39 protein-coding genes and 5 tRNA genes (2 of these 44 running past the window's edge) are annotated in these 57671 nt (G+C 52.1%); 26 read left to right on the top strand and 18 right to left on the bottom strand.

The annotated features are described in order from the left end of the window. From SH302x_RS00610 to SH302x_RS00695, 18 genes are all read left to right on the top strand, one after another. A protein-coding gene (locus SH302x_RS00610; protein ID WP_479366582.1) for a hypothetical protein crosses the window boundary here: on the top strand, positions 1-287 show its end. It extends 1924 nt beyond the left edge of the window; 287 of the gene's 2211 nt are visible here — the last part of the coding sequence; its start codon lies off the left edge, out of view; the stop codon is at positions 285-287. 226 nt (positions 288-513) lie between these two features. After that, positions 514-586, top strand: a tRNA-Thr gene (locus tag SH302x_RS00615). 43 nt (positions 587-629) lie between these two features. Further along, a tRNA-Tyr gene (locus tag SH302x_RS00620) sits at positions 630-710 on the top strand. A gap of 88 nt (positions 711-798) precedes the next feature. After that, positions 799-869 (top strand) — tRNA-Gly (locus tag SH302x_RS00625). An 18-nt stretch (positions 870-887) separates the two neighbouring features. Continuing rightward, a tRNA-Thr gene (locus SH302x_RS00630) sits at positions 888-960 on the top strand. Positions 961-1091: 131 nt separating this feature from the next. Then, positions 1092-2288 carry an elongation factor Tu gene (gene tuf, locus SH302x_RS00635; protein WP_479366583.1) on the top strand — a complete coding sequence of 399 codons (1197 nt, stop codon included), beginning with the start codon at positions 1092-1094 and terminating at the stop codon, positions 2286-2288. Positions 2289-2384: 96 nt separating this feature from the next. Then, positions 2385-2457: transfer RNA gene (locus tag SH302x_RS00640), tRNA-Trp, on the top strand. Between the two features lie 121 nt (positions 2458-2578). Further along, positions 2579-3037, top strand: a complete 459-nt coding sequence (secE, locus tag SH302x_RS00645; protein ID WP_479366584.1) for a preprotein translocase subunit SecE — start codon at positions 2579-2581, stop codon at positions 3035-3037. 180 nt (positions 3038-3217) lie between these two features. Then, complete coding sequence (gene nusG / locus SH302x_RS00650) at positions 3218-3802, top strand: transcription termination/antitermination protein NusG (RefSeq protein WP_479366585.1); 585 nt, start codon at positions 3218-3220, stop codon at positions 3800-3802. 144 nt (positions 3803-3946) lie between these two features. Then, the gene (gene rplK, locus SH302x_RS00655; RefSeq protein WP_479366586.1) at positions 3947-4375 is read left to right on the top strand and encodes a 50S ribosomal protein L11; all 429 of its coding nucleotides are present in this window, start codon (positions 3947-3949) and stop codon (positions 4373-4375) included. A 4-nt stretch (positions 4376-4379) separates the two neighbouring features. After that, a complete protein-coding gene (rplA, locus tag SH302x_RS00660; RefSeq protein ID WP_479366587.1) occupies positions 4380-5060 on the top strand; it encodes a 50S ribosomal protein L1 in 681 nt (226 codons plus the stop codon). A 40-nt stretch (positions 5061-5100) separates the two neighbouring features. Then, complete coding sequence (gene rplJ, locus SH302x_RS00665) at positions 5101-5628, top strand: 50S ribosomal protein L10 (RefSeq protein WP_479366589.1); 528 nt, start codon at positions 5101-5103, stop codon at positions 5626-5628. A 92-nt stretch (positions 5629-5720) separates the two neighbouring features. Then, on the top strand, positions 5721-6122 hold the full coding sequence (gene rplL / locus SH302x_RS00670) for a 50S ribosomal protein L7/L12 (RefSeq protein WP_479369322.1): 402 nt from the start codon (positions 5721-5723) through the stop codon (positions 6120-6122). A 672-nt stretch (positions 6123-6794) separates the two neighbouring features. Beyond that, entirely contained in the window at positions 6795-10514 is a 3720-nt protein-coding gene (gene rpoB, locus SH302x_RS00675) for a DNA-directed RNA polymerase subunit beta (RefSeq protein ID WP_479366591.1), read from the top strand. Between the two features lie 153 nt (positions 10515-10667). Beyond that, positions 10668-15020 carry a DNA-directed RNA polymerase subunit beta' gene (gene rpoC / locus SH302x_RS00680; protein WP_479366592.1) on the top strand — a complete coding sequence of 1451 codons (4353 nt, stop codon included), beginning with the start codon at positions 10668-10670 and terminating at the stop codon, positions 15018-15020. Positions 15021-15382: 362 nt separating this feature from the next. Continuing rightward, positions 15383-16726: a carboxymuconolactone decarboxylase family protein gene (locus SH302x_RS00685; protein ID WP_479366593.1), complete on the top strand. Its 1344-nt coding sequence runs from the start codon at positions 15383-15385 to the stop codon at positions 16724-16726. Between the two features lie 58 nt (positions 16727-16784). Further along, positions 16785-18032, top strand: coding sequence for a deiodinase family protein (locus SH302x_RS00690; protein WP_479366594.1), 1248 nt, complete (start codon positions 16785-16787; stop codon positions 18030-18032). A gap of 381 nt (positions 18033-18413) precedes the next feature. Then, a complete protein-coding gene (locus SH302x_RS00695) occupies positions 18414-18860 on the top strand; it encodes a DUF1559 family PulG-like putative transporter (RefSeq protein ID WP_479366595.1) in 447 nt (148 codons plus the stop codon). Between the two features lie 238 nt (positions 18861-19098). Here the strand turns inward: SH302x_RS00695 and hemW are convergent, their stop codons facing one another. Beyond that, positions 19099-20253 carry a radical SAM family heme chaperone HemW gene (gene hemW / locus SH302x_RS00700; RefSeq protein WP_479366596.1) on the bottom strand — a complete coding sequence of 385 codons (1155 nt, stop codon included), beginning with the start codon at positions 20251-20253 and terminating at the stop codon, positions 19099-19101. A gap of 187 nt (positions 20254-20440) precedes the next feature. Continuing rightward, on the bottom strand, positions 20441-23743 hold the full coding sequence (locus SH302x_RS00705; RefSeq protein ID WP_479366597.1) for a serine/threonine protein kinase: 3303 nt from the start codon (positions 23741-23743) through the stop codon (positions 20441-20443). A gap of 155 nt (positions 23744-23898) precedes the next feature. Between SH302x_RS00705 and SH302x_RS00710 the strand changes: the two genes are divergently transcribed. The 4 genes from SH302x_RS00710 (at position 23899) to SH302x_RS00725 (ending at position 29822) form a co-directional block, all read left to right on the top strand. Further along, a complete protein-coding gene (locus SH302x_RS00710; protein WP_479366598.1) occupies positions 23899-24489 on the top strand; it encodes an RNA polymerase sigma factor in 591 nt (196 codons plus the stop codon). Positions 24490-24792: 303 nt separating this feature from the next. Next, positions 24793-25710 carry a response regulator gene (locus tag SH302x_RS00715; protein ID WP_479366600.1) on the top strand — a complete coding sequence of 306 codons (918 nt, stop codon included), beginning with the start codon at positions 24793-24795 and terminating at the stop codon, positions 25708-25710. Positions 25711-25766: 56 nt separating this feature from the next. Next, positions 25767-28613 (top strand): hybrid sensor histidine kinase/response regulator, encoded by a 2847-nt coding sequence (locus SH302x_RS00720; protein ID WP_479366601.1) that lies wholly within the window; start codon positions 25767-25769, stop codon positions 28611-28613. A 468-nt stretch (positions 28614-29081) separates the two neighbouring features. Then, the gene (locus SH302x_RS00725; RefSeq protein WP_479366602.1) at positions 29082-29822 is read left to right on the top strand and encodes a UvrB/UvrC motif-containing protein; all 741 of its coding nucleotides are present in this window, start codon (positions 29082-29084) and stop codon (positions 29820-29822) included. 6 nt (positions 29823-29828) lie between these two features. On the opposite strand, the gene SH302x_RS00730 is transcribed toward SH302x_RS00725, so the two are convergent. The 12 genes from SH302x_RS00730 to SH302x_RS00785 form a co-directional block, all read right to left on the bottom strand. Then, entirely contained in the window at positions 29829-31769 is a 1941-nt protein-coding gene (locus tag SH302x_RS00730) for an ABC transporter ATP-binding protein (RefSeq protein WP_479366603.1), read from the bottom strand. 71 nt (positions 31770-31840) lie between these two features. Further along, entirely contained in the window at positions 31841-32695 is an 855-nt protein-coding gene (locus tag SH302x_RS00735) for an ABC transporter permease (RefSeq protein ID WP_479366604.1), read from the bottom strand. A gap of 11 nt (positions 32696-32706) precedes the next feature. Further along, positions 32707-33225, bottom strand: coding sequence for a DinB family protein (locus tag SH302x_RS00740; protein WP_479366605.1), 519 nt, complete (start codon positions 33223-33225; stop codon positions 32707-32709). 30 nt (positions 33226-33255) lie between these two features. Beyond that, the gene (locus tag SH302x_RS00745) at positions 33256-34119 is read right to left on the bottom strand and encodes an ABC transporter permease (RefSeq protein WP_479366606.1); all 864 of its coding nucleotides are present in this window, start codon (positions 34117-34119) and stop codon (positions 33256-33258) included. Further along, on the bottom strand, positions 34116-35099 hold the full coding sequence (locus SH302x_RS00750) for an ABC transporter ATP-binding protein (RefSeq protein WP_479366608.1): 984 nt from the start codon (positions 35097-35099) through the stop codon (positions 34116-34118). Before SH302x_RS00750 ends, SH302x_RS00745 begins: the two co-directional genes overlap by 4 nt. 139 nt (positions 35100-35238) lie before the next feature. Further along, complete coding sequence (locus SH302x_RS00755) at positions 35239-39051, bottom strand: cytochrome c biogenesis protein (RefSeq protein WP_479366610.1); 3813 nt, start codon at positions 39049-39051, stop codon at positions 35239-35241. 6 nt (positions 39052-39057) lie between these two features. After that, entirely contained in the window at positions 39058-40296 is a 1239-nt protein-coding gene (locus tag SH302x_RS00760; protein WP_479366611.1) for a hypothetical protein, read from the bottom strand. A 276-nt stretch (positions 40297-40572) separates the two neighbouring features. Continuing rightward, positions 40573-41040, bottom strand: a complete 468-nt coding sequence (locus tag SH302x_RS00765) for a hypothetical protein (protein WP_479366612.1) — start codon at positions 41038-41040, stop codon at positions 40573-40575. A 174-nt stretch (positions 41041-41214) separates the two neighbouring features. Further along, positions 41215-41982, bottom strand: a complete 768-nt coding sequence (locus tag SH302x_RS00770) for a small multi-drug export protein (protein WP_479366613.1) — start codon at positions 41980-41982, stop codon at positions 41215-41217. 316 nt (positions 41983-42298) lie between these two features. Next, entirely contained in the window at positions 42299-45391 is a 3093-nt protein-coding gene (locus SH302x_RS00775; protein ID WP_479366614.1) for an efflux RND transporter permease subunit, read from the bottom strand. Beyond that, positions 45388-46518, bottom strand: a complete 1131-nt coding sequence (locus SH302x_RS00780; RefSeq protein ID WP_479366615.1) for an efflux RND transporter periplasmic adaptor subunit — start codon at positions 46516-46518, stop codon at positions 45388-45390. Before SH302x_RS00780 ends, SH302x_RS00775 begins: the two co-directional genes overlap by 4 nt. A 388-nt stretch (positions 46519-46906) precedes the next feature. After that, the gene (locus tag SH302x_RS00785) at positions 46907-48217 is read right to left on the bottom strand and encodes a helix-turn-helix domain-containing protein (protein ID WP_479366617.1); all 1311 of its coding nucleotides are present in this window, start codon (positions 48215-48217) and stop codon (positions 46907-46909) included. Positions 48218-48563: 346 nt separating this feature from the next. On the opposite strand from SH302x_RS00785, the gene SH302x_RS00790 reads away from it, so the two are divergent. The 3 genes from SH302x_RS00790 to SH302x_RS00800 all read left to right on the top strand — a co-directional run bounded on the left by SH302x_RS00790 (position 48564) and on the right by SH302x_RS00800 (position 50746). After that, complete coding sequence (locus tag SH302x_RS00790) at positions 48564-48806, top strand: transposase (protein ID WP_479366618.1); 243 nt, start codon at positions 48564-48566, stop codon at positions 48804-48806. Then, positions 48782-49258, top strand: coding sequence for a transposase (locus SH302x_RS00795; protein WP_479366619.1), 477 nt, complete (start codon positions 48782-48784; stop codon positions 49256-49258). Before SH302x_RS00790 ends, SH302x_RS00795 begins: the two co-directional genes overlap by 25 nt. A gap of 81 nt (positions 49259-49339) precedes the next feature. Continuing rightward, entirely contained in the window at positions 49340-50746 is a 1407-nt protein-coding gene (locus SH302x_RS00800) for an L-serine ammonia-lyase (protein ID WP_479366620.1), read from the top strand. A 239-nt stretch (positions 50747-50985) separates the two neighbouring features. Here the strand turns inward: SH302x_RS00800 and SH302x_RS00805 are convergent, their stop codons facing one another. Genes SH302x_RS00805 through SH302x_RS00820 form a run of 4 tightly spaced genes read right to left on the bottom strand, consistent with a single transcriptional unit; the run spans position 50986 to position 55854 of the window. Further along, positions 50986-52275, bottom strand: a complete 1290-nt coding sequence (locus SH302x_RS00805) for a dihydroorotase (protein WP_479366621.1) — start codon at positions 52273-52275, stop codon at positions 50986-50988. A 3-nt stretch (positions 52276-52278) separates the two neighbouring features. Next, on the bottom strand, positions 52279-53241 hold the full coding sequence (locus tag SH302x_RS00810) for an aspartate carbamoyltransferase catalytic subunit (protein ID WP_479366622.1): 963 nt from the start codon (positions 53239-53241) through the stop codon (positions 52279-52281). Between the two features lie 60 nt (positions 53242-53301). Continuing rightward, the gene (locus SH302x_RS00815) at positions 53302-53940 is read right to left on the bottom strand and encodes a hypothetical protein (protein WP_479366623.1); all 639 of its coding nucleotides are present in this window, start codon (positions 53938-53940) and stop codon (positions 53302-53304) included. 12 nt (positions 53941-53952) lie between these two features. Beyond that, positions 53953-55854, bottom strand: a complete 1902-nt coding sequence (locus SH302x_RS00820; RefSeq protein WP_479366624.1) for a hypothetical protein — start codon at positions 55852-55854, stop codon at positions 53953-53955. 491 nt (positions 55855-56345) lie between these two features. Here SH302x_RS00820 and cas3 point away from each other — a divergent pair, with 491 nt between their 5' ends. Continuing rightward, positions 56346-57671, top strand: the 5' portion of a protein-coding gene (gene cas3 / locus SH302x_RS00825) for a CRISPR-associated helicase Cas3' (RefSeq protein WP_479366625.1). It continues 972 nt past the right edge of the window; 1326 of the gene's 2298 nt are visible here — the first part of the coding sequence; the start codon lies at positions 56346-56348; the stop codon falls past the right edge of the window.

Below are 57671 nucleotides of genomic sequence, written 5' to 3' on the forward strand. Positions count from 1 at the left end.
GTCGGGTTGTTTCGGAGAATCAGGACGATCCGGCGGTGCGCGAGTTTGTCTATATGTTAAACATGCAAATGGAGCAGATGCGAAAAGCGGGTGCGGCGGGCGCGAACCCCAACGCGTTGCAGTCGGGTCTATTTCGTCGGGCGGCAGAGCAGTCGCGTGGGGAAGTAGCTTCGGCTGGGGCGTCGGGTTTATGGACTCCTGGTCAAAGCGAACCGCAGCCTGCTCCGTCTCAGTCGGCCTCATCGCCAGCAAGTGGCGGCAGCGGACTTTGGATTCCTGGCCAGTAAGCTGGTGGGGGGCGAGAGTCTCTTGGGCATTGCGAGCAAAGGACACTTGGCGGATTTGGGACAAAAAATCATCGCAATCGTGAAATTGGCACTCAAATCTGTCTTGCGACTTTGGGGCGGGGCAGTACACTTTTGCACTCTCTGTGGACAGCGGTCGCGCGCCGAATGACATCGGTGGCAATTGGAAAGCTACTGCCGTCCATAAGCTAGAGTGCTCATAAGGCACGCCAGCGTAGCTCAGTTGGTAGAGCAGCTGATTTGTAATCAGCTTGTCGGGGGTTCGAATCCCTTCGCTGGCTCTTTGCGGGTTTGTCGTCTGCAGTTAGGGTTGATAGATATAGAGGAAGGTTGCCCGAGTGGTTAAAGGGGACGGACTGTAAATCCGTTGCTTCGGCTACGTAGGTTCGAATCCTACACCTTCCATTAAAAGGCTTTAAGCTGTAGGCTTTAAGCTGCGGGGAGGTCTTAGTCTTCCTGCGGTTTGTGGTTGAGTGTTTAAGGTTTGCCGCAAGCGGGTGTAGCTCAATGGTAGAGCAGCAGCCTTCCAAGCTGAATACGAGGGTTCGATTCCCTTCACCCGCTCTGCTTCGATAGATGCAAGCTGCTGTAGCTCAGTTGGTAGAGCACTTCCTTGGTAAGGAAGAGGTCATGGGTTCAAGTCCCATCAGCAGCTCTCATTTGTCGGTGTTTTGGGTTTCGTTGCCCATGGCGTTTTTGCCGAGGTGACAACGATTTGTATTCATTTGTCACGCGCGTGGGAACGAACCTCACGGCTTTTTTAGTATGTTTGTGGGTATTTGAAAGATGGCCAAAGAGCAATTCGAACGTAAGAAACCGCACTGCAATGTAGGCACGATTGGTCATATTGACCATGGTAAGACCACCACGACTGGTGCGTTGCTTGCGGTTCAGGCAGCCAAGGGTTTGGCGCAAGCCAAGGCTTATTCCGAAATCGCAAAGGGTGGTACCGTGCGCGATGAAACCAAAACGGTGACGATCGCTGCGTCGCACGTGGAGTATGAGTCGGAGAATCGGCATTATGCGCACATCGACTGTCCTGGTCACGCGGACTTTATTAAGAACATGATTACCGGTGCTGCCCAGATGGACGGCGCGATTTTGGTGGTGAGTGCAGCGGACGGCCCGATGCCTCAGACGAAAGAGCACGTGTTGTTGGCTCGCCAAGTAGGTGTGCCTGCGATCGTTGTTTTCTTGAACAAGTGCGACTTGGTCGATGACGAAGAGTTGCTTGAGTTGGTTGAGCTTGAGATTCGTGAATTGCTCAGCAAGTACGACTTCCCTGGCGATGATACTCCGATCGTGCGTGGCAACGCCAAGGCTGCTTATGATAAGCCTGCTGATCCAGAAGCTAGCAAGTGTATTACGGAGTTGATCGCGGCGATTGATTCGCACGTGCCGCAGCCTTCCCGTGATGAAGACAAGCCATTCTTGATGGCGATTGAAGACGTGTTCAGTATCGAAGGTCGTGGTACTGTTGCGACCGGTCGTATTGAGCGTGGCGTGATCAAGGTTGGTGAAGAAGTCGAGATCGTTGGTTTGCAAGAAGGCAAGACGAAGACGACGGTCACTGGTGTTGAGCAGTTCCGTAAGGAAATGAAAGAAGGCAAGGCTGGCGATAACGTTGGTTGCTTGTTGCGTGGCGTGAAGCGTGAGGATATTGAGCGTGGTCAGGTTTTGGCTAAGCCGAACTCGATCACTCCGCACAAGAAGTTCCATGCTGAAGTTTATTGCTTGAGCAAAGAGGAAGGTGGTCGTCATACGCCTTTCTTCAGTGGTTATCGTCCTCAGTTCTACTTCCGTACGACGGACGTAACTGGCAGTGCAAACTTGGTAGGTGCCGAGATGTGTATGCCTGGTGATAACGTCAAGCTGGAAGTGGAATTGCACAAGACAGTTGCGATTGACGAAGGCGTTCGTTTCGCTATCCGTGAAGGTGGCAAGACGGTTGGTTCGGGTGTCGTCAGCAAGATTATTGAGTAGTCTTGTTGAGGTGTGAGTCGCCGGCGATTGGTTCGCTGTGTTGGCTTGGTGTTGTAAATGGCTGGCTCTCGCCCTTGCGGGTGAGGGTTGGTCGACAGGGGTGTAGCTCAATTGGCAGAGCACCGGTTTCCAAAACCGGGGGTTGCGGGTTCGATTCCCTCCGCCCCTGCTGCATGATTTTGAACGCCAGCGGTTGTTTGTTGGCGGTTGGGTTATGTTGTCGGTCCTCAGGTGCTGTTGTTTTGGCGGTGCTGAGTGGTTGATTGAAGGGATTTAGGGTTTTATTGGCGATGGCAAGCGATAACGCAACTTCGGAACGATCGTTGTGGAGCGCCCTGTTTTTGGGCGACATCTATAAGCGAAATCAGGGTCGCATTGTCAGGCAGGTAACTTGCTTGACGGTGTGGGTTGCGGTTGCCATGGCGGCTTGGCGTCTGTACGAGGTGGTGTTGCAGCAGGCTTCCTTTGGTGGGTTGTCTGAGAGCACTGCGGTTGTGTTGCGTCGAGGGATACCGTTGTTGATTTTGGCGGCGGGAATGTGGTTTGGTTATCGAGTGGTCAATTGGCCTCGATTCGCGGACTTTTTGATCTCGGTGGAAGCTGAGATGCATAAAGTTTCGTGGCCAACGCGTTCTGAGCTTGTCAAGGCTTCGTCGGTTGTTATATTCGTGATCTTTTTCCTGGCGATGTTGTTGTTCGCATATGATCTCATATGGGCATCGATATTCCAGTTTTTTAATATTTCCTAACGGCGATTCATCGTGGCTTGCGTGGGCGATTCTCTTGGTTGAGGTCGTTTGTGTAGGGTCAAATGGGTACCGCCAGGAGGTTTTCGCGGCGAGCTGGCAGTGGTTGTTATCGGTAAGCGGTGACGGCTTTTGGTCGGTTTGTTTGACGGGAATCGTTGGTACTGGCGCGAAGGGTTCATCGTGAACGATACTAAAGATACGCAATCATCGGACGTTCCATCGCAGGATCTGCGTTGGTATATTTTGAAGGTTGCATTTAATCGCGAAGACACTGTGGCTGAGGCGTTGCGCAAGCGAATTGCGTTGTCTGGCATGCAGGAGAGCTTCGATGAGATCTTGGTTCCCACAGAAGATGTGGTTGAGTTTACACGGACCGGGAAGCGCAAAGTAGTGAAGCGCAAGCTTTATCCCGGCTATATCATGGTTCGCATGGCGGTGCATGATGATTCTTGGTTTCTCGTTCGCGAGGTCCCTGGTATTGGTGATTTCACTGGTGCTGCAGGCAAGCCTACGCCGATGCGGGATGACGAGGTGGAGCGGATTATCCGCTTGGCGCGTCCTCCTGAAGATGAGGAGCAGGGTATCAAGACTTCCATTCCGTTTCGCAGCGGTGATCGTGTTCGGGTGAAGGAAGGTAATTTTCAGAACCTTGAAGGCGATGTGGATCGGATTGATGAGGCTAACGGTCGTGTAACGGTGATCATTAGCATCTTTGGTCGCAGTACTCCCGTCGAGTTGGATCACTGGCAAATCGAGTCGATTTGATTTGCTTGGTGGTCTCAAGCTGGCGTTCTTAGGGGGTTGGTCTCGCGAGGCGTCTGATTTGGGGCATAAGAGGCTTGATTAATTGGATGGTGTTCGCTTGTGTGTGTTTTGGTGCATGCGGGTGATTTACAAAGGCAGACATAGATGGCTAAGCAAGTTGTAGGGCAAGCGAAATTTCAGGTGCCGGGTGGTCAGGCGACGCCTGCGCCTCCTGTTGGTACGTCGCTGGGTAAGTTTGGTGTGAACTTGGGGCAGTTTGTCTCTCAGTTCAACGATCGTACGCGTGAGTTCGCTGGGACGCCGATTCCGGTGGTGGTCACGGTGTATTCGGATCGTTCGTTTGAGTTTTATACAAAGAGTCCACCGGCAGCAGCGTTGTTGAAGATGGCTGCTGGGATTAAGAGTGGTTCGGGCGAGCCGCACAAGACGAAGGTGGGTCGTGTGACAAACGCTCAGGTTGACGAGATTTGTCAGAAGAAGATGGCGGATCTCAATGCCCGAGACCTTGAGCATGCTCGACGCATGATCCTGGGTACGGCGCGTTCCATGGGTATCGAGGTTGTAGAGGGCTAATTAAATGGTGAAATTAACAAAAGCTATGAAGGTGATGGGCAGCAAGAATACTGCAAATGCTCCGTTGCCCCTGGAAAAAGCAGTCGAGGTCTTGAAGACTTTTCCGCCGCGAAAGTTTGATCAGACGGTTGAGTTGCATATGAATCTGGGTATTGACCCGGCGCAGGCCGATCAGTTGGTGCGAGGTTCGCTTGTTCTGCCGCATGGTATTGGTAAAACGCAACGGGTGGTTGTTTTTGCAAAAGGTGACTTGGCAAAGGCGGCTGAAGAAGCGGGTGCTGAGGCGGTTGGGGCGGAGGATCTGGCTAAGCGAATTAAAGAGGGCTGGTTGGATTTCGATGTCTGTATTGCTTCGCCGGACATGATGGGGTTGGTCGGGCCATTGGGTAAGGTGTTGGGGCCGCGTGGTCTGATGCCTTCGCCTCGAGCTGGCACGGTGACTGCGGATGTCGCGCGAGTGGTTAAGGAGTATCGGGCTGGTAAGGTCGAGTTCCGTAATGACAAAGGCGGGAACTTGCACGCGGTGGTTGGCAAGCTGAGTTTTGATGCGTCGAAGTTGGTAGATAATATCAGCCATTTGATTTCGCACATCCAGTCGCTCAAGCCAAGTGCTGTAAAGGGCTCGTATATCAAGTCGATTGCGCTGTGTGCAACGATGAGTCCAAGTGTTCGGGTAACCTGCTAATTTGGTCCATATGGCCGCTAGGTGAGAAGGTCTTAGAAGCATGAGTAAGTACGTAAAAAACTTTGTAACCCGCGACATTGCTAATCGCCTTAAAGGGGTGAGTGATGCGATTGTTGTGAACGTGGTGGGGTTAGGCGGCAATGACGCTTATGAGCTACGTAAATCGCTGCGAGGTAAGAACGTAAGTGTGATGGTTGTGAAGCGAACTTTGGCAGCGCGAGCTACCGAGGGGACGTCGCTTCGTCCTGCTTTCGATAACGTGAGCGGGAGCGTAGCTGTTGTTTGGGGCGCCGAAGATTTCGTGGGCTTGGCCCGTGAGATCACTGCTTTGGGCAAAACTGGCAAGTTCCAGAAGTTCGAAGTGAAGGGCGGCGTCATGGATGGCGACTCGCTGAAGCCAGAGCAGGTGCAAGCGATTAGTAAGTGGCCAAGCCGCAGCGAGCAAATTTCGTTGTTGGTCGGTCAAATACTTGGACCGGGCCGCATGTTGGCTGGTCAAATCAAAGGGCCTGGTGGCAAGCTTGCCAGCCAGATCGAAAAGATTGCAGAGTCTGGCGACGAAAGCTAGGTCCTGCGATTCATTTAGGAATACACGTGCGCTGTCGCACTTCGGCAGCATCCATTGGGAACTGTTTGTTTTTTTCTGTAGAGGTTTTTTAAATCATGTCCGAATCAACCGCTTTTGCTGACGATATCAAGACCCTGGGTGAACAGATCGTTGGTCTGACCCTGAAGCAAGCCAAAGAGCTGAGCGATTATTTGAAAGATGTTCATGGCATCGAAGCTGCTGCTGGTGGCGCTGTCATGATGGCCGCACCGGCTGGTGACGCTGCTCCTGCTGTTGTCGAGCAGACTGAGTTTGACGTTGTGATGACTTCGTTTGGTGACAAGAAGCTGGATGTTGTTAAGGTTGTGAAGAACCTTACCGGCGCTTCGCTGATGGATGCCAAGAAGTTGGTTGAAGGCGTTCCTGCCAAGATCAAAGAAGGCGTATCCAAGGAAGACGCGCAGAAGGTCAAGGCTGAGTTGGAAGCTGCTGGCGCAACCGTTGAGCTCAAGTAGTTCGGCTTGTGCTTGCTGACTAGCTTGCTTGTATTCGGTCCGCTGTGCGCGCTTTGCTGTGCGAGGGCAGATCGGCGGGTGGCAGGGTTGGCGTGCTCGTTAACTTCGATGGCTGTGACTTGCGCTCGGTCTTGCCAGCGGCTAGATGCTGTCTGGTGAGTGCTGGCACCTGTGCACCTTAGCAACAGTTCCTGCTGCACGTGCGGGTATGCATGTTGTTGGCTGCTGTGTAAGTTGCAGGCTTGATGTATTGGGTTAGATCACCGCTTTAGGCTCGTTTAGGGCCTGAAGTGGGCTGGAATTACTAGACACGGCGAACGGATCCGCAGTGCATATGTCACGCCACCGCAAGGGCGTAGGCAAGAAAATTAGGAAATTATTGCCTCTTGAAGCGGTTTTTCCGGTTTACGAGAGGCAAGCAGATGCACTACACTCTTGCAGTGGAATGTAGCTTGGCTGGATCGCGTTCTCTCTCTTTGAAAAATCTCGTGGCTAGTGTTGCGCCTTCATCGCAGATCTGGTGCAAACCTCGTACCGTGGGTTTGTGCCTGCGCACCCCAGGTGCAGCGTCACCTTTCGAGCGGGGCCATGTTTTTCCCACGGGCCGCGTGTCATCCGGCTTCTTGACTTAGTTTCTGGCATTCAATTTTTTTTGTGGAGTGGATCCATTCTATGGCGACAACTTCGAAGCGTCGACTTGAGCCTCAAAACGTCCGCAGATTTGGCAGTACGCAAACCGCGTTCGCGATACCGAATCTGACTACGCTGCAAACAGCGTCCTATGAGGCGTTTCTGCAGGAGGACTTGCATCCGGAGAAGCGGAAGAATCAGGGGTTGGAGTCGGTCTTTCGTGAGATTTTCCCGATTGCGAGCTACGACGGGACGGTGACCTTGGAGTACCTGAGGTACGAACTAGGTAAGCCGCGGTATACTCCAGAAGAGTGTCGGCAGTTGCGGCTGACTTACGGCAAGCCGTTGAAGGTTTGGTTGCGCATCAATCGCGAGCAACCGCTTGAGGAAGAAGTGTATCTGGGGGATATCCCCATTATGTTGGGTGGCGGTGAGTTTATCATCAACGGTGCCGAGCGTGTCGTGGTGAATCAGTTGCATCGCTCTCCAGGGGTCGATTTTGTCGAGGAGACTGAAGGGACTACGGATCGCAAGGCGCCAAGCTGCCGTATTATTCCCGAGCGTGGCTCGTGGATTGAGATCAATGTGACCAAGAAGGATAGCTTGTCGGTCCGGATCGACCAAAGCGGTAAGTTCTCGGTGTTCACGCTGTTGCGAGCGATGGCTCCGGAATTGAGCACCGATGCGGACTTGCTGCGAGCGTTCTATTCGTCGACGGAGTTGAAGCTGACCGGCAAGGATGTGGTGAGCAAGATCGAAGGCAAGATAGCGGTGGATGACGTTGTTTATCCTTCTTCGAGTGATCGGGCTGGCGAGATTTTGATCGAAGCGGGGCAGAAGATCTCCGCGAATATGGCGGAGTTGATCGCTACATCGGGCGTCAAGTCGATGGAGATTGCGGAGCCGCCCCGGGGTTCCTATATCCTCAATTCGTTGGCCGAGGACAATACAAGCAGTCATGAGGAAGCGTTGCTGCGTATTTATCAGCGATTGCGACCGGGTAATCCGCCGCAATTGGAAAAAGCGCGGACTTTGTTTCACGAGAAGTTTTATGATGACTCGCGTTATCGCTTAGGGCGTGTTGGGCGTTTCCGTATCAATCGCAAATTGGGGTTGGATGTCTCCGAGGATGTGATGACTTTGCGAGCGCAGGATTTGATCGCGTCGGTCAAGTACTTGACGGACTTGTTTGATCCCGACAGCGGTGCTCACTTTGATGATATCGATCACCTGGGTAACCGTCGTTTGCGCACGATTGATGAGTTGGCTTGTGAAGAGTTGCGTAAAGGGTTCTTGAAGCTGCGTCGGACGGTGCAAGAGCGTATGGGGATGAAAGAGGTCGAGGATATGACGCCTCGCTCGTTGGTGAATCCCAAGAGCATTTCGGCGGCGATCGATTATTTCTTTGGCCGCGGCGAGCTTTCGCAGGTGGTTGACCAGACCAACCCATTGTCGCAGTTGACTCACGAGCGGCGTTTGTCGGCTCTTGGGCCTGGCGGTTTGAACCGTAAGCGAGCGGGCTTTGAAGTGCGCGATGTGCACATCTCTCACTATGGGCGTATCTGCCCGATTGAAACGCCTGAAGGTACGAACATTGGTTTGATTAGCTCGCTATCAATCTATGCGGGTATCGATGAATATGGTTTCTTGATCACTCCGTATCGTAAGGTCGACGGCGGTCGTGTGACGGATGAAGTGGTTTGGCTGCGAGCGGACGAAGAAGCAGATGCTTATATCGCGCCGGCGGATACTGAAGTCAAGGATTCGATGCTGGTGCAAGGGCCCGGGCTGATTGCTCGTCACCGCAGCGACTTTGAGATCGTTCTACCGGGTCAGGTGCAATACATGGATATCGCGCCCAGCCAGATGATCGGTGTCTCGGCCGGCTTGATTCCGTTCTTGGAGCATGACGACGCCAACCGTGCGTTGATGGGTTCCAACATGCAGCGCCAAGCGGTTCCATTGTTGGTGGCTGAGCCGCCGATTGTTGGGACTGGTTTGGAGAAGGTGGTTGCCGAGAACAGTTCGATGGTGGTTCGCGCCAAGAAGGCAGGCAAGGTCACGTATGTCGATTCGACTCGCATCGAAGTCGGCAGTGATGTCTATCCTTTGAAGAAGTACCAAGGGCTCAACGAGCGTACTTGCTTGAACCAGCGTCCGATCATTCGGTTGGGCGACAAGGTTGAAAAGGGTCAGATCATTGCTGATGGTGCGGCGATCCATAAAGGTGAACTGGCTTTGGGACGCAACGTGTTGGTGGGTTTCATGTCGTTCGACGGATACAACTACGAAGACGCGATCATCATCAGCGAAGAATTGGTCAAGAGCGACACCTACACTTCGATTCATATCGAAGAGTTCGACGTAGAGATTCGAGAAACCAAGCTGGGCCGTGAAGAGTTCACTCGTGACATTCCAAACGTCAGCGAAAAGGCACTGCGCAATCTGGATGAAACTGGTATTGTGCAAGTGGGTACGTATGTGCGACCTGGAGATATTTTGGTTGGTAAGGTTTCGCCCAAGAGCAAGACGGAATTGACGCCAGAAGAAAAACTTCTGCATGCGATCTTTGGTCGGGCTGGGGAGGACGTAAAGAACGATTCGCTGGAAGTCAGTTCGGGCGTTGAAGGCATCGTGATCGATACGCAGAAGTTCTCGCGACGTATGAGTTTGTCGGAAGATGAGCGACGGGAATTCGAACGCGATCTGAAGAAGCTGGAGACGGAAGGCAATCTCACGATTGCCGAAGCGTTTTCAGCGTTGGCCGATGAATTGCAAAAGGTCATCGGTGGCAAGCTGACCGATGAAGATGGGACGCCATTGACTGGTGGCCATGATCCGAAGTTCCTTGCCGAAAAAGCTCAGACATTTAACTTGTCGCGTTTGCTTAATCGCATCGATGGCGGTTTGCATTCCGAAGTCAAGGCAGTGCACAAGCAGTACTGGCCAGCAGTTGAGCAGGCGCTCGATATTCGCGATCGTAATGTCAACAGCATGAAGCGTGGTGATGAACTGCGAAGCGGCGTGTTGCAGATGGTGCGAGTTTACATCGCGACCAAGCGCGTCATCAGCGTTGGGGACAAGATGGCCGGTCGTCACGGTAACAAGGGGGTAATCTCCAAGGTGTTGCCGGTCGAAGACATGCCATTCTTGCCAGATGGGACTCCACTGCAAATCATGTTGAATCCACTCGGCGTTCCTTCGCGTATGAACGTAGGTCAGATTCTTGAGACGCACTTGGGTTGGGCTGGTGCCAAGAGTGGTTTTCAAGCGATCACGCCGGTGTTTGATGGAGCGACGGAAGGTGACATCAACGACGCGTTGGAAGCTGCAGGGCTGCCACGTCACGGCAAGATTCGCTTGACCGATGGCCGAACGGGGCAACCGATGGAGCAGGAGACCACGGTGGGTTACCTCTATATGCTCAAGCTGCATCACTTGGTGGATGATAAGGTTCATGCTCGCAGCACAGGGCCTTATTCCTTGATCACGCAGCAGCCGCTGGGTGGGAAGGCACGTTTTGGCGGTCAACGCTTTGGAGAAATGGAAGTTTGGGCGTTGGAAGCGTACGGTGCTGCATACATTCTGCAAGAGTTGCTCACGGTCAAGAGCGACGATGTGGAAGGACGAACCAAGATTTACGAATCGATGGTCAAGGGCGAGAACACATTGGAAGCTGGTACGCCAGCGAGCTTTGACGTTCTTACCAATGAAATCCGAGGCTTGGCCCTCAACATGCGATTGGAAAAGCGAACTTTTTAAAGCATTGAGTAAGGCGACTGGGCTGCGAGGCAAACTGGGATGATACTCCCTTTTGCCACGTGGCTACCGCGTCATGGCTTTGAATCACTAACTTTTCCGATCTAACTTTCATAATCCATTCGAATCAATAACAACCGACAGGGCATTTAAATAATGGCTACAGCGGAAACCACTTACGACCGCGTCAACGACTACACCTCTGTCAAGATTTCGCTCGCTCGACCGCAAGATATTCGGTCTTGGAGTTTTGGCGAAGTCAAGAAACCTGAGACGATCAATTACCGTACCTATCGTCCTGAAAAGGATGGTCTGTTCTGCGAACGTATCTTTGGTCCAGAAAAGGACTGGGAGTGCGCTTGCGGTAAGTACCGCGGTATGAAGTACAAAGGCATGATCTGCGATCGCTGCGGTGTAAAGGTCACTCATAGCCGCGTGCGTCGCAAACGCATGGGGCATATCGAACTGGCCGCGCCGATCGTGCATATTTGGTTCTTCAAAGCGATGCCCAGTCGCTTGGGCAACCTGCTGGAAATGAAAACCACCAGTCTTGAGAAGATTATTTACTTCCAAGACTACGTGGTGACCAACGCTGGCACGACATCTTTAGAAGTTCAACAACTTCTAACAGATGAAGAATATCGCAACGCCAAGATGGAGTTTGGTGAAGATTCTTTCGAAGCGGAAATGGGTGCCGAGGCAGTTCGGAAACTGTTGATGAACCTTGATTTGGTCACGCTGTCGGAGCAACTGCGGGTTGAAATGGCCGAGACCAACAGCAAGCAACGCAAGAAGGATTTGATTAATCGATTAAAGTTGGTGGAAGCGATCCGCGATAGCGAGAATCGTCCCGAGTGGATGGTCTTGGAAGTGATCCCTGTGATTCCGCCAGACCTGCGACCACTGGTCTTGTTGGACAGCGGCAATTTCGCAACCAGCGACTTGAATGATCTTTATCGCCGTATCATCAACCGCAACAACCGACTGCGTAAGCTGGTCGATTTGAACGCGCCGGAAGTCATCATCCGCAATGAAAAGCGCATGTTGCAGCAATCGGTGGACGCGCTTTTTGACAACAACCGCTGCAAGCGTCCGGTGCTGGGCTCCAGTTCGCGTCCGCTCAAGAGCTTGACCGATATGATTAAAGGCAAGCAAGGTCGATTCCGCGAGAACCTGCTTGGCAAACGCGTGGATTATTCAGCTCGCAGCGTCATCGTGGTAGGGCCTCGACTGCGATTGCATCAGTGCGGTCTGCCAAAGAAGATCGCTTTGGAACTGTACCAGCCATTCATCATTCGTCGTTTGAAAGAGCTTGGCCATGCTGACACCATCAAGTCCGCCAAGAAAATGCTGGAGCGCAAAGACGAAGAAGTTTGGGACATCCTTGAGCAGGTTATTCGCAATCACCCTGTGTTGCTTAATCGAGCTCCGACGTTGCACCGCATGGGGATTCAAGCGTTTGAACCAACGCTCGTCGAAGGTAACGCGATTCACTTGCACCCGCTGGTATGCAAAGGCTTCAATGCGGACTTCGACGGTGACCAAATGGCCGTGCACTTGCCGCTTTCGATCGAGGCGCAAGTCGAAGCTCACACGCTGATGATGAGTACGCACAACATCTTCGCACCGTCCAACGGTAAGCCGATTATGTCGCCTTCGCAAGATACGGTGATGGGTTGTAACTATATCAGTGTGGAGAAACCAGACTGCAAAGGCGAAGGCATGATCTTTGCCACGCCAGTCGAAGCAGAATTTGCGTTCGCTCAAGGAATTATCGACCTGCATGCTCGGATCAAAGTCCGCTTGCCAAAGCATCGCAAGTTGAAGACCGAAGATGGCAACGCCAAACCAGGTGCGGTAATCAATACCACCTACGGACGAATCCTGTTCAATTCGATCCTTCCGAGCAGCATGGACTTCTACAACATGACGCTCAAGAGCGGCGATTTAGCGGGCGTGATCAGCGATTGCTATGCAGTGGCTGGACGTCGTGCGACGATCAATCTGCTGGACAATATGAACCAGTTGGGTTTCCGCGAGTCCACACGCAGCGGTCTGTCGTTCGGTACCGACGATTTGATCACACCCGATTCGAAGCTGAAGCATATCGCCGAAGCGGACAAGAAGGTAATGAACTACAAGAAGAACTACGACAAAGGTTTGATCACCGGCCAAGAACGCTACAACCAAGTCATCGATACGTGGACCAATACCCGCGAGCTGATCACCAAAGACATGCTCGCAGCGATGGAACACGACACGCATCGAGGTACTTGGTACGTGAACCCCGTGTTCTTGATGGCGTCCTCCGGTGCTCGTGGTGGTATCGCTCAGATTAGCCAGTTGGCTGGTATGCGTGGTCTGATGTCCAAACCGACCGGTGAAATCATCGATACGCCGATTAAAGCGAACTTCCGCGAAGGCCTGTCGGTACTGGAGTACTTCAGCTCGACGCACGGTGCTCGTAAGGGTCTAGCGGATACGGCACTCAAGACCGCGGACTCCGGTTACCTTACCCGTAAGTTGGCCGACGTTGCGCAAAACGTGGTCATCACAATGGACGATTGCGGTACGACGCAAGGGATTACCAAAGGCATTATCTATCGCGGTGAGAAAGTCGAAGTGCGATTGGCCGACGCGATCATTGGTCGCGTAAGCCGTCAGAACATCGTCAACCTGGTGACTGAAGAAGTTATCGTTCGCGAAAACGACATGATCACTCGTGAGGCTGCACGTAAGATCGAAGACATGGGCTTGGAGAAGATTCAAGTTCGTTCGCCAATGACCTGCGATGCATCTTTGGGAGTCTGCCGTCGCTGCTATGGTATGGATATGAGTACCGGAGCGTTGGTGGAAGAAGGCATGGCGGTCGGTATCATCGCTGCACAAAGTATCGGTGAACCGGGTACGCAGTTGACGATGCGAACGTTCCACATCGGCGGTGTCGCGAACACCGGGGTGGAAGAATCGGACATCAAAGGCAAGCGTGCTGGTATCGTCAGCTTGGTCCGCATGCGAGTGGTTCGCAACGAAGAAGGCCAAGACATCGTGCTTAACCGAAACGGTGAAATCGCGGTTCTTGATCCGAAGGGCCGCGAGCTGGAAAAATACGAAGTGCCAACTGGTGCTCGCTTGAACGTGAAAGACGGACAAGAAATCGATAAAGGACATATCCTGTGCGAATGGAACCCTCACAAGATTCCAATTCTGTCGGAAGTCAGCGGTAAGGTTCGCTATGACGATGTGATCGAAGGCGAAACCATGCGTATGGAACGCGATCCTAGCGGTAACAACCGCCGTGTGATCATCGACCATCGCGGTAGCTTCCATCCACAGATCGTGATCGAGGACAAAGATGGCAAGCCACTGGACGTATACTTCTTGCCTGAAAAGGCCGTTGTGACGATTCCTGAAGGCAAGATGATCTCGGCTGGTACCGAGTTGGCGGAAATGCCTCGCGAAGCGACCGGCGTTAGCGATATCACCGGGGGTCTACCTCGTATTACGGAAATCTTCGAAGCTCGCAAGCCGAAGGAACCTGCGGTTGTCGCCGAACTGGACGGTATTGTTGAATTGTCCAAGGAAAAGAAACGCGGCAAGCGTGGGATTATCGTCAAGAGCGAAAGCGGCAAGGAAGTCGAGCACTTGGTGCCACCAGGAAAACGGTTCTTGGTTCACTCCGGCGATACCGTGCGAGCTGGCCAAGCGATGATCGAGGGGCCGTTGGTGCCACACGATATTCTACGCGTCAGCGGTGAAGAAGCGGTACAGCAGTACTTGCTGCACGAAGTTCAACAAGTATATCGCAGCCAACGTGTCGAAATTAACGACAAGCACGTCGAAACGATTATCGCGCGCATGTTGCGTAAGGTGAAGATCGAGAATGCCGGTGATACATCCTTGTTGTCCGGTCTGGTGGTCGATCGATTTGAACTGCGTCGCAAGAATGACGAACTGCTCAAGTCGTTAAAGATTACCGATCCAGGTGATAGCGAATTCGCCTTGGGTGCGATTGTGCCGAAGGAAGCTGTCGAGCAATCCAATGCTCAAATTGAAGCGCTCGGTGGCAAGCCTGCCAAGGGTAAGAAGCCTAAGGCGGCAACGGCTTCGGTGCAGTTGCTGGGAATCACCAAGGCGTCGGTGCAAAGCAATAGCTTTATCTCGGCGGCTAGCTTCCAGGAAACCACCAAAGTGTTGACCGAAGCGGCGTTGGCTGGCAAGGTCGACCGCTTGGTTGGTTTGAAAGAGAACGTGATTTTAGGTCACTTGATTCCTGCGGGGACGGGTTTCCGCGTGTATCAAGACAGTGAAGTCAGCTACCGTCGCGAAGCGTTGGAAGATTTGCTAAACCGTGGTACCGAAGCCACCGAGAGCGCGTTCCCGCTACTGGACAATGCACCGACATTGCGAGCCGAGGTTGCTCCATCCGACGACGATCTGATGGACAGTGTGCCTGAGGTGACCGACGTGGTGGACTCGGGCGAGAGTGGCAGCGGAGCCAGCGAATAGTTCGCTGTAAAGCGAGTCTTTTTAAACGATGTAATCAATTGAATGGCCGCAGTGTCTCAAGACATTGCGGCCTTTTTTTGCGCGCAATCAACAGGGGTTCGTATAACCGCGTGGGCATCGCCCCGCGTTTGTAGTGGTTGAAGTAGGTATCGCGGCCCGTTGGGCACGCGGTTAAACGACGCTAACCCCGTTTCCTCTGCGAATCAAACGCAAAGATGTATAGACATCAATGCCGCAGGGAACGCACGCCTTTCGCATCTTAGCCACGGGGTGAAATCCATCGGGTATAATTGTGATGCGTCGACGATTCTGAATTTGCCCCGTCATCAATTCTCGATAACACGTGAAGGATGGGAGAAGCCATGTCCTACTTGAGATTTGACTTAATACGTATTGCCTCCACGTTATTGATCGTCGTTGCCTTTCATCTCAGCAACGGAAGTATAACGATGTCATTTGGGCAATCTGAACCATGTGTTGCGCTTCCCTCTACCGCAGAAGCATTACAGCGACTGCCCTTACTGCGCGACCCATTGCCGTCGGAACTTCCGGTTTGGGCCAGGGCAATGGCGAGCAACAATCCGCATACCACTGCGGCTATGTTGGAATTGGATTACAAAATGCGGTCTGTTCCTGCCGCTTCCCTGCGCTGGCGAAGTTTGGCTCGGCTGGCAGTTGCCACCGTGAATCAGTCAGAGTATGGAAAAGCATATGCTGAATTCGATTTGCAACGCAGCGACGGGAGCATTCTGTTAGCTGCTTTGTCGAACTCCACGCTGCCTGACTTGGAGGACACAATCTATAAATTTGCAACTCAGATGGCGGTGGCTGCTTGTGATGTTACGGATCAGCAAGTTGCCAAGCTTAACGAAGCGATTGGAGAAGAAGAGCTAGTTGGATTGGTTCTACATATTGGTTATGCAAACTTCCAAGATCGATTGATTCATGCTTTGCAGTTGCCTCTAGAGATGGAGGGACCACTGGCTCCTATTGAGGTAGATTTTGTGGACTCGACGCCCAACGGAGCTAACACGCCGACAGCAGATCGCTCGGAGCTATCTGACTCTGCGCAGCCCCTCACTGAACTTAACCGCGGTATCAATTGGCAGGATCTAGCGTTTACGCAGATTCAGTCCAAGTTAAATAACCAGCGCCAACGGGAGCCAAGGATACGCATCCCGGACTGGGAAGAGATCGAACCGAAGTTGCCAGCCGACTTATATACCCGTCCCCTTCGCATTCGATGGAGTCGCTTGGTGGTTGGTTATCAGCCTGTCATTGGTCCAGCTTGGATCAAATGCTTGAGAGTATTCGAACAGGAAGCACATCAGGATCGCGTGTTCGAAGAGAGCATATTCTGGATCGTAACGAGAAGCTTAAAGTGCTTTTACTGCATGGGGCATTGTGAGATGTTGATGGAAGTTGGCGGCTTGCAAAAAGGTGAAATCGCGGACCGGACCAAGCGGCTGGCGTCCGGCGATTGGTCGTCCTTCACTTCGCAAGAGCAGGCTGCATTTGCATTTGCTCATAGGTTGACTCACGAGCCAAGTAATGTCACCTGCGAAGACTACCAACAGTTGGTTGCGGCCTTGGGCGAAGCGAGAGCGATGGACTGCGTGTGGTGGATATGTCGAAGCCATTTTATGACCAAGGTCTCCGATGGCTTTCAATTGCAATTGGAAGTCGACAATGTGTTTCAAAACTAGCGACGTGATGGTGCTTTGTTTTCGGATGTTGGATTCGTCTCTTTTTCGGGTGCATGCCATGAGCTTAATCTCGTCACTAAGAAATTGTTCGTTGACCGTTGCGTTTAGCATTGTGATAGGCGTATGCCAAGCAGAAGAATTTGGTAGTACAGGAGTTACCAAAGATGAGTATCTGTACTGGAAAGAATCCGCCTATCAAGCGATTGAATCCAGTGATCATCGAACTCAATTGAAGCTGGCGCTAGATACAAAGTATTCTGATGGCACCGGTCCAGAATTTATTCGCATGCTGCAATCCATACTCAATGGCGATAGGATGGGACCTAGTGACGGTTGGTTCGGTCCCGGCGCGAGTCTCTATGGTTGGCAATGGATGTCGCAAAGGCATGGCATCCAGCCCACGGAAACGATCCAATCAAGTTCATTCTTGGGGACATCGAAGTCATTTGAGATCCTTGACCGTGATGGCGACGGCGAGATTTCAGCAGATGACTTTGATTGGTCTGATAATTCAACTTGGGTCAAGGAAAATCGATTACTGCGAGAGTTTTATCGAGCCATTGATCAAGGGGGTGATAATCGAATCGACTCAGCGGAATGGAATCAATACTTCGACCGACTTCGAGGAAAGAAGCCGAGTGTAGCGTTCAAAGATTTCCGCAATGCACGCTTGCGACAATCCTCTTCATTTTCGAGTGGCGATGCACCGACGCTCGAGAAGTTGTTGCGAGGTCTTTTCGAAAACGAAATAGGTTCGGTTCATCAAGGGCCAAATGTAGGAGATCATGCTCCTGATTTTGCTTTGAAGACGCATGACGGTACCAGCGAAATTAAGCTTTCAAGCCAATATGCTTTGAAACCAGTGGTGCTTGTTTTTGGTAATTTTACGTGTGGTCCGTTTCGCCGTAGTTTGCCTGAGATCGAAGATTTGCATCAACAGTTTCAGGATGATGTGATTTTTCTTGGAGTGTATGTTCGCGAAGCTCATCCCACCGATGGTTGGTCGATGGAAAGCAACAGCAAGCAGGGGGTGGCGATATCGCAACCCACGACGTACACGCAACGCGTTAACGCTGCAGAGCGATGTTTCGCCAAGCTTAACTACACGATGCCACTGCTGGTCGATGAGATTTCTGACACGGTTGGAAATCTATATAGTGGGATGCCATCTCGGCTATATGTAATCGGTATGGATGGAAGAGTGACGTATAAAAGCGGACGCGGACCGTATGGATTCAATCCCGATGAGCTAGAGCAATCGTTGGTGACGACTTTGTTGAATGCAGATGAGTTTAGCCGACCCTAGTTTGAGATAAGAACTTACTTTGAGGCGTGGATATCATGTACAGGGTGCAGCATATTTGGACTAGGTCGTTCCCCTTGTTAATTTTGGGGATCATAGTCGGGGTGTCGGGAAGACATGTTCCTGCGTGGGCGGTTGAAAGGGATGATGCGGAATTAATACGGGCGATCATTGATGAAGGAGCGAGGTTTGCTGATAAGGTCATTACCGTAGAGAATACTTCTGATCTTAATGACGGTTCAGTCACAATAGTGGTCTGAAGAGGGTTGGTATTCGTATTACGCTTGGGGCTTACTGACTAAACTTCCGGAGGGCTTTTGGTTATTGCTGGCTTTGTGTCCGCTTGGCTTTTTCTCGTTGCAAGGGTCGGCCAAAGAGCGATGGTTGTTTGCGTATCTGGTGGGTGCGGGCGTCGTGATGTTCATCCTGCTCAGCAGTCAAGCAAAGCTGAGCCAGCATTTTCGCTATAGCATGCCCGTGGTCGCAGTGCTCTGTATACTGGCCACTTCCATTTGGGCATGGTCTGCGAATACTTTATTGATCGCAGAGAAGGGGCTGTATGTAGGGGACTATACAACGGGTGCATCACTAGGCGACGACCAATCGCCGTTTGTCGGTGATGACATTGATAACCATCGCAGTACCGTGTTCACACCGGTTCAAGACTTTAATCACAACGACACCGAAGCGTTTGGAGGTCCTCATCCCGGTGGAATCAATACGGTCATGTGCGATGGCTCCACACGGTCAATCAGTTTTGGCATCGACGCAGAAATCTTCCGTCAGATGGGCACTCGCAATGAGCGTGAAGCATCGCGGAGTGCTCGTTAGGCTCCCCTGAATTTGGAATTGAAGAGCGACGGTTTAAGTTGTAGTTGTAGTTGTAGTTGTAGTTGTAGTTGTAGTTGTAGTTGTAGTTGTAGTTGTAGTTGTAGTTGTAGTTGTAGTTGTAGTTGTAGTTGTAGTTGTAGTTGTAGTTGTAGTTGTAGTTGTAGTTGTAGTTGTAGTTGTAGTTGTAGTTGTAGTTGTAGTTGTAGTTGAAGTTGAAGTTGAAGTTGAAACGCGTCAGCTACCAGTAGTCCAGCCACAGTGAGTCGCTGATCGGCAGCCCGTGGGGTGTCAAGCGGATATGGCCATCATGCCACTCTAGGAATCCCAACTCGATATGCTTAGGGATTTGCCGCGAGATTGCTTCAATGGCTTGCGGTTCACCTGAACTGGCAAACGAACTCCACTGGACGCCCTTCAAGCGACGCATACCAAAGACGAATCGTTCCCGTGTTCGCGTTGACCAGTCCAGTACTTGCGACTCCGCGACCGGTGACTGTCCGATTTCCATGCGTTGGATGTACTTCAAAGTGCTGCGATGATTGACCGAGCGCGTTCCATTCACATACGCCGCCGCACCTGGCCCAAAGCCAAACCAGGGATCACCCAGCCAATACGTCTGGTTGTGCAGACACTCGCTGCCGGGTTTGGCAAAGCTGGAAACTTCATAATGATTCATGCCATGCCTGGTGAGCGTTTCGATGGCATAAAGATACATCTCCAACTCAAGCTCTTCAGGGACGGCAACCAGTTGGCCTTTTTGAAGCTGAGCCCAATAGCGAGCTCCTTTCTCATAAGTTAAGCCATACGTTGATAGATGGCTTACACCGCGCGATGTGGCGTGTTCCAAGTCCGACTTCCAAGTGTCCATGTCTTCACCAGGGACGCCGAAGATCAAGTCGACTGAGACTTCCTGGAACCATTGAGACGCTACGTCGATGGAACGGGCCAGTTGCTCTCCCGAATGGTCGCGGCCTAGAATTTTCAGTTTGGCCGTATTAAACGATTGGCCCCCAAGACTGATGCGATTGATTCCTTGGTCGCGTAAAAGTAAACACAGATCCTGATGGACGTCTTGAGGATTCGCTTCGATACTCCATTCTCCGCGGTCAGCCAGCGGAAGCCATTCTCGTATCACCTCGAACAATCGCAACATCGGTTCGCGAGGCAGCAGGGTAGGCGTGCCGCCACCAATGAAGATAGTGTTGACCGTTTGGGGGCGACCAAGTGCAGATAGTTCTCTAGTCACCGCTGCAACATAACGATCGACCAAGTCCAATCTGTCTGCGACGACCGTGAAGCTACAGTAGGGGCAACGCGAGTGGCAGAATGGGACGTGGATATAAGCTGCCTGCGGTGTTGCCAAGTGCTCGCTTGCACCGTGTTGAATTTCCATAGTTCCCGTCACGCGATCATTCCACGGGCGGCCGTGCAATCTAGGATTCGTCGTAAAGCTTTTATCCTTTAATCAAACGGCTGGAACGGGCGAAACAATTCCTCATCGTATCTGCCGCAAAGTGATGTATCAAGGCGAACTGTTGGTCAGGTTGACGTTAGCCAATAGGGCTGCTGCCAGTTGGAGACTACCGCTTGACTTTATACTTGTAATATTCGTCAAAGGTAATGATGTCGTCATTGTTCAGGTCAACGTCCTCAAAGGCCCCTTCACTTGCCGGCCATTCGTCACGCGTTAATACACCATCTTTATTGACATCGTATCTTTGGATTTTACCCTTAATGAATGTCAGCCATCGATCTGAGGTCTCAATACCTTCTTCCGCAAGGCGAGTTTTTGCTTCTTTGAATTCTGTCTCGGCGTTTGCCGTGTTGTCTAAAAATTCATCGAAAAGAGCCTGCTCGATGGACTCAACTTGGCTGAGCTTGTTGACATTCGTCTTGGTCAGAACGCTTCGCGAAAACTCAGGAGCCTGCAATCCTTGCTCGATTTCAAGCGGAGCTAACTGCCCGTCCTTATTGGTGTCCCAAGCGTTGAAGAAGTTCGACGCCCACGCTTTGCAGAGTGCACGAAGTCGTCTCTCTCGTTCGGCAATTTGTTCTTCCTCTGGCAAGAGATCAAACGCATTCCAGTAGATGAAATAGCTGAGCCAACGTTGCTTGGAAATTGTCTTATGATCAGGAAGTGGCTTGCCGTCCCTCCGAAAATAATTGTCAGCAATGCCTCCCATACCCATACTGGATTGGAATATTGTTTGGAAAGATCGTTCCGCTTTCGGGTTCAAACTTAGCGTTATCGATTGCTCGCCGGATCTCGTCGCTTCGACCAGCATCCTTGCCGGTTTCAAGAGCTCTTTGTCACCTCCCAGATATCGACCCAAGCTGATGAGCGCAATCGATGGAGACATTAACTGAAGACTGGGCCCGGTATTTACCTCCACCCTTTCGGGGGTCTTACCCAATTTCGGCATAAATTGGAACAGTCTTTCTGCGTCACTTCCAGAAATTGCGCCCACCCCAGAAAGTCCGATAGGTACGTAGCTTTGTAAACGTGCTTCGTCGGAAGCGATATCGTTCAAGCGTTCTGCGATGTTTTCCTTCAATTCGTCAACATCCCAGCTTAGTAATGCGTTATGTCGGTCAAAAGCCGGCGTCTGGGTTGCGGCTAGTTTTGAAGCAGCTTGCGCCAGCATCTCATCGCTACTCGCGGGTGATGCGATCGTTCTTGCTGCCATAAATTCAAACAATTCGATTGTTTCGCGACGTTGAAGGGTAGTCGTTTTCAACATCTCGAATTGAAGAAGGTCATTTCTCGCACTTGCGAAGAGAACTTCGTTGACTTTCTGAAGAATCTCATCGTCTTGCAGTTGTTGGAGGTTTTGCAGTAGCAATTGTAGTGTTGGCTCTACCAGTTGCGGGCGTCTCACGGGAGTTGACGTGAGTTCGACAAACAGTTCCTGCAATGGCTCTTGCCGCCACAAAGCCACGTTTGTGCCGATCGCAGAGTCGATTATCCGCTTGGCCCAATCATCACTGCCTGACCGTATTTGAGAGATAATCAGGTCCACATAATCCGGAATGTTGTCGCAGGTTTTGGACAAGCTTGCGAATGCTTTTATATCAAGGCCATAGGATAGATTCACACTGGGTTGAACCCGTAGCAAGAAGGTTTTGATTTTTTCGCGATTGTCGGTCGCGATCAACGCACTAATCGCATACAGTGCTTTCTTCACTTCATCCGGTGAACGCTCCAGTTCGAATTTCGACATCCACTGGTCAAGTGTTTTTCCTTCGTAAAGCAACTCAGGTTTTGTGCCGTCGGTGCTAGCTGGCATGCTGGCGACCTCTGCTGGCCTTTGTGTTAGTTTGGCAACAACTTTATCGCCACGCTGCAACGTGATCACGTCCTTGTCCACGACATAGCGATCGCTGCCGCCGTCGATTTGGACTTCGTACTTGCCCGCGTACAGCTTTGTGATGTTCTCGCCGGGAACGACTTGCAAGCTGTCGTAAACCTTGCCGTCGCTCAATAGATTCACTCGCACGTTGGCATCTTCCGATTCAATGATCAGTTGCCCCTTCTGAGTTTCCAAAGTGATAAGAATTGCGCCAGCCAACAATAGCGGCAAGCACGCAGCGAAGATCCACTTCCCGATCCTGCTGCGCCTAAAATTTGCCGATGACGTGCGGTGGGCAGGAGCCGCGGCTAGCAAGTCAGCTTGGGCGCCAAATGGTTCAGCCGAAATGGTGGCGTCACGCGTGGCATTCACAATCAACGATTCAAGGTCAGCGCCTGCTGTCAATGGTTCAAGCTGCTGCGCGACATGGGCAGCGCTACTAGGACGCGCGGTGGGCAGTCGTGCTAACATGGAATCGGTCAACTTAGCTAGTCCCTCGGGAGCATCGGGACGCAAGGTCTTTAAGCTTGGTGGTTCCGTGTCGGCTATCAATCGCAGCTTCGCTAGTGGCGATAGGGCAGGGGAGGCCACCAATGGTGGGCGTCCCGTTAACAATCGGAACAACGTCGCACCCAGCGAATAAATGTCCGCTCGATAATCCACCGACTCCGGATGTTCCGCTTGTTCGGGAGCCATATAGTCGAGCGTCCCCATCAACTGACCGACGGTCGTCAAATCTGCGGTGATCTCATCCCAAAGATTCGCTTGTGCTAGGCCGAAGTCGAGAATCTTTACTTCGCCATCGCGGCGGAGCATTAAATTGGAAGGCTTGATGTCACGATGCACGATGCCTTCTGCATGAGCATACGATAGGCCCAGCGCAGCTTTGTGCACGATCGCACAAGCATCGGCAATCGATAATGGTCCATGCGTTTTGAGCAGTCGGCTCAGATCCCGGCCGTCGATGTACTCCATTACCAGAAAGTGCGTACCATCCAGTTCGCCAGCATCGGTCGCGCTGACGATCGCTGGGTGGTTCAACTGGCCGACAGCTCGAATTTCACGTTGGAACCGCAGCAGAAAATGCTGATTCTGAAACGGCCTGGCCGGTAGCAGTTTGATGGCGACGTTCTTGTTCAACTGCCGATGCCGCGCGAGGTAAACGGCACCCATACCGCCTTGCCCCAGCGGCGAAATTAAATCGTAGGGCCCGATTGTTTGAACGGGTGCTTTCCAAACGTGATGCGGATTTGAATCTTGCGGCAGACGCTTTGCCCGCGAGATCGCGTACTGCACCGCACCGTCGGTGGGTTCCCGCAATGAGTGTTTTTCGCTGTACTCATCGGAACTAGGCTGCTCGTCACGACATAGCTCCAGCAATGTATCGGGCTCTTGTTCCAGCCGCACGATGGTATCTTCGCAGGATTCGCACTCTTGTAGATGCGCTTCGATGGTTTGCGACTGAGCTGCATCAGTCCAACCGTGCAGATATTTTTTTAGCGTCTCGCGCGGTAAGCAATCTGGGCGATTCATGTCGTGTTCCTTGTCAAAGTCATTTTAGCGGATCGCGGCCACCTGGTCCCGCTTGGCCGCTAAGTTTCTAGAACGAAAGGTGCGTGACACGGAAGTTGGAATGGACTAAACTTTCTTTGGTTTATTTATGTGCGACCAACTACGTGTGAGTTCCGATGACCGCTTCTACTTCGACTCGAGCTAGTTTAATCTCCCGCGCTCGTCAGCGAGACGCAGAGGCGTGGGAATCGCTGGTTGAGCTGTACGGGCCGCTGGTCGCTCATTGGTGCTATCGTTGCAATTTAGACTCGCATGCAACTGCGGATTGTGTTCAAGATGTGTTCGCTGCGGTGGCTCAATCGTTAGCGTCTTATGAACCCAATCGCAGCAGCGGTGCATTTCGTAGTTGGTTGTGGACCATTACGTCGAACAAGGTCCGCGACCATTTGCGTCGCGAGGATCGCCACGTCGATCCCATCGGTGGCAGCACGGCGATGGGGCAACTGTACCAGATTGTTGAAGTCCCCGATGAAGAGCCGACGTCGTCGCTCGAATTGAAGCGTTTGGTTGACCGCGGATTGGAGCATGTGTGCCGCGAAGTCGAATCAAGGACGTGGTCGATTTTTCAGCGGAGCGTCATCGACCAGATCGCGACGCCTTTGGTTGCTGCTGAATTCGAAGTCCAGCCCGCGTACGTGCGTCAGATCCGCAGTCGCATCCTCCGTCGCCTGCGATCGCAGCTTGGCGATTTAGACACTGACGTTTAGAACGCTTTCGGCGTTAGGCGTACGTTCAAAAAATTCTCCAAACAGCAAAGTTCTGTGTCCATTTCACGGCCAGCATGGAGTTTTCTTATAGAACATATCCTGCCTTGCGCAGAAGTGAGCTTGCCGCAGCTAGGTCCTTTGGCTCTGCCCTCAGAATCCCGCCTGATGTTAAGTGCCGCCACCTGCTCGGCAAAGAAAATTATGTTCTTAAAAATGCGAGCGTTCGCTTTTGATATGCTATAGGGTGGTTTCCTAGCCAAAAAGACTTATACCGAGATTCGAAAGTTGGTCGAAGGTGATCTTATGCCGAACATATTACTTGTAGAAGACAGCGCGACGCAGGCCATGCAGATGAAGATCTTGCTGGAGTCGGCGGGACATGCCGTCGTCTGTGCAGAGGATGGCGTGTGCGCTATCGAATGCCTTAACCATGAGCCATGCGAGTTGGTGATTACCGATTTGGAAATGCCTCAAATGAACGGTCTGCAGTTGGTCGAACGATTACGCAGCGACTTTCCGCATATACCCAGCGTCTTGGTAACGGCGCGAGGGTCCGAAATGCTTGCCGCAGAAGCTTTGCAAAAAGGTGCCGCTGGCTATGTTCCGAAATCGATGCTGGAGTCGATGTTGATCAAGACTGTAGAGGATGTGCTCGGAGTGCTTCGTACGGATCGCAATTATGCCACGCTGATCGATTGCACTTTGCAGAATCACTTTGTTTTGTCGTTGCCGACAGAGCCCGGCATCATCGGTCCGGCTGTGGATTTGCCAATCCAAATCGCGGCCGGAATGGACTTGCTCAGCGGTACTGAACTACATCGATTGAGCACGGCGATTCAAGAAGCCTTACACAATGCACTTTATCGAGGAAATCTTGAACTGAGCTACGATCAATGGCGAGCAGAAGAGGACTTTGACGAGTCGGGTTTGGCGGTAGCCCCCTTAGTAGCCGAGAGGTTAACTCAGGAACCATTTAAGAGTCGCAAGATTCGCTACGACGTGCTGCTGACCAAAGAGCATATTCGTGTCATCGTCACTGACGAGGGGCCTGGGTTTGACATCACAAACGTTCCCATCAAAGGTCATCCCGATGGAATGGATGATTCGCGAGGCAGGGGATTGGTGCTGATTCAATCGCTGACTGATGATGTCAAATTCAATCCAGCAGGTAACCAAATTACCTTGTTGAAGCGGTGTCAAGCGAGAGCGAGCTGCGACTAATCGTTTAAAGGGGACGACTTTCTACTGGATGAATAAAACCATAGTAGGGACGTGCGATGAGTTACGATGCTGACGTGTCACTGCAATCGCTGCTAGATGATTTGCCCGTTTGCTTGTTGCTTAAGGACAAAGACGGACGGCGAGTCTACGCGAATCGCACTTACTTCGAAATGCGACAGGCTCGCCCAGAGGATCTGCTGGGCAAGACGGACTTCGATCTCTTTCCAGCCGAACTTGCTGAAGAATACAGGCGGGATGATGCGTTGGTGATGCAGACCGGCCAAGTCATTCATCGGTATGAAAAGCATCTAGGCAATAACCATGACATCGCGTGGGTCGAAATCTTCAAGAAGCCTTGGCTGGACGAGAAGCAGCAGGTACGCGGCGTCCAGTTACTGTTCTACGATGCAACGGACAAAAAGCGAACGCAGAGCGATCTGAATTACGAGCGGGCGCTGTTGCATTCTCTGCTAGACAACATTCCCGATTCAATTTACTTCAAAGATGCCGACAGTCGATTTGTCCGTATCAGTCGATCAATGTCGGCCAAATTTGGTTTCGGCGACTTGCAAAATGTGATCGGCAAGACTGACGCAGACATCTTTACTCAGGAGCATGCCGACCAAGCACGGGCTGACGAAATCCGTGTCATGCAAACGCGGGAGCCCATTGTTGCAAAAGTAGAACGCGAAACATGGCCGGATCGTCCCGACACATGGTGTTCTACGACCAAAATGCCGCTCATCAACGAAGATGACCAAGTCGTCGGGACCTTCGGTGTATCGAGGGACATTACCGATTTGAAGAACGCTCAAGATGCGTTGCAAGAAGCGACGGAGGCTGCCAATCGAGCTAATCGAGCCAAAGGCGAGTTTCTGGCGAACATGAGTCACGAGATCCGCACGCCGATGAATGGTATTATTGGCATGGCGGAATTGTTGGCTGATACGCAATTGAATCTACAGCAGCAACAGTATGTGCGTATGGTACAGCAATCGGCCCAATCTCTGCTGCGGCTGCTCAATGATATCCTTGATTTTTCAAAGATCGAAGCCGGCAAACTTGATTTGGAGCTATTGCCCATCCATTTTCGTGATTGCATTGAAACTGCGGTGAAAGGACTAGCCTTGCGGGCTGCGCAAAAGCAACTTGCATTGCATGTGCGTATCGATCCAGCTATTCCAGAACGGATGCTATGCGATGGTGGCAGGCTGCAACAAGTATTGATCAACTTGGTCGGCAATGCGATTAAGTTCACTGAAGCTGGGGAAGTTGTGATCCACGCAGAATATGCGGGAGGGCCTCCATCCGAAAGCCGACATACGGTACATTTTTCGATTCGAGATACAGGCATTGGAATCACGCCAGCTCAACAACGATCGATCTTTGAAGCGTTCTCACAAGCCGATGCTTCGACTACTCGCAAGTACGGAGGAACGGGTTTGGGGCTGTCGATCTCGTCGCAACTGGTCCACCTGATGGATGGTGAAATCTGGGTGGAAAGCGTCGTAGGCGAAGGATCGACATTTCACTTCACTGCCAGCTTTGATGTGGTGGACGAGGGCGACGCTGAGTTGACGGTTGAACAAAGCTTTCAAGGTAGATCAGTACTAATTGTCGAAAGCAATGCAACCAGTCGCGTGATACTCAAAGAAATGTTGTCCAAGATGGGCTTCAAGGTCATTGTAGCCGTCGATCAAACGCAGTTTGGGGAACTCTACCATGCACGAATCGACTCTGGCAAAGCTTTAGATTTATTGGTTATCGATCATCATCCTCCGTCATTGGATGCCAGCCAACTGCTGCTAGGGCTCAAAGGCGAAGCTAAGGCTTCCCTTCCTCCAGTGCTTGTTTATACTTCCCAGGTGCAGACCAGTCTTCAACTGGACTATGCGGCAGCACGTGTGCAGTACCTGTCGAAACCGGCATTGCAAACCGAGCTAGCCAGCGCAATTCAGCAGCTATTGCAGATCCCGACGGTTCATGGTCAGGCGGCTAGTTCGCCGAGATACCAGAAGTCCAAGCAATCGTTGCGAGTGCTGTTGGCCGAAGACGGTGCCGTCAATCAAGCAGTCGCCGTCGGATTGCTAGATCGCTATGGTCATGAAACAGTTGTTGTCGAAAATGGGCAACAAGCGATCGAGGCATGGCATAATCAATCGTTTGATTTGATCTTGATGGATGTGCAAATGCCTGTCATGGACGGATTGGAAGCAACCAAGCAGATCCGGCAAGCGGAGGCTGTTCAAGGAGGACTTAGTGGAGCAACACCGATTCCGATCATTGCATTAACTGCCGCGGCGATGCAAGGCGATCGCCAGCGGTGTAGTGAGGCTGGGATGAACGGCTATCTTGACAAGCCAATTGTGGTAGCGCATTTGGAAGAAGTGTTGGAGCAAACAATCCAACTACTTAAAGCCCAGCCGCAACGCATTCAGAGTGATGAGCTCATGCGCCCCGAGCCTGTTGGCGAGGCAGGGGGGGCGACTGCGGCATATTCGTCTTCCCAGAACGATAGTCCTTCGCTTGGGAGTTCTGTCGATACACCGCGTCGCATTCGAAGCTTTGATCCTACGGCACCGATGCGTCGCTTGCGTTGCAAGCCAGAGCAATTGCGTGCTTTGTTGCAAACGCTAGAAGTCGAATCGCAGCAGCGCATCGATCAGATGACAACCGGTTTCGAACGTTCCGATATTGCGTTGGTCACAAGGGCAGCGCATTCGCTGAAAAGTGCCACACAACTTTTCGATGCAAAGGAAGTTGGCAGGTTGGCGTCTGAAATTGAAGAGTGCAGCCGCGATGGGAATCTTACCTCAGCGGTGGAACTGTTCGACGACTTATGTACCGCAACACAAGCTCTGCGTGACGAAATGCGACAATGGTTGGAAGACAACCAAGCGTAGCGACCAAATCACGAATGTCCTAGAAGTTTCAAAAAAACACGGCGTCCAGATCCTGTTGGGCTTGGTACATTCGCCGGTCGATCCGCGTTGGACGCTTGACGGTTCTTCAGAGCGGGAGCTAATGTTGGATGCGAAAAGTCTAGAGTTTCTTGGCCTCGGATCTATGGCTGATTAACTGTCGTGCCGAAGCAACGAATTCTGGCAAAGAAAACTTCCTTTTTGCGTTCGTTGGCAAGCAAAAAAGATTGCTTAACTGGAAGAAAACCCCTGTTCTTTCCAGTCGATTCTGCGAAGAATTCCCCTACCTTCTGGGGAATTCGAATCTAGAGTTAAACTAGGTTCGCAAAAGTTCTTCCGAGGGCAGGCTCGTTGAGACTGAAAAGAGTAGGTATACTACGGGCAAATACAATCACATTGTTTTTAATTAGAGCCTCCATGTTGAATCGAGCATTCAAGAGTTTGGGCAACATGAACCAACACAAACATATCGATGACTTGTTGAACAACTGGGCCTTTCACCCCGAGTTGCTTAACGTCAGGTTAGTCAAGGGCAGCGACGGTCGAAACGTGATTCAAATGCGCGTCGACTTAGGCGTCCTGCAGTTAGAGACCACCGGACGTCCCGATGGCATGCGTCCCGAAGGTTTTTCGGATTATCTCAGCTACCTGCTGTCGGTGGAACGCGACGATAGCGGCTTTGAGATGTCGGATGAACAATGTATGGAGGCTGATCGCGAATTTGTGCAGTTCTATCACCGACGCATTTCATGGCTGCGATTGCAGCGATATGAATTGGCCGTTGAAGATGCGGATCATACTCTGGCCTTAATGGATATCTGCCGTGATCACTCGCCTGATGAAGATTGGACGATGGGGCATGAGCAGTATCGACCCTTTGTGCTTTTCCATCGCACGCAAGCCGCAGCGCTGGCCGCGCTAGATTCGGATGACCCGGAGCTTGCACTCAAGGAGATTGATGCTGGGCTGGACACGATCAAGGCTGTCTACGACGAGCATGATGCAATCGAAGCGTTTGAAGATGACGAGATGGTAGAGAAGCTGCGGGATCTCGCGGACAAACTCAAAAGCGAGTACTGCGAAAATCGCCCTCGGTCTTTGCATGAACAATTGGCCCAGGCCGTTAAGCTCGAGCAGTACGAACTAGCGGCTCGACTGCGAGACGAACTTTCAAAACGATATGACAACTAGGCTCGTCTAATCGACGATCGATATCGTCTGTTCGGTTTGCAGGGCGATCATCTTGCGGTACTTACCGTGGTCAATCGACAGCAATTCGTCGTGAGTGCCTTGTTCTACAATCCGTCCATGTTCCATGACTAAGATTAGATCGGCGTGCATGATGGTGCTTAGCCGGTGGGCAATGACAAAAGCAGTTCGCCCTTGCAGCAAATTGGCCAAGCTCTTCTGGATCAGTTGCTCGCTTTCGCTGTCCAGGTTGCTGGTCGCTTCGTCCAGAATCAGGATGCGCGGGTCAGCCAAGATGGCTCGAGCGATTGCAATACGTTGTCGCTGGCCACCGGACAGCTTGACTCCTCGCTCGCCGATGATGGTGTCGTACCCATGTGGAGTTTCCAGGATAAACTCATGCGCTGCCGCAGCCAGCGCAGCGTTTTCGATCTCTGCTTGCGACGCATGGCGTCTTCCGTAAGCGATATTTTCCGCGATAGAACCGTCAAACAAGAAAACATCCTGTTCCACCACGCCTAGAATTCTTCGATAGCTGTGCAATTGGATATCACGAAGGTCACGACCGTCCAGATGAATGCCACCATTGGTCGGGTCGTAGAACCTAGCAATCAGATTGCACAGCGTAGTCTTGCCAGCGCCACTGCGGCCAACTAACGCGATGGTTTGTCCAGCGCTAGCATGAAAGTTGATATCTTGCAGAACATAGTCATCATTCTCAGGGTAACGAAAGCTGAGATTTACGACATCGACATCGCCACACACAGCTTGTTTGGAGATGACTTGTGCGTTGGGGGTGTCCTGCATTTCGGGGTTCATCTCCAGCAGGTCCATGACGCGGTCAAGTCCCGCAAGGTTGTTTTGAAATGTCACGGCGCTGCCCGCCAAGGTTGCGATAGGCCCTAGCAGCATCGTCAGGTAAACCAAGAACATCATCAGGTCCCCCAGCGTGAGCTCGCCTTGCAAAATCTGATAGCCCCCGTATATCAACAGTAGTGTCGAAGATAGTGGAATCAGGACTTCCCATACGACCTCAACCAGCCGAGTGCGGACCCAGACCATGAGTTGCTGTCGTACCAGCAAATGGTTTCCGTGAACAAACCGACTTGCCTCGCTCTTCTGTCTTGCAAAGGTGCGTACGACGCGGATGCCGCTGAAGGTTTCTGTTGCACTGGCGTCTACGGTTTGGCGTTGGCTGCGTACATCGCGATAAAGCGGACGGATAGCTTGAATCCACGTGCGATGCGAGAAATAGACAGCCGGCAGGATAAGGAAAGCGGAAACCAAAAGTCGCCAATCGACCAGCACCAACACAACCATACTACCAAGCAGTTGCACGATGGCTTGCAAAGGATTGAACAGCATACTGAAGACCAAGTCTGAAATGCCGCCCGCGTCTTCTCGTAGCAGGCTCGTGATGCCGCCACTTTTAATCTTGTAGATATTATGTAAGGGGAGATCCAACGCGTGTTCAAACACTCGCCGGCGAATCGATGCCGACAATTGATTGACCGCTTGCGTGGATAGCCAGCGTCCAACTAAATGGACGACGGTCCGCGAAAGTGTGATCACGACCACGCACACAGCGATAGCAATCAGAATCTCCATCCGCGACCAGTCGCTGGCCACTTGCGCTAGCCCAAATGGCAGCGGTTGCGGCGGATCGGTCAAAACACAATCTATTGCCAGCTTCGTTCCCAGTGGCGGTATGAGAGCCAGCATGGTGCCGAAGATCATCAGGACGATGCCGATGATGACCTTGTGGCGTTGTTCGCGCAGTAGGCCCAGAAAGCTCCAGAACAGATTGTTGAACGAACGTGCTCGTTCGGTTTTCTTTGCTTCGACATCCTGGTGTCCATGGGAATGGATCGGCGTTACTTTTCCTTCACGACGACGCAGGCGGACTTTTTCGAGGTATTTGAGAAATGCAGACTTAGAGCTGTTGGACATGTGTTCGGAACGAATCGGAAGGCTCCAATAAAGCGGCGAGTTTTCTGACTCAGAAGTGGTTGTTTGCGGCTCTAACTGGAAGCACTGCGGTAACTGAGCAGGGCCTTGGTGAATACCCAGCGACTTGCCGTATAGCTAGCAACTGCGGCAATTAAGGTGAATGCGGCTAGCCACCAGTCAAAGTTTGTTTCAGGCACAATCGGTTTCGCAAGGATCCGGGCGGGAACGTTCACCACGACCAAGACTGGCAACATAAATGTGAAGATGTAATATAACGGTACACCCCAGCCGCGATTATAAATTTCCATCGGATAACGCGAGAAATTTGTGATATAGAACCAGAAATCGTACAAGCTTTGGTTTCGCCCAAGCCAAATACTGGTCGCCGCCAGCGAGGTCATCAACGAATATAAAATAGTGACCCCACAACCGATATACAGCACGTACAACGGCAGAGTGTACCAATCGATGGTCCATGGTGGCGATTGCCGGTGAACAAGGTGCAGCAAACCGTAGCCACCAATTCCAGCGCCCACCACCAAGTTCGCTAACGCTGACCAGTCGATCTTGCGAAAGGATATCAAGAACTGGGTGTCAATCGGCTTGAGCATCGCGAAATCTAATCCACCAGTACGTATCAACTCGCTGAATTCTTCCGCATTCGGCATGAAGAACGTCTGCACGATGGAATTGACAATCCAAGTAGTGCCCAGAAACACAAAGAACTCGTGCTTCCCCCAGCCAGATGCGCTGCCGATGCTTTCGGCATGATGGAACACGATCAAGTAGAATCCGATGTTCATCGCCGTCCAGCCAACACTGGACACGACATCCAGCACGAAGTTGGTTCGGAAGCTGAGTTCCCGGATCAGAGAATTTCTCGCGAACTCCAGCCAGACTCGAAGGTAAGATGGGCGTGCGGCCATAGATACAACTCTTAAGCAGCCGGTAAACCTGAAGCGCGACGCCAAGCACTTAACTGACCTAAATGTAGCATTAAGTGACCGCTGAGATACAATGCGTGCATCGAGCCAATCGTCGGGAAACGACTGAGCGCTGCCGTGTTCAAATTCGGCTGGTCATAAACTGAGTCAGGAACTGCTTTGATGCGATCGAGGGTAATACGATACGATTCAAAGTACGTTTCTACGACTTGTTCCATCGGAGGATAAATGGTTCCATCTGGGTCATCAACGCACTTGCATTCTTTCGAATAGACCGCTGTGAAACTCTCAGGTATCAAAATACTGTGATCAGCAATGCCTACGTCGGACAAAATCTTGGGACCGTATAGGCTGAGGTGACCTAAGATGAACGAAGGGTGGTTTGATTCAATCGGCACCGTTGCAGGGCATGCAAATCGCGCAAACCGATCTCTGGGCAGTCCAACCAACAGTTTCTCCGTGTAAGCCAATGCTTGCTTGGCCGAACAAATCATGATCTCGCTTAATTGCATCTATAAAACTCCTGACCAGAACGTGAAGTATCAACCGCCGTAGCCGCTGTATTGCTTTAATCCGCGACTGTAGCTGACTCGTGTTAAAATGTAAAAAAAGATCGTCCAGCCGACCAGCATGCCCATCTCAAATACTAGCTCCCAGCCTTGGATCTTTTGCAGGTAGACCGCGGCGGGAAAGTATGCCAGATATTTAAACGGCAGATAAGCAATGATGGACTGCCAAGGTTGCGGAATGATATCGATGGGAAACATGTGCCCCGACAGAAAGAACGACAGGAGCATGTAGACAAAAAGCAAAGAAGAAACTTCTAGAAACCAAAAGCCAACCAGCCCAATCCATGCTTCGAGATAAAAGCCCAAGATAAAAGCAAAGGCGAGCGATATTAAAAACGCAGTAAACGTCCAAGCATCCGGGAATCCTGTCGTGAAGTAACCACGGCAAAGGTAGAAAACAATGGCGAAAGGAACTGTCGCAATGGTGTAATATGCGATCTTGTGAGCCACGCGCGAAAGGAACATGAAGTTGATCATGTCGATAGGTTGTACAAGAAACTTCTTGATGTCGCCTTCTCGGATTTGCCGCGCAATTTGTGTTGCCAAACCAGGCATGCTCGAAAATGCTCTCCCAAGCATGGTAAGCAAGTAATAAGCAACCATATTGGCAAAATTATACCCGCCGATCGAGGCTTCGCCGGGATTGCTTGGATTCAAGCTTTCGAAGATTGCCCACCATAAAAAAATTTGAGTGATGATGGGCAGGAAACGCATGAGCGTGCCGATGGCAAAATCACCGCGATATACTAGTCGCTCTTGCAAGGCAATCTTTAAGATGACTAACGAGGTTTGCCACTTTTCACCCCATGTCATTTGCTCACTTGCTACAGCCGTCATACACTTCCAACCTTGTTGAATAGATTGGCGATGACTTCTTCCAGAGGTGGATCTTCCACAGCTACGTCCGCCACTGCGTAAGTCGACAAAATCTCGGCTAGCCGACTTGCTACTTCGCTTTTGGGAATTCGAAATGTGACTCTCGGCAACTCGATCGATTCGATATTGCCAAAGGCTCGCAAGGATACTTCATCCCGCGCATCGGGGATTTGGACTGTGATCAATTTGGAACTGCTGAAGCTTTCAATCACGCCTGCCAGCGAACCATCATATTGAATCGTACCATCGGCAATCACCACCACGCGTTTGCATAAAGCAGCAATGTCTTTCATGTAATGGCTAGTCAGCAGGATCGTGATCTTACGTTTCTCTTGATAATACTTCAGGAATTGTTGGATGTTATGCTGCGCCACCACATCCAGGCCGATCGTTGGCTCGTCCAAGAACAGCACTTCTGGGGAGTGGAGCAGGGCTGCCGTCAGCTCCATCTTCATGCGTTCTCCGAGCGACAGTTCACGCACCGGCCGTTGCATCAATGCTTTGGTTCCCAGCAGATCAGTTAGTTCCGCGATCGTGAAATCAAACTGCTTGGGGTCGATACGATATATGTGCTGATGCAGCCGAAAGGATTCTTGAGCTGGCAGGTCCCACCACAGTTGGTTCTTCTGGCCCATGACCAGTGCGAACCGGCGTCGGTAGTCAAGCTTTCGCTGCCATGGAACATAGCCCATGACGGTCGCAGAACCACTGGTTGGATAAATGACACCGCTGAGCAGCTTCAGTGTGGTTGTCTTGCCAGCACCATTTGGGCCTAAGAAAGCAACGAACTCGCCTTGTTCAACGCTTAACGATACGTCGCGAACCGCTTCTACCGTCTTGTAATCGCGTTTAAACAACGTTCGAATCGAATCCAGCAATCCCTCTCGCTTCTGAAAGACGCGATAGGTCTTCCGCAGATTTTTGATCTCAATGGTGGCCATAGAATGTCAAGTCTGCGGAGTTTGGATTCGAAAGCGAAGTGATGCAAGGCAATACAGTTTGAACTACAGTCGATCGACGCAGCGGAAAATCGACCGCTGCGCCAAAATCGAATTACAGTAGCTTAGCCAGCATCGTTCTTTAGGCAATCGCTGATGGTTCTCGCCTTAATAAGGCAAGCCCAGCAACGATGATCGCGATCTGAGAAATGACAAAGATGGTCAGGATAAACAGCACACTTTCGGTAAAGCCATAGCTGTGCAAACCTATCCCAAGCTGATTGGTGCCAAACCAACTCCAGGCGGTCATGATGTTGCCACCAATGGACAGCAAGTAAAATCCGCGTTCAAGCACCAGTTTGTCCCAGCGGGCATGCAGTAAGATCGCATTCCAGAGCACAATCATCAAAGCGCCGTTCTCCTTCGGATCCCACCCCCAGAAACGCCCCCACGAGTCATCGGCCCACAATCCGCCAAGCACGGTGCCGATGAAGCTGAAAAACAAGCCAAAGCAAACGATCCCGTAGCATAGCTTGTATAAAATCTTCTGTTCGGCAAACAACACGGCCCTCTTCGGATTACTTGTCGACATCCTAGTCGCGACGATGCGGTGGATCAGCGCGTAGATACCAATGAAGCCAGCAAAGAAAGTGGCTGCGTAGCCCAGCGTAATGCATTGCACGTGAGTCGTTAACCAAAACTGAGTATCCAAGACGGCTTGCAACACCGGCATCGTGTCGCTGGTGTCTAACCCCCAAGCGACCAGCAATGTCAAAATGCCCATCGAACTGCCAACCAGCAGACCCAGTCGAATCGGATAAAGTTTCTCAATGACGATACCGGATAAAACCGCTGCCCAACCGATGTAAACTGCGGACGAATACAGGTTGATGACAGGCGGTCGCTGCGAAATGTAAACACGCGTTACCAATGCGACGGTGTGTAGTACAAACACCACGACGCAGATCCAAAATGCGGCTTGTCGAAGCGACTGTCGCAGGAAAATAAAGCTTAACAACGTCAAAACAAACGCGATGGTGTAGTACGCAATGGACTGCGTAAATGGATTGAACTTGTTATACCAAGCTTCAAAGTTTGCACGGTTGCCGATCGTTTGGCCGACAGGTGTCCCTGCGACATATTTCAGATGACTTTCCACCGCGTCGTGAAACTCTTTCACCGAACCTTGGTCTTGCTTGTAGAACACGTTGTAGACGGACTTGGTCGCGGTATCGTCATAGCCGACGTCAACTAACGACTGCCTTTGCATATCAAAAACCGCTGGGTTCAAAGGACGCCATCGCTTATCTTTTTCATCGGCCTTTGCAAACTCTTCAGCGTTCAAAACGGGAGGTACTATCCCGGCCATATTGCCAGTTTCAAGCTGTTGCATCTGGCGCTGCAGTTGCTGGAACTGAGCGGCTAGCTTTGCCATGTCCTGGTCAGCATCGCCAGGCCGTGGCAGCGGAATCGGAGTTGCGCCGAATGCATCGCGAGTGCTCAAAAAGACGTTCAGCTTGTTTCGCAGTTCCAAGATCTTGCGGTCAGCAAAACTGAGTTGCGTCGACTCCAATCCTTGACCGCCCATGTTAGTCGGCCGCATCAATTCGATGACGCGATCGCTTTCCTCAAAGAACCGTTCAATGCGAGGTCGCAATTGATTCAAGCTGTAGCGATGCTTCAGCGATTGCCCGAATAACATGGCTCGGGTACCCGACAATGATCCGCCGCTCTCCACTGGATTGAGGTCCAGCAGGTTACGCAGCTCTTCAGCATCGATGCGGAAGATCTTGGCATCGTTGGCGATGGGGTTGCCGTTGGCTAGAGCAAACAGAAACTCGACCGCAGTTAACTTACGATCCACTTTCTCTTGAGCGGCCGATGCCTCTGGATTGCCGCGAACGATCGTATAGCTTGCGCCGGACAGAGTCTGGACGAATCGACGTGCCACCGAATCCAGCGGCATAATACGTCCTTGGTCTTGGGCGGGGATTTGGCCCACGCGGTACCAGTCGGTTGCTCCATCCTTGGCTGCTCGCGGCATGGCACTGCTGAGCAGGCCAACCGAGACGAGCGTTACCACCACAAGCGGAACAATCCATCGTCGAGCGCCCTTGGTTGTGGATTGGGCTTCCGTCGCCAACGCTTCCTGTTTCGCTTTTTGCTTCACATGCTTCGATTTAGCCGGCGCGATCGAACTGCTTTCAGTGGCAGATCCGGACGCAGTACCCGATCGGTGAACGCTATCCACCTCGCGGTCAAACCGACCTGCAAAGCGAACAAACGTATTTCCAAAGTGCACCATCATTCCCAAGCCTGCAAACACACAAGCCAGATAAGGCATGAGCCAGCCCGCGTTGGTTACGACTTGCAAGCCTGTCGTATCGACCCCCACTTTCTCAGCCGAGATAAACTCGCTCTGATAGAATGTCTCACCATCAAATCGCATTGGATTGTTCATCCAGATGCGTCCTTCCTGCGTAATGCTCGTTTCGCGATTTTGAATCCGGACGAAACTGGAGTAATCGCGAGGTGTGTTGGTGCCGCTGTAGTTGATCTGCTGGACCTTCTCCAGTGTGATATCGTAAGGTTTGTAGTTGCGGCGGAATCGCAGGCCAATCTCATAGGTCTTGCCGTCGTGTTGGACCGTATCCAGCAAGTCCTTCTCCGTCTTAAAGTACAACTGCGCAGCGTCGTTGATGTCTTGTGAGACCAACCACGTTCCAAGAACTTCTTTAGTCGCTTTGTCGATCAAGCTCACATAGGCCGAAGCAATATTGGTGCCCCGCATGGCTCCACCAGCCGGCGCGACTTCGCGAGCAACCAGCGATGTACCCAGACCTTCAGTCGCAGGGTTGTCCGTCACGGTGGCATCGATGCGGCCCACTTTCGAGTTACGCATCCACTGGTCCACGCGAACATCGAAGGGCAGCAAGTCGCTGGTGAATGCTTGCGGCTTGCCCGCCACACGCAGCAGCATGTCTTGGTCAACAACGATGTGTTTCTCTTTGCTATCGCCGATTTTTTCAATGAAAGCCAACTCGACTTCATCCTGTGTCACCGCAAGATTGTTCGTCTCGCCCGCTTGCAGCATGATCAACTCTTCATGCTGGCGATCACCAAATACAAACTGCCCCAACATCAAAAGTCCAACTGCCAGATGGATCAGCACGTTCCCGCCGCGCTTGCCGAACAACAAGTTAAGGCCGATCAGCACGATGATGCCGGCGATCAAGCTTTTAAACAATTGCCAAACGATGCGCAAACCTGGGTCTGGAATACGATAGTAGGCAAAAAAGACAGCCAAGCCGATCATCGAAACGACTGATGTTACGAGGACAACTTGCATAAGACGCGTCTTGGGCCGACGAGCAAAAAACCAGCCGATTAGCCCAGCGATCGTTAGGTAGACACTCGCTAGCGTCCCATACCAGATGGTTGGATATCCAAAGCTAGGTTCACCCTGCAAGCCGTTGGAAGCATGCGCGTTGAGTATGACAAAGGTGGTCACGCCCAAACCGAAAACAACTAACGCCATGCCCGCATACATGCGAGCTCCGCGAGCTTGCATAGAGAAACGTGTAAGTTTGGCGGCAATCAAATTCACCAACAACACCAAGCCGATCAACGCACCTCCAGGCATAGGGATAATGACCTCGCGACCCGCGTGCGGACCAAAGATCGTTACCGGTGCAAAGACGTGATGCGGTACCAATGCGATCCATGAATTGAAATAGATTCGCTTGACATCGACCAGTGTTTGCTCATCCTGCGCCAAGGTGCCAACAAACAAAATCAGGATCGCAAAAGCGAACATGGTGACGGTGATCTTCAGCGAGCCCAATGCACGCATAACCGTCCAGCTCCATGAATCGGCCGAATCAAGTACTGATTTCTTAGAAGCCCGCGTCGAATTGTTTTCTTCGTATGCTGCTTCGTTAATAATGGAAGACATATCTTGTTACCAGTTGAGAGATTGAACAAATGCTTCGAACTTGGAGGCGTTATCGTTGACCACTGCAGTTGAGCCGGTGAGCTTTGCAAACAAGCTGCGTTGTCCTTCGCTACCGTCAACGGGGAAAACGGCCACGATGATTGCTTGCGAGTCTTCAGTTGTCTGTGATTCTGGTGGCTGGATGCGATAGACTTTGCCGCTGACCTTCGAAGTAGTCTGAGTCGCCGTCGCCTTGGAAATCACTTCGTCTACAAAGCCTTCGGTCGCTGCTTCGGGCCCGAGTACAGATTGAGCCCATAGGTCGACGATGGTCTTCTCTTCGCCGCCAGCCATGACGACACTGACTTCGGCCGCGTCAGCTTGCGAGCCCGTGCGCAGCGTGGCAAGACGTATGGAAGAACCTTGGCCCGTTTGGTCTACCCATCCCTCAGGCAATTCGAACTTCAACTTTGGTGTCTCTTCCGCCGTCACGTTGGGTGTTGCAGCAACCGTCGACTTGGGGATTGGGGGCGAAGCAGGCGCTGCGCCACCGGTTCCAGCACCCATACTACCAGCACCTGATGCGAACGGTGGCATGGAGGGTTTGCCACTGCTTTGCCCTAGATAGTTTACAACATAGGCGGGCAAGTCCGAATGCGGAGTCGTGATAGCTTGGACGGCATCCTTGAGGTCTTCTGCCAACGGTCGCGGTGATAATCCTAGTTGGCCACGCCAGCGATCTAAGTTCTGCTGCGTGTAGTCTTGCCACTGTGCAAGCTCGGTTGATCCTGGAAGTACCGTCACTGTCATAGGGGCATCTACACCGTCCATCGCGGGTGGGATCAACGTGAAAGCCGCGATCGACGTTCCTGGACCTTTGGACCATCCGGCGGGCAACTCTATTTCTACGTCCCCGCCGCCAGATAGTTTGGCCGATTGGGCAAGTGGCGTAAGAGCGTCGGCAAATTCGAGCAACGCATCCGGATCGCCAGTCATCTTCAAGAATATCGATCGCTCACCCGCTGGAATGACCGCTCCCAACATTCGCTTGGCAACGAGGGCTGACGAACTGGAGGACGCTGCACCGGAAGCATTGGAAGCCATTTCGGAATTTGGCTTACGGACTTCCACCTCGTAGACGCGGACCATGGGATCGCGGTCACAACCGGCAAAACTTGCCAGGACCATTACTGCGGCCATCAGGCTTGGATGCCACGCGGTTGTTGGTCGGATCTTATGAAGGACTGTGAGAGGAGAAGTCGTCATGGATTTATTTTGTGATGAATGAAGATAGTTGTGATGCAACCGTGAAGTTTACGATGCCCTTAACGAGCGTTGCAAGCGAGGCAATGGACCCAAAATCTGAATCGATGATCGACAGTCGCCTTGTCAGATCGTCGCACAAGTAAACTTTAGTCGCCTAGGCGGGATTGGGTCAGCAAAGCGACCCAAACTGCCTATTATGAGCGGAAAAGGAGGAATTCAAAACCGCAAAATCCCTGTCCGCGACGAAGTGTGCTGCGAAAGTGGTCAACAAGTCGCTTACGGCCTGGAAAGCGGTCGCCACGTAGGCTGATCCGAAGTGCCGAATCCGACGTTGGGGGCGCTGGATCGACTGGAAGCCCCCGCAGAAGGTGACATTTGAGATTGAAATTCCGAGGAATACTGATCGATCGCTCGATTCCGTGAATTGGGGACGCCAAAGCTGCCGTCGGTCTCACGGGCCGCCAATCGACTGCTGCTGGGCGACGTCGACTGGAGTCTGGCTAGCATTTTTTCGCTCTCGCTGAGCCGCTGACTGAGCTGCTGGTTGCGACTTTCAAGCTCGTCGGCGCGTTTTTTCTGGGCGCGAAACTCGCTCAACAACCGTTCGCTTTCAATTTGCTGCTGCATCGCCCGCTGGGATTGCGGCCAATTTTGGCAGCCTGCAGCAAAACAAGCCAGCAAACAAACCGCAATTGCTTGCAGTCGCGAGGTTGTCGGTGCTGGATTGTGGAAGCGGTCGGTCACGGCTTGGCCTTCTTAAAACGGTCGATGGACAAGCTTTAGCATTTCTTGCGAAAAAGTCCAAGATCAGTTCAGCTGCAAAATCATCTACTTATAGGCTGACCTTGGGTAAGGAATCCCTTCACATGATGGCAAGCGTCCTGGGCTCGATCCGCTCAACGGTCACAGCTCGAGCGATCACGAACCCTTCAACTCGTCGCGTTTTGACTTCACATGCTGGTAGCGTCGATACAATATGTACAGCACGATGGCAATTGAGACGATGCCGCCAATGAGCAGCCATGGGCTATCTTTTTTGATGTAGTTGGTGATCAAACCGCTACCAAAATACATCAACCCACAGCCGAAAACGCTGCCGATCGCGATCCCGCTCAGTGTTGCCAAACGAGTCATTCCCAACAGTCGCCCGAAAATTGCGCCACCCACGCTGCCAGATGCCGCCAGCGGAAACGTGACAAATGCAATCAGTCCCAAAAATGTCACCCGTTTCATCCATGGGTTGGATTCGAGAATCAAGTGGCCATCCCGCGTCATCGCCGTCAACCGCTCGCCAACAAAAGGGAGCTTGAACAACATGCCTAAATGGAACGTCAGAACACAAGCGGTCATCAGGTCCATGTAAAGGACCATCACAAAAAGCTGCTCTCGAGTAAAGAATATCTTGGTCTCAAAGAACTCGCGCAGATTGCTGCCCAATATCACAAACTTGCCGAGAAAAAAGAAAGTTGCAAATGCCGTGGAAAGCAGTTGCCACATCACGTTGCTGCCAGCCATTTGCCAGACCACAATTAAGATGATGACCGTCAAGACGATCGGACCAAACAAAGTTACGTACCACCAAAAGGGGTAGTCTTTGCGAAAGGTATCGTCGTCGATCCAGGTCGTGGTGGGTTGCTCGGAGCCTGGACTTGGATCTGTCGGATGGTGTGAATTTTCTGCGCGCAAACTTAAAGCTTCAATTGAGAAGGCCGTTCTTCGAAAACCAAGCATCAGCTTAACGATCTCGACCCAAACAGGAAAGCCTCAGGCCACCGCTGGCAGGGCAAGTCAGTTTTTCAGTCTGCGCGATTAGCCGGAATGCGTTAGCATCGGTTCTTTTGGAAACCGTGAGCTAACACTCAACGGCGGATTGACTTGGATTCAAAAAACGACTTGCCCTGCCACGGCATGTGATTCTGGCAAACGAGAACCGCGAAATGGACCAAGTCCACCGGCAAAGCCCGCCCCACTCAAGCCGCTAGCTTTCCATTCCAAGCAGAATTTACACCAATGCAAGTTCTTGTTGGCTCGCCGGAGTTTCAAGGAAATCTTCCTCGTAGGCATCGCTGCGATGTTGATGGTCTGCAGCGATCAGCGAATACAAGGCAGGGACCACGAACAGAGTGAACACGGTGCCAATCGCCATCCCGGCTACCAAAACAATCCCGATGCTGTTGCGAGCCTCTGCACCTGGCCCGGTTACCAAGACCAGCGGGAAATGCCCCAGCACGGTGGCTACGGATGTCATTAACACCGGACGCAAACGCGTCTGCGAGGCTTCAATGATGGCCCGCAGTTTCGTTGCTCCAGCCTCCTGCAAAGCATTCGCAAACTCAACAATCAAGATCCCGTTCTTCGCCACTAAACCAACCAACGTGATCAAGCCAACTTGCGAATAGATGTTGATCGTGGTTAAGTTCAGGCAAGTCAATGTCAACGCGCCGCTAATCGCCAACGGCACCGAACCAAACAAGACGATCAGTGGATCTCGAAACGATTTAAACTGGGCTGCCAGCACCAAATAGATCAGCAATAACGCAAAGCCCAACGTGACCGTTAATGCCGAACCTTCATTGCGAATCTGACGCGATTCCCCTCCGTAGTCGACTTGGCCCGATGCTCCCACCACGTCTCGTGCAATATCCTCTAAGACCGTCAGGCCTTGCTCTTTCGTTATCCCAGGGAACACGCCCGCAAACACGCGAACCGAACTTTGCTGTTGGAAACGCTGCAACGAACGTGGAGCTGTCTCGGGGATGATCGATGCAAATGTAGAAACCGGTATCAACTCACCACTGGGGGTGCGAATCATCAAATCCATCAGCGAACTAGTCGACTGTCGCTCTTGAGCTTCCAATTGCGGGATGACTTGATAGGAGCGATTGAAGTAGTTGAATCGATTGACATAGCCGCCTCCCAGCAACACGCCCAGCTCCTGCCCAACGGCCGCTTGGTCTAAGCCCAGGTCGGCTAGCTTTTCGCGATCCACGATCACTCGCGCCAGCGGCAAATCCAGTTTGAGATCGGTATTGCAGAACATGAACATATTGGCTTCGTTGCCGCGTCGCACGATCTCCTGAGTAATCTCCAACTGTCGCTCAACCGGCAAGTCGCTTTTGATAATCAATTCCACATCGTACTGACCGGCTCCTGGCAGCGGTGGCACAAGCACGGGGAAAGCTTCCAAGCCAGGGTTCTGCGATGCTATGCCGAACACCTCTGGATAGATTTCTTGCGTACTTCGTTTGCGCTGATCCCAATCGCTGGTCATCACGCCACCAAAGCCGCCGCTGGCGTTGATCAGAGCCCACATGTAACTCGATTCGGGAATCGCTTTAAAGTCGTTGGCTAGTTTAGCCGCCCACTGCGTCGACGATTTCAAAGTGGCATCCGGCGCGGCACTCAACGCAACGGCAATCGCGCCTTGGTCTTCCACTGGCGCAAGCTCTTTGGCTGAAAACATGTAAAGCGGCACTGCTGCAACACCCACCAGCAGCGTAGCTACCACAACGCCCCATCGCAGCGGCAAGACCTTGGTCAGCAATCTTCCATAACGCTCTTGAACCGTCGCAAAAATACGATTGACCGCTCGCGTTAAAAATCCTTCTTTGCCCGAAGCACTCAGCATCTTGGCGCTCATAATTGGCGACAAAGTCACAGCGACTATGCCAGACACGATCACCGCAGCCGCCAACGTAAAGGCGAACTCGCGAAAGAGCATCCCCGTCAAACCACCCTGGAATCCGATCGGCGCATAAACTGTCGCCAGCGTGATCGTCATCGCAATGATCGGTCCTACCAATTCTCGTGAACCAATGATCGCGGCACGAATCTTCGAGTTGCCTTCCAATATATGACGCTGGACATTCTCTACCACAACAATCGCATCGTCGACGACTAGCCCGACCGCCAACACAATGGCCAACAATGTCAAAAGGTTTAAAGAGAAACCCATCAAGTACATGATGATCGTGGCTCCGATCAGCGAAACAGGCATCGCAACCAATGGCACAATCGCCGTGCGCACCGAACCCATGAACAAAAATACGACCACACCGACGATTGCAATAGTTTCTAGCAAAGTCTTGGAGATCTCGCTGAGCGCTTGTCGCATGAACATGGTCGCATCATAAGCCAACTGCATATCGACATGGCTAGGCAAATTGGGACGTAGTTTCTCCAGCGCGGCTCGCAATTGATTGGCAACTTCAATCTCATTGCTGCCTGGCAAAGGCCATACGCTGACATACACCGCTTCTTTGCCTAAGTACATCGCCGTGGCCACCGGTTCTTCGGAACCTAATTCGACAGTGGCAACATCGCCCAATCGGATGATCGCGCCCTCGGACTGGTAAACAATCAAGTCCTTGAATTCTTCGACATTCCTCAAATCCGTGTTGGTCAACAGATCGATCTGGACGGTATCGCTTTTCACTCGACCAATCGCCGCTAGAAAGTTGTTGCGCCGCAAAGCGTTGAAAACATCGCCGGGCGTGAGGTTCAGTTCGCTTAGGCGCTGCGGAGAGATCCAAATTCGCATGGCCGGCGTTTGCCCCGCTTCGATACCAATTCGCTGGACACCAGGCAGAATCGAAAGTTGAGGCTGAACATTGCGGCTGAGATAATCGGTCAACGATGGGATGTTGAAACGATCGGATGTGAAACTGATATAGAACGATGCGTACGGTCGGTCCGCGCGTTGCAACTCAATCACCGGCGGTTCGGCTTCGGCCGGCAATTCGCGGCGGACCTGTTGCAGTCTCGCGTTGACTTCCGCTAACGCTTCTGTCGAATCATGATTCAAGTTCAATCGAATCGTGATCAAACTGATGCCAGCAGTACTGGAAGACTCGATGTAGTCGATGCCTGCGATCGACGACACTGCGCGCTCAATGGGCGTTGTTAAAAATCCACGAACAGTCTCAGCGCTGGCACCAATGTAAACGGTCGTGACCGTGATCGATGTGCTCTCTAGCTTCGGAAACTGCTGGATTGGCAGAGACATCGCGCAGCGAATCCCGACCAGCACGATAATCAAATTGACCACGCCAGCAAGCACCGGATGCTTGATAAATATGTCGGTAAAGGATTTCATCGCGAGCCGTCCTCCATCGCACTGCTCGCACTGGCGTCTGCGACTTCGGGCCCAGCGGCATTAACGTCCACCAGCAGTGCACCTTCGATAACTTTGAATGAACCATCCGCGACCACCGTTTCGCCTGCGTTCAACCCTTCTGCCACAATCGCTGTGTCCCCAGTTGCTGAGAACATCACGACCGGACGGGCTTCAGCGCGAATCGCTTGGGATTGGTCTGGCACGGCCATGTAAACCAGCGACCCAGTAGGGGTGCGTCGCACCGCGGTCGCAGGAATGGCCACAGCAGAGACCGCGTCCCCATATTCGGCCACGACTTTGGCTGAATCATTGGGCTGCAACGATTCAGGCGGATTCTCCAGTCGGGCACGCACCAAAATGCTGCGAGTAATTCGATCGGCTTGGGAATCGATCGCAATGATGTTGGCCTTGAGAACGCCTTTTGAAGTGAGCAGTTTGACATCTTCATGTATCTTGACGGAATCGGCTACATGTTGTGGGACCGCGAAATCGACATGGACGAAGTTTTCGACGCCTTGTAGCGAGGTGAGCACCGTGCCTTCAGGCAAGTACTGTCCCAAGTGCCAATTGAATAAGCCCACGCGAGCGTCAAAGGGCGCCCGCAACGTCTTTTTGGCAATCAATGCTCGCAGCCTTTCGATCTCGGCACTGGCTTGAGCAAGCACCGCTTCGGACTGCTCCACTTCCAGATCCGTGATCGCTTTGAGTCGAGCTGCTTCTCGATTGCGGCGCAGTGTCGATTCAGCGATCTGCTCTGCGGCCAATGCGCCTTTGAGCTGAGCTTGTTCAATGCTGTCGTCCAGTTGCACCAGCAGATCGCCTGCTTTGACCACCGATCCAGAGACCATCGGGATTTGCGTGATGACACCAGTCAGCTCGGTTTGCAACTGCACCGACTGCGGAGCTCGAATGGTACCCACAGTCGTGGTAGAACGGCGGAAACTGACGGACTGGCCGGTCGCAAACGTGACGGCGGTCGGCGATTCAGGAGGCGGCGGTGCGGCCATCGATGCCGCGACAGCTCGATATTTCGCGAAAGCGATGCCCGAAAGGATCGCTATAGAAATCAGTACCACACCGAGCGAACCGAGGATTTTGTAAGACAAGGAATTTTCGCTTTTCAAAACGAACTCACTAGAGATATCGAGAAGATGATCAGTTGGCAAGGCTGCCTAAGGATGTCTATTCTGGTCGAAACAGTTCGCGAAGCTTAGACGAAGTTCGACAAGATTTTCAATAATTGCAAAACGGTTATCCACACAGCACGGTGGTCGTGTTGTAACCGCAGACATTCTACAGGCTGCTAACAACTAAAACCGCACTTGGCCACGAAAATTCAGGCCTCTCAATTAGACACTCTTGCAATGCCTTTGGAAAGAATGTCGACGCCGACTTCAGCTTTGTTCAGCGGTACAGGACGGTGTTTTGAGTATTCGCTGGCGTCGGATAAACAACCAGCGGACTAATTTGTGACAAGGCTAACCGTCGATTCAATTATTTCGGCAGCATGTTGCGAATGGCTTCTGAAAGCCAACTGTTCATGTTCACGTTGGAACCGTCTGCAGCGGCCCACATGTTACGGCTGATGTCCGTCAATAGGATGCCTGCCAGTCCCAGAATCGTGATACAGCCCAACAGCATCCCGACTTGCCAGCCGACAAATTGGACGTCCGGAACCGAAGCAGCGTAAGCACCCGCAGGGGCCTGGTCGGCCGTATCGAATCCAACCACTCCCTCTTCGTCGAAACCGCCAGCTTGGTCATCTACTGCACCAAATCCGTCAGCACCAGCGTTCGCAAAATCGGCTGAGTCTTCCAGTTCGATAACTTGCGAACCGCTGTCTTCCTCAACATCGAAACCGCCCGATGGCGATAGTTGAAAGTCTTCCGCCGAAGCGAAATCAATGCCGCTGATTCCAGATCCGGCTCCCACGCCACTGCCACTGGGGTCACTGCCCATTTCGTCGCTGCCCAAGCCCAGACCGCTAATGCCCGTGCCAGCCAAGTCGAGCGGTTCGTCTTCCAACGAAATACCACTGTCAGAGGGCGCGTTTAAATTGATACCGCTTTCGCCCTGCAGCGATAATCCGCTGTCGCCGCCCAAAACCAAATCGCCTTCGTCATCATCGCTCAAGCTGAGATCAGGATCACTATCGCCGCGAATCAAATCGGCCGCGTCACTGGGAGCCGCCGAACGAGAGGCAGAAATTCCAGACAGGACATCGGAGTCCATTACGTTCTTCTGTGAGCGTTCGTCTAGCGAAATGCCGCTACCGGGCGTCGAGGAAGCACCGACGTCGCTCAATCCTTCTAAGTTAAGGTCGGAAATCAACAGTGAACTGCCGGAATCGGAGCCGTCGTCAGGCAACTCTAGTACTTCGTCGTCATCTTCAGCAGGAGCCGGTGCGTTGCGATTGACCAACCGGACGCCCGAACCACTGGAAGGATCCGCGACCAAAGCCACATCGCTGCCTAATGACAACTCGTCAGAATCGTCGTCATCATCGTCACCATCTAAGCGAAGGTCGCTGTCAGAATCGGAGCTACCGCCCAGCGTGCTGCCGACCTTCGAGCCTGCTGCACCAACAGATCGCTCCGAAACAAGGATGCTTGACCCACCCGGATCATCGTCCAAAACATCGCCCGCCAATTCGCTGCGGACGCGTTCAATTTCTTCGGACTTGAATTTCCAGGAAGTACCATCGCGCACCCCGAAAATTTCGCCTCGGGATCGCATGTCCTTCAGCTCGTCAAGGGATACGTTCAGCAGCTTAGCTGCATCTTCCAGAGCGATAAAATCTGCCATATTGCTCGAAGAAACTTAAAGTTGAGTTGATATCAATAGTCTAAAACGGTGACTGACTGCCGACTAGTTTCGGCAGTTCGACCACTGTAGCCTAGTCCGAAACTTAGCCACTTTCCACGGAATTACCGCCAGAAGTTACCAGATTTTGGCGTACTAGACCTCATTATAACGCCTCCGACCGCAGCGTGGCCAAAAAAATACCCACTCCTGCTGATGAAAAGGTGTCAGGAACCGATTTGGTTATGGCTGAGGAAAAGGTGTCAGGAACCGATTTGGTTATATAGTCAAGCTGTTTTGCGACAGGTACACTTCCAATTGTGCGAAATGTTCCTCAGGAGCTTGTCCGATGGGCCGACCGAAGCGTGCCGATGAAGCGAATTGCGTCTATCATATGCTCAATCGAGCGAATCGACGAATGGCTATCTTTGAGAAGGATGCGGACTACGAAGCATTTGAACGGGTGATGACCGAAGCCGTTGAGCGGTTTCAGATCGATCTCTTTAGTTATTGCCTCGATGCCGAATCACTGGCATCTTTGCGTTCGCCACAAAAGTGGACGGTGAGATGTCTCGATTCGCCCATTGGCTGACGCTGACGCACACACAGCGCCACAATGTTCATTACGGAACCACCGGAGAGGGGCATCTTTATCAAGGTAGGTTCAAGTCGTTTCCCGTTCAAAGCGACGAACATTTCTTGACGGTTTGCCGTTACGTGGAACGCAATGCGTTCACAGCGGAGTTGTGTGACTCGCCAGACGCTTGGCGTTTTGGCAGTCTCTATCGCTGGAAGCACGGGGCGGCAATAGAAAAATCGTTGCTCAGCGTTTGGCCGGTTCCTAGGCATCGCGACTGGGTACGAGTTGTCACGATGGCGTTATCCGATAAAGACCTCAAGCGTTTGCGATGGTCAAAGGAACGAGGGAGTCCGTTCGGAGAGGAAACTTGGGTGGAATCCGTGGCAAGGCGGTGTGACTTGGAGATGACGTTGCGTCCTCGTGGCCGCCCACGGAAGTCCCCGATCCCAGGAGAAACGGCCTAAAACCCCAATTCGGTTCCTGACACCTTTTTCGGCTAGCACCTTTTTCAGCTAGAGCCGAGCTACATTTTTTTGGAGATAATTGTGTCAAGTGAAATCAGCATTTTGGAATTGTTCACCATCGGGATCGGGCCGAGCAGTTCGCACACGGTCGGTCCGATGCGTGCGGCCAAGCGATTTTGTGAAGGACTCGCTCGCGACGGATTGCTCGACCAAACCTCTCGTATCGTCGTTCGTCTTTACGCATCGCTGGCGCTGACCGGTAAAGGGCACGGGACCGACGTCGCGATCTTATTGGGCTTACAAGGGGACACACCCGAGACGGTTGAAATCGATCTGGTCGGCCAAAAAGTGGAGTCGATCCGGTCGGAACAATCCATCTGTTTATTGGGTCGACATCGCATTGATTGGAACGAGAAAGATGATCTGCTTTATCTGCGAAAAGAATCGCTGCCGGCCCATCCCAATGGTTTGCGATTGACCGCGATCGATCTCCAGGGAACCGAACTCCGCACCAGCGACTACTACAGCATTGGAGGCGGCTTTGTTGTCAGCCAACGAGTGGCCCAGGAGGATCATTTAACCGCCTCTCAGATTGAACGGCCTTATCCGTATCGCTGTGGCAACGATTTGCTCGCGATGGCAAAAGTACATGGCATCTCGGTCAGCGAGATGACGCTCCGCAACGAAGCCGCATGGCGTCCGGAGGCGGAGACTCGTGCGGGGTTGATTCGGGTTTGGAACGCGATGAAAGCGTGTGTCGATCGCGGATGCCAGCAAGAGGGGATCTTGCCGGGCGGGTTGAAAGTGGAACGACGTGCGTCGAGGTTGTATCGCCAATTGTGCGAATCGACTTCGCTGCGAAGTTCTCCCCAGGAGAGCCATCCCCCCGATCCGCTGCTCGCGATGGATTGGGTCAGTTTGTGGGCACTGGCGGTCAACGAAGAGAACGCAGCGGGCGGACGAGTCGTTACTGCACCGACCAATGGAGCGGCGGGGATCATTCCCGCGGTCTTGCATTACGCCAACCGATACTGTGGCGTGACGGACGACGATGCAATTGTCCGATTCCTGTTGACCGCTGGAGCGATCGGGATTTTGTACAAACTCAATGCATCGATCTCGGGAGCCGAGGTGGGATGCCAGGGTGAAGTCGGCGTGGCCTGTTCGATGGCCGCCGCCGCGTTATGCGAAGGACTCGGCGGTTCGGTTGCACAAGTCGAAAACGCTGCCGAGATCGGGATGGAACACAACCTGGGACTCACATGTGACCCGATCGGTGGATTGGTCCAGGTTCCCTGCATCGAGCGGAATGCGATGGGTGCGGTCAAGGCGATCCATGCGGCTCGATTGGCGCTGCGCGGCGATGGGACGCATCATGTGTCGCTCGATAAAGTGATCCGAACGATGCGTCAGACCGGTGCCGACATGAGCCGCAAGTATAAAGAGACTTCTCGTGGTGGACTGGCGGTGAACGTGACGGAATGTTGAAGCCCGCGGAACGCCAGTTACAAGTCTGGGGGGCAAGTCACTCTGCCCTTCATGACTGTTTGTGAAAAGGTGTCAGGAACCGATTTGGTTCAAGCAGCAGTTGGATTTCCAACGAATCGAAAGAGACCGACGAATCTAATGGAGCATCGACCGCTAGACTCTTATTCGAGGTCTCCCTGAATTCACGCAGGGAAACGGATTAAGATATGGTCTCACTCGAAGAGATTTCGTCTTAAAAGCTATGCCTGCCACTTTGATTCGCCGCCAACAATGGTCTCAACTGCGCGACCTTGAAACGACTGGCCTTGGAACGGGCTGTTGCTCGAACGACTCAAACTCTCCGCAACCTCGTACGTCCAGCTTTTCTTTGGATCAATCACGACCAGATCCGCGGCCGCGCCTGCTTTCATGGTACCGCCCGGGATGTTCATCAGCCGAGCAGGATTGGTTGACATCTTGCGGATCACATCCGACCAGTCCAACACGCCTTTGGCAATCAAGAACGTCGACACTTGAGCCAGCGCGGTATCTAACGCGATCATGCCAAAGGGCACCGCATCCAATTCGAGCATCTTTTTCTCCTGCGAAAAAGGTCTATGCCCGCTGCTGATAATGTCGATCGTACCGTCTTGTAAGCCATTGCAGATCTCTTCCACATGGGATCTTGAACGCAACGGCGGATTGACCTTTAGGCTGGCATCAAAGCTGACCATCATTTCGTCCAGCATATGCGTGTTGGCAACGAAGACACCGGTAGTAAACTCAATGCTTCGAGCTCGTACGCGGCGACAGATCTCAACACTGCCGGCGGTCGAGATACTGTTGAGATGCAGCTTGCCGCCGGTTGCTTCCACCAATCGCAAGTTTCGCGAAGTAGCTAGATCTTCTGCTTCTGCGGGCAACGGTGCCAGCCCTAAACGCAATTGGGTGAGATCTTCGTGCATCACGCCCAAGGCTGACAGGCTGACGACTTCCGGCGTCTCCAAGATCGGGCGATCAAACATCACGCAGTACTCTAGTGCCCGCTTGAGCAACGCGGTGTTCTCGATCGGCGCAGGTGCGTCGCTGAAGCCAATTGCGCCTGCTTCAAACAACGATCCGATTTCAGCCAGCTCTTCTCCGCGCCTTGCCTTGCTAACACAGCCCAGCACATAAGCTCGCGCTAGATTGCAGCGCGCCGCGCGTTGCTGCACAAACTGAACGCCTGCGGCAGTGTCCAGCGGTGGCAGCGTGTTGGCCGAACACACGACGCTTGTAAAGCCACCGGCCAGCGCCGCTCGCAAGCCACTGTCCATCGTCTCGTCTTCCTCACGACCAGGCTCACCCAGTTCGGCTCCCAAGTCAATCAAACCGGGAGCAAGTATAAGGCCCTTTAGATCTCGTCGCTGGCAGTTGGTCGGCAAGTCGCCGTCGGTAGGGTTAATCGCCTTGATGATTCCGTCCACCATCAGTAATCGACCGGCGCGGTCAATATTCTGCGACGGGTCAATCAAACGAGCATTCTCAAATAAGACAGCGCTGGTTGCCATGAGTTACTTTGATTCCGCTTTCTGTTCCACGAAACTAGCTAAGACGTCCTTGGGGACCGCTTTAAGAAGTAACGCTAAGGCCGCCATTCGTATGAACACTCCGTTGGAAACTTGTTCTAAAATCACTGAATGCGAACCATCGGCCACATCGGCGGTCAATTCCACACCGCGATTGATTGGCCCTGGTGCCATGATCAATACGTCTGGCTTGGTCTTCTTCATACGCACCGAGTTCATCGCGTACAACAATGCGTACTCATGCACGGATGGAAACGCTTTGATGCGCAAGCGTTCAAATTGAATTCGCAGCAAGTTCAAAACATCACAACGTTCCAAGATCGCGTCTAAATTATAAGCGACCTCCACGCCATACTCTTCCCAGCGCTTCGAGACCAGCGTCGGCGGTCCACACACAATGGGCTTGGCACCCAGTTTTAACAAGCCCCAAATATTTGACCGCGCGGTACGAGAATGAGCGATATCACCCACCAAAGCCACCGTCAGTCCAACCATGCTGCCGCGATGTTGGCGGATCGTGAGGATATCCAGCAACCCTTGCGTAGGATGCTCATGCGGTCCATCTCCTGCATTAAGTATTGAGCACTTGAGATATTTGGCCAACAAGTGGGGAGTGCCCGGCGTGGCATGTCGCACGACCACCGCGTCGACGCCCATCGCTTCAATCGTTTTGGCAGTATCGATAAAGGTCTCGCCTTTGGAGACGCTGGAACCGGACGAAGAAAACTCAATCGTATCAGCTCCCAGGCGTTTGGCCGCCAGCGAAAAACTGTTGCGAGTCCGCGTGCTATTTTCAAAAAAAAGATTAGCGATCGTGCGGCCCCGCAGCCAATCCAGCTTGATGCGTCCGCCCTCGGTCCGCGCCTTCAAATGCTCGGCTAGATCCAGAACCAGCGTAATTTGCTGGGCCGTCAGCGATTCCAATTCTAATAAATGTTCATCCAGCATATCGCCCCCAATGTGTTGCGAAGATTGTGCGCATTCGACACAAAACAACAAGTGGCATTCCTAATGATTCTGGCGTTCGAACCAATCGTAGGCATCGAACAGCGATTCTCGCAAGTTATCGCCATGCCGCAGGAGCGAAGCTTGCCAGAAATCGCTGCTCAGCAAATCATCGGCCGCACTAGACGTCTCACGCAACAAATGACTTACAACCAAGTGATCGGTGACGGCTGACCGCTGCGTGCGGTGCAACTCTTCAAAACCGAACATTGGTTGATGGGCTGTGATCAATAGACGCTGATTCAACAAGTAGGCATTGATGATCGAGCGACATTTTCCCCACCATGAAAGTTGTTCGTAGCCGTCGATCGCAAAGACTCCCTCGCGTCCGCAGCTATGCTGAGCCCAACTGGACGGGAAAGTGCGCTGGGCTGTCGTCAATCGAACGCTGCCTGTCGGTACAGATCGCTGGTCAAGTTTGCTCAGCAGCGTACAGAGCAACGTCGATTTGCCTGTCCCATGCGGACCAATCAAGCTCATGCGAGCCCGCTTCCGAGCTAAAAGCTGATCGACCATCACGTCGCATCGAGCGGCGGAGTACGCTTCAACCGTGCTCGACACTCCCTCAGGAACCTCGAACAAGTACTCGTTCGCATCGGGCCGGAGGTATCGCGTTGAGAACGGGTTGATTTCGCCGGTCATGAAACTGCTTTACTAAACGCGACGAATGAAACGTGAAGCATAACTGCGGACCTGTTTGCCATTGAGCACATGGAACATCCGCAATTGTTGCAGCGTCGCATCACTAAACTTGCTAGCCGGTAAGTGCACTAAGGTCTTTCCGAAATGCTTGGCAGTCTTCTTCCAAACCAGCGTGGGGGCCACCGGCGAAAGCAACGCCACATGCTTGGAATCACAATTGGCACATGCGCCTCCAATCAACCGCTGCTCCAGCGTGTCACAAAAATCCAGTTGCTTGTCAGTCCAAATGTCCTGCACAAATCGAGGCGGATAGATCAACATCGTACCGCCGTACGTCGATAGACCAATGCCAGGTCCTAGCATCTCTTGTTGGAAGTTCGTCGCATAAAACGCGAGCGTCGATTCTTCGCCATGCTCCGCAAACCATGTCGCTCGCCAAGGGTAATCGCGAGGGTCTGCCGGGACATCGAACAGCATCACGCACGCATCCAATTTGCCAACGCTGGGCGGAATGCGTTTGACATAAATTTGTGAATCATACCAGTGCCGCAGAGTTTCTCGAATGTCGATACCATCCATCAGAGACGTGCTGAACTTTTCGCTCTGTGCAAGATCGGAAGAGATAACTTGCTGAGCTCGCTCCATCAAGCGTGAGCGAAAAGACTCGATCGATTTGTCTTCTGGAGGCCACGAACACTGTGCATACGGATTCCACTGCATCGCCCAGCGTCGTGAGTCGATCTTCTTCGGGCGTGGATTCAATTCGATGGACCGCCACTGAAGAGTAGGACTATCCAAGCGATTGATGGCGGTGCAAATCTCACCATCGGGTAACTGTAGATCCCCGATACCGAAACGAACCGTCGGCAACGCCATGTAATCGGAGTAGGAATACTCCTTAGCCGCCTCAATCACGTGGATGGCGTATTGATCGCCGACGATTTGTTTCGCGGAGGTCACGATCGTATAGAAATCTGGCGTCAGGCGTCGATCTAATAAAGTCAGATTGCGAATGTACTGCATGCATTGGTTCAGCATCAACGGCGAGATATTACGTGCTCGGTCACGCAAGTCGGCTTTGTAAGTTTGTCGGGCGGTGATCAACAGATGCTTTACAAAATCGACGGAAGCAGACGCGGCATGAATGGCGCCATGTTCGCGAAGCCTTTCATGGACCGCTGTGGCGTAAGGCAGTTCGGCTAAAAAGAATAATAGCGAGCGGTCATCGATTTGAGCGGTGAAGGGGACTTCTAGATCGGCATCGGAGAACTCATCCAGTTCGATCTGGTGATCGGTATAAGTTTTCCGTAGCCAAGGCCACATAGCCAATGGGCATAAAGCGATGACGTTTTGGTAGTGTTGTTCTGATTGATGGATGCTGCGTGCAAGATATTGGACTCGTTCCAGTTGCAGTTCGTTATCCATGGGCCCGATGGCTGGCAGCATCGCGGTGGCAAAGGTCTCAAGGCTGCATTCTCGCAGCGCGTACGCGTCCGCCGTTAGGGAAGTAAACGGAGTGAAATCTGCAGTTGGCAGGTCCCCAAAGACGATAGGGATATGTTCGCCGATGGCATATCGAATCGCCGCGATAACTGCTTGGCAGGGATCGATAGGAACATAGAAGGCTCGACGTTTAGGGGCAGTGGATTCGTCGTCTTGGTCTTCAGACCAAGGCTCGCTGGTGGAAGAGAAGTCAAGTTGGCTTTCGCTGCTTTCAACTTGAATGACGGTTGATACCAGCGGCAGATCGTTAACCGCTTCCAGTACGCGCGTGCGAATTTCCAGCGGGAGGGGGACCAGTAAGCAATCGAACTTTTGGTCAAACAGCCATCGTTCGATAGCTCGCGCGTAGGAGCCATCGCTATTGATGACGGGAACCAGACGCGTGTGGTTGCTAAGTCGAAAGGGATCCATGGGGTACGACCGGTATTGGACGATGGTTGATCAAAAGAGTCTCACGGGGCTTAAGCGTTATTATGTTGTGCATCGCCGCGAAGTAAAAGGGCTAAACCAAGCCACGACGCGAACGACGCGGGGCGTTGGTAGAGTATTTGTTGTATGAGATTGGTTTGGTTGAGGGTTAATTGTTCACAGTTCGTCATCCCTCCGCCTCTAGGACAAGCCAATTCAGGAATTGCAGCCGATAACAGGCGTATGTCGATTCGAACTGTGTAATGCGTAGCGCAGGTGTCTGTGGCCCACGCACAGCCAAAGCTCATCAAACGACAAATATTTTTTCGTTTGCAAGGTTTTTCGCAGACCCTGTGACCAGACGTGTCAAAGCGTCTGTTTATGTTATTTGGAAATCGAAGCAATGCGAGTCGATGCGCTACAAGTGCAAACCTCGTGCGTGGCATACTCTGGGCGCAGGCGACTTGTATAATGGAAGCCAAAGTGAGGGTGAAGTGAAACGAATTTATGCACATAGCTTACCGAATTGTCCGGTTGATGAATGGGAGTTGATGGGCGAGCACGAATCGAGTGTCGCAAAATATTGCAGTTCGTTTCTTGCTCGAATTGATCCGCAACTCGCCCCCTGGGGCGAACTATTAGGCCGCTGGCACGACCTGGGAAAGTACTCGCAGGCATTTCAAAACTACCTTCTAAAGACGCTGGAAGATTCTCACACGTCAGAGATGCGAGGCAAGGTAGATCATTCGACAGCAGGTGCTATTCATGCGATCAAACAATTTCCAGAAAGTCACAAGCCCATCAGTCATGCGTTGGCATTTTGCATCGCGGGACATCATGCGGGTTTAGCCAACGCAATCGCAGAAGGTTCCCCGCGACCGCTTCGAGATCGGCTAACGAAAACGGTGGAGAGTTATGAGGCTTCAGAATCTGTACTCAAAGCATGTCCTTTGCAGTTTCCGCAGCGACTGCATGCGACCTTTCAGGGGATCTGGACCAAGGTGCACCGCAAGGAGAGCGTTAACGAAAATACGGCTGTCGCATCCTTTTCTTGGGCCTTCTTTGTGCGAATGCTGTTCTCTTGTTTAGTTGATGCGGACTTCTTGGCTACCGAGCAGTTCATGAGTCCCGACAATTATGAGCAGCGGCCGCAATGTAAGTACAACTTTACTGAGCTAAGTAACGCATTAGATAATGAGATCGTCCGGTTAAATGAAAACCGCAGTGGGAGTGTTCATGAAATTCGGCAAGAAATACTAGCTGCCTGCAATACTGCAGCTATGAATAGGCCCGGACTATTTTCATTGACAGTGCCAACCGGGGGCGGAAAGACGCTCGCAAGCTTGAGTTTCGCTCTACGACATGTCAAAGCCAATCTGTCGCATCGCTTTGAAAGAGTCATTGTCGCCATTCCATTTACGAGCATCATCGAGCAGACGGCAAGAGTATATCAAAGCGTTTTTCAGAATCTTGGAAGCGATATCGTCCTTGAATCGCACAGCAATATCGAACCTGCTAACGAAACACAGTGGAGTAGGCTAGCGTCCCAAAATTTTGATGCCCCTATCGTCGTAACGACTAACGTGCAACTTTTTGAGTCGTTGTTTTCGAATCGACCACGGCAGTGCCGAAAACTGCATAACATCGCTCGAAGTATCATCATCTTGGATGAAGCCCAAACACTGCCAATTGAGTTACTCAAGCCAACACTCTTGGCGATACAAGAATTGGTAGGGCATTACGAGTGCAGCGTCGTATTGTGTACTGCCACTCAGCCGACTTTGACGTTTCGAGATGATTTTAAGATCGGCTTACAAGCA

The sequence above is a fragment of the Njordella calcicola genome (assembly GCF_056494125.1).

Bases quoted from the DNA above. Each gene is read 5' to 3' on its own strand.
- tuf (WP_479366583.1), top strand. From the start codon at position 1,092: ATGGCCAAAGAGCAATTCGAACGTAAGAAACCGCACTGCAATGTAGGC.
- secE (WP_479366584.1), top strand. From the start codon at position 2,579: ATGGCAAGCGATAACGCAACTTCGGAACGATCGTTGTGGAGCGCCCTG.
- rplK (WP_479366586.1), top strand. From the start codon at position 3,947: ATGGCTAAGCAAGTTGTAGGGCAAGCGAAATTTCAGGTGCCGGGTGGT.
- rplA (WP_479366587.1), top strand. From the start codon at position 4,380: ATGGTGAAATTAACAAAAGCTATGAAGGTGATGGGCAGCAAGAATACT.
- rplJ (WP_479366589.1), top strand. From the start codon at position 5,101: ATGAGTAAGTACGTAAAAAACTTTGTAACCCGCGACATTGCTAATCGC.
- rpoB (WP_479366591.1), top strand. From the start codon at position 6,795: ATGGCGACAACTTCGAAGCGTCGACTTGAGCCTCAAAACGTCCGCAGA.
- rpoC (WP_479366592.1), top strand. From the start codon at position 10,668: ATGGCTACAGCGGAAACCACTTACGACCGCGTCAACGACTACACCTCT.
- SH302x_RS00685 (WP_479366593.1), top strand. From the start codon at position 15,383: ATGTCCTACTTGAGATTTGACTTAATACGTATTGCCTCCACGTTATTG.
- SH302x_RS00690 (WP_479366594.1), top strand. From the start codon at position 16,785: ATGAGCTTAATCTCGTCACTAAGAAATTGTTCGTTGACCGTTGCGTTT.
- hemW (WP_479366596.1), bottom strand. From the start codon at position 20,253: ATGGAAATTCAACACGGTGCAAGCGAGCACTTGGCAACACCGCAGGCA.
- SH302x_RS00705 (WP_479366597.1), bottom strand. From the start codon at position 23,743: ATGAATCGCCCAGATTGCTTACCGCGCGAGACGCTAAAAAAATATCTG.
- SH302x_RS00710 (WP_479366598.1), top strand. From the start codon at position 23,899: ATGACCGCTTCTACTTCGACTCGAGCTAGTTTAATCTCCCGCGCTCGT.
- SH302x_RS00715 (WP_479366600.1), top strand. From the start codon at position 24,793: ATGCCGAACATATTACTTGTAGAAGACAGCGCGACGCAGGCCATGCAG.
- SH302x_RS00720 (WP_479366601.1), top strand. From the start codon at position 25,767: ATGAGTTACGATGCTGACGTGTCACTGCAATCGCTGCTAGATGATTTG.
- SH302x_RS00725 (WP_479366602.1), top strand. From the start codon at position 29,082: ATGAACCAACACAAACATATCGATGACTTGTTGAACAACTGGGCCTTT.
- SH302x_RS00730 (WP_479366603.1), bottom strand. From the start codon at position 31,769: ATGTCCAACAGCTCTAAGTCTGCATTTCTCAAATACCTCGAAAAAGTC.
- SH302x_RS00735 (WP_479366604.1), bottom strand. From the start codon at position 32,695: ATGGCCGCACGCCCATCTTACCTTCGAGTCTGGCTGGAGTTCGCGAGA.
- SH302x_RS00740 (WP_479366605.1), bottom strand. From the start codon at position 33,225: ATGCAATTAAGCGAGATCATGATTTGTTCGGCCAAGCAAGCATTGGCT.
- SH302x_RS00745 (WP_479366606.1), bottom strand. From the start codon at position 34,119: ATGACGGCTGTAGCAAGTGAGCAAATGACATGGGGTGAAAAGTGGCAA.
- SH302x_RS00750 (WP_479366608.1), bottom strand. From the start codon at position 35,099: ATGGCCACCATTGAGATCAAAAATCTGCGGAAGACCTATCGCGTCTTT.
- SH302x_RS00755 (WP_479366610.1), bottom strand. From the start codon at position 39,051: ATGTCTTCCATTATTAACGAAGCAGCATACGAAGAAAACAATTCGACG.
- SH302x_RS00760 (WP_479366611.1), bottom strand. From the start codon at position 40,296: ATGACGACTTCTCCTCTCACAGTCCTTCATAAGATCCGACCAACAACC.
- SH302x_RS00775 (WP_479366614.1), bottom strand. From the start codon at position 45,391: ATGAAATCCTTTACCGACATATTTATCAAGCATCCGGTGCTTGCTGGC.
- SH302x_RS00785 (WP_479366617.1), bottom strand. From the start codon at position 48,217: ATGGCAGATTTTATCGCTCTGGAAGATGCAGCTAAGCTGCTGAACGTA.
- SH302x_RS00790 (WP_479366618.1), top strand. From the start codon at position 48,564: ATGGGCCGACCGAAGCGTGCCGATGAAGCGAATTGCGTCTATCATATG.
- SH302x_RS00795 (WP_479366619.1), top strand. From the start codon at position 48,782: ATGTCTCGATTCGCCCATTGGCTGACGCTGACGCACACACAGCGCCAC.
- SH302x_RS00805 (WP_479366621.1), bottom strand. From the start codon at position 52,275: ATGGCAACCAGCGCTGTCTTATTTGAGAATGCTCGTTTGATTGACCCG.
- SH302x_RS00810 (WP_479366622.1), bottom strand. From the start codon at position 53,241: ATGCTGGATGAACATTTATTAGAATTGGAATCGCTGACGGCCCAGCAA.
- SH302x_RS00815 (WP_479366623.1), bottom strand. From the start codon at position 53,940: ATGACCGGCGAAATCAACCCGTTCTCAACGCGATACCTCCGGCCCGAT.
- SH302x_RS00820 (WP_479366624.1), bottom strand. From the start codon at position 55,854: ATGGATCCCTTTCGACTTAGCAACCACACGCGTCTGGTTCCCGTCATC.